A 57,671-nucleotide genomic window follows, 5' to 3' on the forward strand; every position below is an offset into this window, starting at 1 on the left:
CACTATCGTTAGCTATTCGAATGGCTTCTTCCTCATCTTTGGCTTTAATAACTGATGCAACCGGACCAAATAACTCTTCGTGATAGGCTGGCATTCCGGGAGCAACATCAGTTAAAACAGTAGCGGGGTAGAAGGCTCCCACACGGTTTGGAACATAACCTCCAGTCATGATGGTAGCCCCTTTGGCCACACTGTTTTCAACCTGACGATGTAAATCATCGCGTAGATTATGGCGGGCAATCGGTCCCATTTGTTTGCTTTCATCAAAAGGGTCGCCCAGGGTTACAGCTCTCATTCTATCCGTAAATGCTTCTATAAACGGATTATAAATTGCTTCGGTAACAATGAATCGTTTAGCACCAATACAGCTCTGACCAGCATTTAAAATTCGCCCTGCAACACACGCATCTGCTGTTTTTCGTAAGTCAGCATCTTCTAGAATAATATACGGATCACTACCTCCTAATTCAAGTACGCATTTTTTTAATTGTTTACCGGCTGTGGCAGCTACTGCCTTACCTGCAGGTGTACTGCCTGTTAGAGTTACAGCTTTAATTCTTTTATCAGCTATGGTGCGTTCAACCTTATCATTTCTGATAAGTAATGATCGGAAAACATGATCAGGATAACCCGCTTCCTTAAAAATTTCTTCGATGGCCATGGCGCATCCGGGAACGTTTGATGCATGTTTTAACAGGCAGGTATTGCCGGCCATCAGGGCAGGAGCAGCAAATCTGAAAACCTGCCAGAATGGAAAGTTCCATGGCATAATGGCTAATATTGGTCCAAGTGGTTGAAAAGAAGCAAAACTTTCGCTTGCCTCGGTGGGGATAATCTCACGATTTAGAAAAGTAGCTGCATTGTTGGCATAGTATTCGCAAACCCAGGCACATTTTTCTATTTCGGCGCGCGATTCCTTGATGTTTTTACCCATCTCAACGGTGATGTTAAAAGCCAAACCCTCGGTTTTATCACGCAGCACCTGAGCTGCTTTTAATAATAGTTCTGACCGTTGAGATATAGGAACTTTTTTCCAATGTTTAAAAGCCTCGTAATTTCTTTCAATAGCGTTATCTACTTCGTCCCACGAAAATTGATCGTATTCTCTTACCGTTTCTCCAGTAGCCGGATTGATGCTTTTTAGATTCATGCTTTGATAATTGAGGTTTAAAGTTAAAATTACGGCTAAATCATAAAGTGAAAAAGAATTTTGGTAATAAATTTAAAACGTGGGAGGTTATTGTGTTGTGTATTAATTAAAAAGAAAAGTTGTTTAATAGTAAAGTATAGTTATTGATAAAAAAGAATCCCATTTAGTGTACAGTCGCCCTTTCAGGGCTCAGTATTCTTTACGATGAACTCAGCACTTACGTACTGAGCTATTACAGGCGTCCCTCCGGGACTTTTTCAAGTAAATGGAATAAAAACGAAGAAAAACCTCACACTCAGCCTCTTCAATTTTAAGAGGGAATCTTTACTATCAAATTGAAAAGCTTTATAGTAAATCTTCCTCTCCTTAAGGAGAGGATAAGAGGAGAGGTTTTGAATTTAAGCTGTCAATTTCCTATTTTAAAGTTTAAATAGATCATAAATGTCACAAGAGAATTTTGATAATCTGTTTTATGGAGCCAGTTATATAGTGAGGCAGTTTGCGAAAGATTTACGATCTCACATGACGCCTGCTGAAAAGATCTTATGGTCTGAAATTAGAGACAGAAAATTAAAAGGACTCAAATTCCGGCGGCAACATCCTATAAATTGTTTTATTGCTGATTTTTATTGTCATGAAAAAAGTTGGTAGTAGAAGTTGATGGTGAGATTCATAAATTTCAAAAACAATATGATATAAATCGAACAGCTGAGTTAGAAAGATTTGGAATTCGTGTAATTAGATTTGAAAATGAAGAGGTATTGTTTCAAGTTTCTAAAGTGCTGAACAGGATAATTGAGGTGGTAAAGGAGATTTCCAAAAATTAAAACCTCACACTCACCCTCTTCAATTTTAAGAGGGAAAAAACCAAAAATTATCAATTGTATGTCTTCTGTTTTTCCTTCCTCTCCATAAAGAGAGGATAAGAGGAGAGGTATTTGTAAATTCTGACCAAACACCTTTCTATATTTATAGTACATACATCCTTCAGGGACTACAATACTAGAATTGTATACTTTAAAGCTTAATAAATTAAACTGCCAATTTGATTTTACCCAACAAAAAACTCCCACCGAAGGGCAGGAGTTTATGAAGATATTGTCAGAGCTATTTAATTAAGCTCTTTTCCATTGTACTTTTTTACCAATGATGGAAACACCAATATAACCTTTAACCATGAGGGTATTTGGATCACCATCGAACCACATCAGGCATTTGTAGGTGCTTCCGCTTTTAGGATCGTAAATAGTTCCGTCTATCCATTCTTCATCATCGTTATCGTAGGTGAATCCTTCCAATAGTTTCAATCCCATTATCGGACGTGTTTTTAACTTATCATCCGGATTTTTATCATCCAGTTTTTCACTTCCATTTTCACGCTTTGGTTCCTTTAACCAGACAATTGATCCTTCAAATTTTCCATCACTGTTTTTAGTAATTGTTACTTTTGAATCTCCGTCTTGGGTTAACCAGGTACCAATAATTTTATCGCTGTTTTGACCATACGATGACGAAGTTATAGTAACCGCAATAAGCAGTAGCATCAGATTTTTCATGGTTGTTATTTTTAATTCGACATAGGTAATACGCTTAAAAGTATGTTTTTGTTTTATACTGTGTGCATGTCAGGTAATAAAAATAGTAGGATCGCATCTAAACCTCATCCAAACCCTCTCCAACTCAGAGAGGGAAGTGTTAAGCGAGAGTCTGTTTTGTCTTCCTCTCCTTGAGGAGAGGACAGGAGTAGAGGTGATTGAATTAAAATAAGATAAGGAACGGTTCTATCTAACCATAACGCAAATAGAGAACCGTTCCCGAACAATTAATCATTAACAATTGAAGAAATTAAGGTACCGGATCGTGTCCGTGTCCACCCCAGGGATTGCAGCTTAATATACGTTTGATCGAAAGCCAAAGACCTTTAATGGGGCCATGTTTTTTAAGTGCTTCAATGGTATAGGCAGAGCAGGTTGGTGTATAACGACACGACGCTCCCAGCCATGGTGAAAGAAACCATTGGTATAGTTTTACCGGTATGATTAGTAATGCCACAATACCATCGCTTAAAAGCTTTATGAGTGCTATAAGAGCAGACTTAATGGTTTTCATCGGGTACAACTTTAGAAACAATCTGTTTCAATGCTTTTTTTACGGTCTTTTCTATATTTGAATAGTCAAGCACTTCACTGGGTAAATAAACAAACGAAACAGCCAATTTGATATTCTTTTCGGTTAAAACGGCCAGTGCCTGATGTTTGTTTAGTCGATATGCTTCTCTGATTCTTCTCTTGACCCAGTTTCGTTTATTGGCTCTTTTAAATCTTTTTTTAGATACGGATATAAGAATCTGCAAAGGAGCTGCATCTTCATCATCGATGGGAAGGATTGTAATGCGGAATGGATAACGAACAAACGACTGACCTTCATCAAACAGTCTTTGAATGATTTTATTACTGCAAAGACGTTCGTTTTTCTGAAATGTATTACGCTGTGTTGTCATCCGTATTAGTGCTTAAAAAAACAATCCTCCTTACCAGTGGCAAGAAGGATGTTCTCCCAGATAGAGGGAAATATTTTTATTTTACTCCCTTGTTGAATTTTTTAATGAACTGCTCAAGAGCCATTGTCATTGACGGAGCCTGAGGCATTGGAGCCTGGATATCCAAACGCAAGCCTGCATCTTTCACTGCTTTGGCAGTAGCTGGTCCGAATGAAGCAATTTTAGTATCGTTCTGCTCAAAATTAGGGAAGTTCTGCAAAAGAGAAGCAATTCCTGATGGGCTGAAGAATACCAAAATATCGTAGTTCACATCTTTCAAGTCACTTAAATCGCTGCTAACAGTGCGATAAAGAATGGCTTTTGTGTATTTCACTTTAGCCTTGTTCAACAAAGTTGGGATTTCTTGTTTGTGAATATCCGAAAGTGGCACAAGGTATGTTTCGTCCTTGTGTTTTTTCACAACATCAACCAGGTCGGCAAATTTACCGGTAGAATGGAAGATTTTACGTTTACGATACACAATGTATTTTTGAAGATAAAATGCAGTGGCTTCTGAGATACAGAAATACTTCATTGTATCAGGAATCGTAAGACGCATTTCTTCAGCAATCCTGAAATAGTGATCAATAGCAGTGCGGCTGGTAAAAATAACAGCAGTATGATCAAGAATATTAACCTTTTGAGTTCTGAATTCTTTTGCAGGAACAGCTTCTACTTGAATAAATGGTCGGAAGTCGATTTTCACATTGCTTTTATCCGCCAAATCAAAGTATGGCGATTTGGGCGTTGAAGGTTTTGGTTGAGAAACCAGTATTCTTTTAATCTTCAATGTTTTTTTATTTTAATTCAACTACACCTTTGTCCTCAAATCCTTACCACTAAAGGATCATGATTTTAATCAAAATCGCTAAGGGTAAAATTTCTAGCGCACAAAAATACAAAAACATATAAAATATTGAAAGCGGTGAGCGTAAAATAATTTTAACACCCCTTAACAGTTGAACTAAATACATTAAAACAAAGAGCACCAAACCTGCTTTTAATAAGAAGGTTGCGGTGAGTTGATCGACAAAGGGAACGACCGATATAATTGGTAGCATACTAATTCCAAATGCTTTGTTTAAAAGCTCTGCATTAAAAATGTATGCTTTGGTGTCGGTGGTTGTATCAAAAACAAATCCCACAAAATGGTATATTGTTTTTTTCAGAAATGAATACACAATTATACCACCAAAAATCACCAATAAAAAATAAATATGAGAAATATTTTCAGGTTGGCGACCCATCACCATGGTATATTCAAAAATTAGAAGCGAAGTGCTTAAAATAAATAAGAAGGATAGTGCCCATCCTGGCTTTTGATTCTGAACATTGAAAGTGGTGAATAATTTACTGGCCGATTGCTGATAGCGAATAGACGAAAAGATATCGTTAAGGTATTTGCCCGATGTCAGCTTTACCAGTCCGGCAATTAAAATAGCTAAAATGATGAAGCCTGATAACCAATCTTTGGAGCCTTCAAACTGATTGGCAGATCTTATTTTAATTCTGTTGGGTATGGGCTGAACAGTTATGGTTTCAACAGTATCTTTCTCCGTTATTTGTTCCTGTGCGGGTTGTTCCTGAGCAACTTCTTCTTTAACGACTTCTATTTTAGGCGTTAACTCTTTCGAGTTGGTTTCTTTTGTAGGTAATTCTGTTTCGAAACTTAATTCGGCATCAAAAATATTATCCGATTCGGCAGGTTTAAGATTTAAGTATATTGAATCCTTATGTGTTAATTTCTGGTAAGTAATTTTTGGACGAACAAAAACAGGTTGTTGTTGTGTAAGGTGCCGTGGTGTATGATCTTCGATTTGCAGGACAGGAGTGCGCAACTGGTTGGTGTTGGAAATGTTGATTTCTCCAACGTTCAGTTGATTGCCTGGTGTTATTACTTTAGTTGTGTCCTGTTGAATCATGTAAATAGGTGTTTCGCGAAGCTACAAAAATATTTAAAATCAAAAGTTACACTAATTAAACTGCCGCAAAACGAATAGCATCTTTGTCCCAGTCAGGAATACTTTTTAAAGCATCCGGAATTTCTTTAACCGAATTAACCACATGCCAAAGCTCACCATGCTCAGGACGCATAAATTTCTCATCAATCATTTTATGCAGAAAATCTACCAGTGCATCGAAATAGTTGTTGGTGTTAACCAAAATAATCGGCTGGGTAAACTGACCCAGTTTTTTTAAGGATAATACTTCAAATAGTTCTTCCATCGTGCCGGTACCTCCGGGTAACACAACAATGGCCTCTACATCTTTAATAAGCAGTTCCTTTCGCTCGGCCATGGTATTTACATGAATCATGTTTTTTACTCCTTTGTGTTCCCATTCGACCTGCACCATAAAATGCGGAATCACACCGGTTACTCTTCCGTTCAGTTCAAGAACTTTATTTGCTACTGCACCCATTGACCCCACAGCGCCACCACCATATTTCAATCCAAATCCGTTCTCAACCAATATTTCGCCCAGTAAAACAGCTTCGTCGAGATAAGTCTGATCTACCTTAGCGCTCGAAGCGCAAAAAACACATATATCGCCCATAATACTTTATTGTTATAATGAATCACCCACACACCAGGCAGCTGCACCAAATAAAATTAAATCTTTTAAAATACTCTGTCCCAGTTTCGATAATTCAGGAAAACCATAACCTGCCTGCCAAACATAACCAGATGTAAACAATGTTAAAAGGCTGATACCTAAAACCAATACCGCCAGTAATCCACCAAACAACGATAATTTTTTTGCAACAGGTTTAATGGCAAGCAAAATACCAATCGCAATTTGCAAATATGCAATCATCAAAGAGAAGGTGTATGAGGTTACATATTTAAGCATCCAGCTAAAAAGGGAAGAGTTTTGCAAGATATCCTTCAGATAATCAGCTTCGGCATTTTTAAATTTTAAAATACCCAGCCAGATAAAAACAAGTGCTAATCCGTATCGGAAAATAAACTGACTAATGGCTTTAAATGATTTTGCGAATATCATCATATGAGTGTTTTATTTAGAAAATGGATATACCTGTTTTAGTTGTAAATAGTTCTAAAGCTTTTGTCCCAGCCAATGAATTACCACATTTGTCTAATCCCGGGCTCCAAACGGCAATGGACAGCAATCCTGGAATAATTCCCGCAATACCACCGCCAACGCCACTTTTACCGGGTAAACCTACTTTAAAAGCAAACTCACCTGCCGAGTCGTAAGTTCCACATGTCAACATCAGAGCATTTAGTCGCTTGGTCTGACTGGCATTTAAGTAGGTTTTACCATTTAGCGGATGCACGCCATGATTAGCAAGATATAAAAAGGCAGTTGCTAAATCAAAGCAATTCATCTCAACGGAACAATGTCCAAAATACACATCGAGTACTTCCTCTACTTCAGAATAAATGTTTCCATAGCTTTTCATAAAATGAGCCAGAGCCGCATTCCGGTGACCATAATTTTTCTCTGATTGCAGAACATTCATATTGATGGTGAGCTTTTTATTGAAGGTAACCTCCCTCATAAAATCCAGGATAGTATTTAAAGGATCCTCGAAATGATGAGTGATGATATCTGCAATAACGATGGCACCTGCATTAATAAAGGGGTTTCGTGGTTTTCCATTCTCATTTTCAAGTTGAATCAATGAGTTAAAAGGATTACCTGACGGTTCTTTCCCCAAACGGTTCCATAGATTTTCTTTAAGCAAGGCAAAGGCCTGGGTTAGACTAAAAACCTTTGAAATACTTTGGATGGAGAAATTGGTTTGGCTGTTTCCTGTCTCAAAAGTGGTTCCATCTAAAAACCGAACCACCATTCCAAATTGGTTTTGATCAACATCACCTAGCTCCGGAATGTAATTAGCAACCTGACCCATTGAAAGTAAAGGAGCAATTTCTTTTTGAATCTCCTCTAATATTTCAGGGATTGTTGCCTTTAATTTTTCGGTGGCGATGAGATCATCCATAGGCTTTATTTCTTTTTCTTTAACGGCAAATAATATTCAAGATTATAGGTAAAACCTACATTGGTTCGATTATCATTTTTACCATAACCGGGGATGGCGTATGGTTCTAATTGTTGTGTGTTATTGGTCAAAGCCAGTAATCTGAAACGAGCACTCCAGCCCATATAAAAGTTTTTGAATATTTCTGATCGCAGACCAAATACAAATTCTCCCCAGTGAGCCGTAGAGGTGCCGCTTCCTATCGAGCCTAAATAATCGCCCCAATAACCATCGGTAACGGTAAAACGGTCGCTTTTATAATCGGCAACACCAAAACCATACCTGAAGCCCAGAATGATGTTATCGTTGTTGCCTGTTTCTTCAACTTTAAAAATATTGTAATCAATACCCAGACGAAGAAAACTTCCGTTTGAATCGTAATTATATGATTCTTTATTAAATGAAACATTTTCGTATCCAAGTTCGCCAACGGCAAACCACTTGCGATTGAATTTGATTCTACCTGTTGCTTCCATACCAATTCGCTCCGGTTCGAAAAATGGAGTAATAAATGTACCCACATTCAGCCCAACGGCAATTCCAGGTTCGAAAGGTATTTTTTTCTTCTCTTCTTCAGTCTTTTCCTGAGAAAAAGAATTGATGCTGGTTACGAGTAAACTAATACTCAATATATATTTTAACATTTTCGGCATCTTCTCCATAATTTATGTTGGCATATCCAATGCTAACAGAATCGATTATATTATTTGTATAAATAATGGTGTCTAAAACCAGGTTGAATGTCATTCCACATTCGCTTGATACATGATTCAGGTGACGCGAGTAATTAAACTGCACAAAATCAGAATCAGATCGAACCTGATTATTTACCAGAACAGATTGTTTAATGATGAAAATCGTACTGTCAGTATTAAGATTTGTTGGCAAAAACAATTGGCTGATATTTAAACTGTCATAAATAAGTGAATCTTCACGATTTGCTCCCCAAATGTAGATTCCTGTTAGGGTTGTATCGTTTTCTGATCCGGATGATAATGAATAAAAGGTAGCCTGAATAGCGTGTTGATTCGATAAGCAAAAATTGTTGTCATCACAGGCATAAAAACCTGCAGCTATTATTAATATCAGCCATTTTATTTTACGAATATATTGCATGTTAAATTGTTTCGTTGCTATAATTCTTTGGTAATATGCAAAAATAGTAGTCTGTAAACAATATGAGCATGAACTGCTTAAAAAATATAATTAATTATCATTTGTGTTCTGTACGATATCGAACATGCCTATGTGCGTATTCGTACAATGTTTATTGTAATGATTTAACACTAAAATATTTCATTTCAAAACATTATAATAAATGGTCTGTTAATTGGTAAGCTCAAAGCTAAAATTTGATTTATCACTTTAAACCAAAGAATTTCATATGAAGAATCGCTTTTCGTTACTGGCTGTAACACTCCTTATAGCCGGTTTGGGATCTGCTAATGCCCAATTGAATAAAATTAATTTCGAAGAATTTGATCTGGATAATGGCTTGCATGTTATTCTGCATCAAGACAAAACCACCCCTAATGTAACCGTTTCGGTTATGTACAATGTTGGATCAAAGCACGAAAATCCAGACCGTACCGGTTTTGCTCACTTTTTTGAGCACCTGATGTTCGAAGGAACCGAAAACATTGATCGCGGACAATATTTTAAGATTGTACAAAATGCAGGAGGAACATTAAACGCCAATACTTCAACTGATCGTACTTATTACTATGAAACGTTGCCATCTAATCAACTGGAGTTGGGATTGTGGCTGGAATCAGAAAGAATGTTACATGCAAAAGTTGATTCATTGGGTATTGCAACTCAAAAGAAAGTTGTGATTGAAGAGAAGAAGCAAAGCTACGATAACCGTCCATACGGAACACTTCTTCAGGAAACCATGAAACGTGCATTCTCAGTTCATCCATATCGTTGGACAACAATTGGCGATCCGGAGCATATTATGGCTGCCAAGGATGAAGAATTTCAACAATTCTATAATCGCTTTTATGTGCCCAATAATGCTGTATTAGTTTTGGCTGGCGACATTGAAATTGATGAAACCAAAGCATTGGTTAAAAAATATTTTTCTGATATTCCAAAAGGTAAAGCAGACCTTACTTACAAGCCTGTTATTGAACCCGCCTTAAATGGTGAGGTACGCGATACAGTATTTGACAATGTACAACTTCCATTGATTTTACAGGCTTACAGAACGCCTGCCATGAATACAGAAGATTATTATGCCTTGGATATGTTGAGTACACTTTTGTCAAAAGGACAAAGTTCTCGTTTGTATAAAGCATTGGTTGATGATCAACAAAAAGCTATTCAGGTAGCAAGCTTTCCATTAGGATTTCGTGAGCCTTCTGTTGCACTTACTTTAGCGTTACCAAACATGGGTGTTGAGGTCAAGGATCTTGAAGAAGCAATGGATGCTGAAATTAAGAAGGTTCAGGATGAACTAATCTCTGAAAAAGAGTTTCAAAAATTGAAAAATCAATTTGAGAATGACATCGTTAAAGGCAATATGAAAGTGGCTACACGTGCCAATACTTTGGCTCGTGATTATACATACTTTGGTGATGCAAATTTAATCAATACAGAGTTGGATAAATATTTGGCTGTAAGTCGTGAGGATATTCAAAGGGTAGCTAAAAAATATTTGACCAAAGATAATCGGGTGGTGTTGTATTACTTACCAAAATCACAACAAAACTAGAATCATAGTTATTTAAAAATCATTTTAGACAAAATATCCTACGGATAAAAAATATACTTCAATGAAGAAAACATTATTTTTATTTTTAAGTGTTTTGCTTGCCATTTCAACAAATGCGCAACTTGATCGCAGCAAGATGCCGGCAGCCGGACCTGCTCCCAAAATTAATATAAAAGATGCCGAAACGTTTGAGCTTAAAAACGGCTTGAAAGTAATTGTGGTTGAAAACCATAATGTTCCGGTTGTGTCTTATAGTCTTTCGCTTGATATTGATCCGATTGTTGAAGGCGAAAAAGCCGGATACGTTTCATTAGCCGGCGATTTAATGCGTTCCGGTACTTCAACTAAATCCAAAGCAGAAATCGATGAAGCCATTGATTTCATTGGTGCAAGTCTTTCTACCAACTCAAGAAGTATTTATGCCAGTTCATTGAAAAAGCATTCAGGTGAATTGCTTGATTTAATGGTTGATGTATTGTACAATCCTGTTTTTCCTCAGGAAGAATTGGATAAAGCGGTTAAGCAAATGCTGACTTCAATCAAAGCAGATAAAGACGAGCCTTCGTCAATTGCAAATAATGTTTCGGGGGCTTTGATTTACGGAAAAGATCATCCATATGGTGAAATAATGACTGAAGAAACAGTTGAAAGCATTACCGTTGATGATATCAAAAATTACTACCAAACATATTTCCGTCCGAATGTAGCTTACCTTGTAATTGTTGGTGATATCACTTTGAAAGATGCTAAAAAGCAAGCTAAAACATATTTTGGTAAATGGGAAGCGAAAGACGTACCGGAACACAAATATGAAATGCCAGCCAAATTTGACGGACCTAAAGTAGTTGTTGCTAATAAAGATGCAGCTAATCAATCAACTATTGATCTTACTTATACTGTTAATTTAAAACCAGGCGATGCAGATTTGATCAAAGCACGAGTAATGAATGGTATTTTAGGTGGTGGTTCAAGTGGTCGTCTGTTTCAGAATTTACGTGAGGATAAAGCCTTTACTTATGGTGCTTATTCATCACTTAGTTCAGATGATTTGATTGGTTCTTTTTCTGCTTCTGCACAGGTAAGAACAAGTGTTACAGACAGCGCTTTTACCGAGATTATTTATGAAATGAATAAGATGCGCGACGAGCTTGTTGATGCAGCTGATCTGGATCTGGTAAAAAATATGATTGCCGGTAGTTTTTCTCGTTCATTGGAAGATCCTGCTACGGTAGCTCGTTTTGCTCTTAATATTCAAAAGTACAACTTGCCAAAAGATTATTATCAAACCTATTTAGAGAAGTTAAGTGCAGTAACAGTTGAAGATATTCAGGCGATGGCTCAAAAATATCTGACTCCTGATAATGCTTTGATTTTAGCAGTGGGTAATGTACCTGAAATGAAGAAGACTTTAAAGAAATTCAGCAATTCAGGTGAAGTTACCATGTATAATTATTACGGTGAAGAAGTAAAGTCGATGCCTTTACCAGAAGGATTGACAGCTGAGAAAATTATTGATGATTATGTGGTTGCTATTGGTGGTACAGATGCTGTAAACGCTATTCAAAACTATCATTTGGAAGGAAAAATGTCGATCCAGGGAATGGCACTTACCATGAAGATGTATAGCAGTCGTCCTAATAAATTATGTGTAGAGACTTATATGGGTGAAAACCTGGTTTCGAAGCAGGTATGTAATGGTGAGGCTGGTAAAATGATAAGTCCAATGGGCGAACAGAATATCGAAGGAGATCAGTTGGAATCAATGAAAGCAGAAGCCATTATTTTTCCGGAAACTCAATTTGCTGAATTAGGATTCAAAGCTGAAGTTTTGGGTTCTGAAGATGTTGATGGAGAAGATGCTTATAAATTGAAGATTACTAATCCATTTGGTAAGGAACAAGTCGTGTTTTTTAGTCGTGAGAGTGGATTAAAAATTAAAGAAGTTAGTGAAACACCTCAGGGCAATGTAATTAGCACAATTACTGAGTATACTGAAGTAGAAGGTGTAAAATTTCCGAAAGTGATGAAGCAGGCAGTTGGTCCACAATCTTTTGAGATTGTATTTGATCAAATATCTGTGAATGACGATAGTGATAAAGGCAAATATGAAATTTAAAATGAACGGTTGAAATTGGCATGGATACCGTAAGCGGGCAGTCGTTAGGATGCCCGTTTTTTTTTACCTTTGTCGGCAAATAAATTGAAAATGCAATTAAAAAAAGGAGTTATAGCCATTGACGGGCATTCATCGTGTGGGAAAAGTACAGTAGCCAAAGATTTAGCCAAAGAGTTGGGATATGTTTATATCGATACAGGTGCTATGTATCGGGCTGTTACTTTATTTGCCATGCAGAATGGATTCATTCAGGATGGTGAGATTCTTTTGGATGAATTGCAGAATAAACTCAATGATATAAAAATCACTTTCAGATATCAACCAGAAGAGAAGTTGAATGAAACTTTTCTTAATGGGGTAAGTGTTGAAGACGAAATTAGAGGTCTGGAAGTAAGCAATAATGTCAGCACAGTCAGTACCATTGCCTTTGTTCGTCATCGTATGGTTGAATTACAGCAGGAAATGGGCAGGGAAGGTGGAATTGTAATGGATGGTAGGGATATCGGAACGGTTGTCTTTCCGGATGCAGATTTAAAGCTTTTTATGACTGCATCGCCTGAAATACGAGCTCAGCGTCGTTTTGATGAATTAAAGGCAAAAAATCCTACCGATAATAGTCTTTCTTTTGATTCTATATTGGAGAATGTAAAGCATCGTGATTTCGTAGATAGTACACGCGAAGAAAGTCCGTTGAAAATGGCTGATGATGCTGTTTTGCTTGATAACAGCCACATGAATAAACAGGAGCAAATGGACTGGATAATGGCTGTTTTACATGAACGTAATCTGGTATAATTACAATGATTAAAGTTGAAATAGATACTCATTCGGGCTTTTGTTTTGGTGTACGTAAAGCGATAGAAGCCGCTGACCGCATGCTTAGCAATGGTAATGACGTTTACTGTGTTGGCGACATTGTTCATAATGATGCAGAGGCAGAACGTTTGCGAAAGCTGGGAATGAACATCATTTCATACAATAATATCGAAGAAATAAAAGAAGGAACAGTGCTGTTCAGAGCACACGGAGAACCACCGGCATCATATCGTTTAATTACCAATGCCGGGCTAAAACTCCAGGACGAGACTTGTCCTGTTGTGTTGAAATTGCAGGACCGGATAAAAAAAGCGTATAAGCAACTTAAAGAAATCAACGGACAATTGGTTATTTTTGGGAAGCGTGGTCATGCCGAAGTGATTGGACTCGAAGGACAATGTGAAGGGAATGCCATAGTAATTGAAAATGAAGCGGAAATTGATCTGATTGATTTTAATCGTCCTGTTGAAATTTTTTCTCAAACAACTAAAGATCCGAAACATCTTAAGCGTATTGTTGAGTTAATAGAATCCCGTAAAGAAGAGAGCATCACCTGGCATAATACAACCTGTAAGCAGGTTACCGGTCGCGTTCCTAAATTGAAAGCATTTGCCAAACAGCATGATGTTATCATTTTTGTTGGTGGTAAGAAAAGTAGTAACGCTAAAGTCTTATTTGCTGCTTGCTGCGATGTAAACACCAAAAGTTATTTTGTTTCAGAAGCTTCGGATGTTATGGAAGAATGGTTTGTTGGTGCAAAATCTTCTGTTGGTGTTTGTGGTGCCACATCAACTCCTCTGTGGCAAATGGAAGAAGTAGCGCAAAGAATTTCCTCTCTTCTATAGAGCTGCTTTTCGTCAATAAAATATATGTATTGATCTATTGTTTTAGTGTCTTTGTCATTATAAATCAATATTTCTATTGATTTTAGTGTTACGATTCTGTGTTTTTGACATTAACCTTAAAATGAAACCAATGTTAGATGATTTAGTCATCTGCTAAATATTACCTAGCCCATATGGTAACGGAATACAAGTTTCCCCTTGTCCGTTCTTCCTTGAAAGAAAAAACTCCCGCATTCTGCGAGAGTTTTTTTATAGTTTTAATGAGCTTCAAGCCAGTTTTGTCCTATCCCCATATCAACATCTAATGGAACAGAAATCTTTACGGCATTCTCCATTTCCTGTTTCACAATCGATTTTACTTTCTCTGTTTCTGTTTTTAAAACATCAAAGTTCAATTCATCATGAACCTGTAATATCATTTTCGATTGAATGTTTTCATTTTTAAAGCGTTGGTAAATATTCACCATTGCCTGTTTAATAATGTCCGCTGCTGTTCCCTGGATGGGAGCATTAATGGCATTTCGCTCAGCTACACCCCTCACAACTGCATTTCTCGAATTAATATCACTTAGGTTTCTTTTTCGATGATGCAGTGTTTCAACATAACCTTTGTCTCTTGCATTGGCTATGCATTCATCCATAAAAGTTTTTACACCCGGGAAACTATCAAAATAACCATCAATAATCTCTTTGGCTTCTTTTCGAGGAATGGTTAAGCGTTCGGCTAAACCAAAAGCTGATATTCCGTAAATAATACCAAAATTAGCTGTTTTTGCCTTGCGTCTCATGTCAGGGGTAACATCTTCTAAAGGCACTTTAAAAATTTTGGCTGCGGTGGCTGCATGAATATCTTCACCTCTGTTAAAGGCATCAATTAAATTTTCATCTTTACTGAAGTGGGCCATCAATCGCAATTCAACCTGAGAATAGTCGGCAGATAAAAACTGATGATTATCATCGGTGGCTGTAAAGGCTTTTCTTATTTCTTTTCCGTTTTCATCACGGATAGGAATGTTCTGTAGATTAGGATTCGTACTGCTTAAACGTCCTGTAACAACAATTGCCTGATTATAGCTAGTATGTATTTTTTGTGTTGAAGTATTGATTAATTTAGGTAGTGCTTCAACATACGTATTCAGTAGTTTAACTAAACCACGGTATTCCAGAATTACTGGAATTATTTCATGTTTATCTTTTAATTTCTGAAGTGTTTCTTCATTCGTACTGTATTGACCTGATTTGGTTTTTTTAGCCTTATCATCAATTTTAAGATGCTCAAATAAAACTTCGCCAACTTGTTTAGGACTGGAAATATTAAAGTCCATTCCTGCCAGTTCAATAATTTTTGTTTCCAGGCCAGAAATCGTTTCTTTTAATTGTAAGGCAAAATCTTTCAATGCTGCATCATCCAATCGAACACCCTGAAATTCCATCTCAGCTAATACCTCAATTAAAGGCATTTCAATTTCATCAAACAACTCTTTAACATCACTTTCTTCAATTTCTTTTTCAAATTTATTAGCCAGTTGTAAGGTGATATCAGCATCTTCGGCTGCATAATCACATACGATAGCAGGATCAATCTCGCGCATGTTTTTTTGCTTTACACCTTTTGGACCTACAACCGATTCGTACGAGATAGGTGTGTAGCTTAGATAGGTTTCAGCCATATAATCCATGCCACTTTTCATACCCGGATAAAGCAGGTGATGGGCTACCATAGTGTCAAAGAAAGGTCCTGAAATATTAATTCCGTTATTTTTCAAAATCAACATGTCATACTTCAAGTTTTGAGCTATTTTGGTAATATTATCATCTTCAAAAATTGCTTTGAAACTATTAACTAAAATTTTTGCTTCTTCTTTATCGGCAGGTACCGGAACATAATATGCTTCATGCTCTTTCCAGCTAAACGACATTCCAACCAATTCAGCTTCCATTGCGTTTACAGAGGTTGTTTCAGTATCAAAACAAAATCGATTCTGTACACTTAACTCTGCTCTTAAAGAAGCCAATTTCATTTCGCTGTCAACCAGGTAGTAATGATGTGTAATATCATTAATATTTTTAAAGGAAGTAACTATTTCGGCTACTTCTTCTTCGGATTCCTGAATCGGAGTACCAAAAAGATCGCCCTGAACCGGAGCAGTTCCGTACAAACTATTGATACGGGACATTAAATTTTTAAATTCCAGTTCTTCAAACAGTTTACTAATAGCGTTGAGGTTGGGTTTTTCCCGTTCCAAGGCTTTTTCATCTAATTCAATTGGAACATCTAATCGTATGGTAGCCAAATGATATGATAACTTTACCTGATCTTTAAAATTAATCATATTTTCCTTTTGCTTTCCTTTCAGTTCTTCGATGTTTTCGTATATTCCATCAATGCTGCCATAACTCTGGATCATGTCTTTGGCTCTCTTTTCACCAACACCCGGACAGCCAGGTATGTTATCCGCTGCATCGCCCCAAAGTGCCAGGATGTCAATAACCTGAATTGGATCATTAACCGAGAAATTTTCTTTTACCTCGTCAACACCCCAGATGTCATTACCTCCGCCTTTGCTGCGCGGTTTATACATGAAAACATTGTCTTTGACTAATTGAGCATAATCCTTATCAGGTGTCACCATAAAGGTTTTGTATCCCTTTTGGGATGCTTTGGCAGATAAGGTTCCGATAACATCATCCGCTTCAAATCCGTCTTTAACAATTACCGGAATATTGAGTGCTTCAATTAATTGTTTAATGTATGGGACTGATTTTCTGATATCTTCTGGAGTGGCATCTCTGTTAGCTTTGTATTCAGGGTATTCTTCATGACGAAATGTCGGACCCGAAGGATCAAATACAACGGCAATGTGACTTGGATTTTCTTTAGTTAATATTTCCAGTAAAGAATTGGTGAAACCGAATATGGCTGAGGTATTGAATCCTTTTGAATTGATGCGCGGATTTCGGATGAATGCATAATAAGCCCTGAAAATTAAAGCATAGGCATCCAGTAAATATAAATCTTTCTTTTCTCCTTGAATGGACATAATTCTATATTTTTTTATAAAGATAGAAAACTATACACAATAGTAGAAGGGAACAAAATCACTGCATAATTAACATCTTCATAACATTTTTAAAATGAACCATTTTGAGTAATCTAATGTTTACCCCTTATAAATTATAAAAATGAAGACTATGAAAGTAATATCATTAATTGCTGCACTTTTGATCATGGTGTCATCAATAACTTATGCTCAGAGCAAAAAAGTAGACATTAAAAAAAGCATAATTGAGTGGAAAGGTGAAAAAGTTACCGGTGAACATTCAGGAACAATTTTATTTAAATCAGGAGAACTTGCATTTAAAGACAGCAAGCTGACCGGAGGTGAGTTTGTAGTAGATATGACCAGCATTACAAATACAGACCTTACTGATGAAGAGTATAATAAAAAATTGGTTGGCCATTTAAAATCTGATGATTTCTTTGGCGTGGCAACTTATCCCGAGAGTACTTTAGAATTGACCTCTGTTAAAGCAAAAGGTGAGGCATATGAAGTTAACGGTAAATTAACCATTAAAGGTAAAACACATCCAATTGCATTTGAAGTTACAGAGGCAGATGGTGTGTTTACTGGTGTGATGAAGGTTGATCGTACTAAGTACGATGTACGTTACGGATCAGGTAAGTTCTTCGACAATTTAGGTGACAAGGTAATTTATGATGAATTTACTTTAACCTTTAAGGTATTTACGAATTAAGATATCATTTATTATAAAAATTAAAGGTCAGCGATTGCTGACCTTTTTTTATGGGGTATATCGAAATATTTCTTCAATTATTCAGTAATTCAACTACTAATTTGGTCATTTCGTCTAAAAAGGGTAAAAAGTTTATTGGCAAAATAAAAAAAAGTTATTATTTCACAACCTTAAGGATCAGCGCAACGCAACCAGGAAAGAACAACCAAATACATTTTTAACGTGGAGAGAAGATACAGATTTACCCTGAAATCAAGGCTTTTGTTATATACCTTGGTTTCGTTTACCTTGATTTATGGCTTTACGCTAACCTATATTAGTGTAAGTCTGAGATCAAAGGCAAGTAAAGATTCAGAGGAGATTATTAATGCAAAGGTGGCTGAATACCGTAACTTGATTCAAAGTGATTTGAACCAGGTGATGAAAGCAACTATCACTGTTCGAGATATCTATGAACAATACGAGCAATTTGACGAAAGCTATCGCACGCAGGTTTTAGATGAGATTATACTGGGTTGGCTTAAAAAGAATCCCAACTATCTTTCAACATGGCAGGCCTGGGAATTAAGAGCCATTGAAGACGGTTATAATTTACGAAATGGTAGAGATCGTCTTGTCAACTTTCGCTTGAATGGAAAGATCACTGTTTCAAAAGAGAGGGTTGATGTTAATAATAACATTTTAACCAGTCAGTATTATCAATCAAGAGAGAATAATCAACTTGAGTTATGGGATCCTTATTACGACATAGTTACACCAGAACTGGCAGGTATCCTGATGACAACAATAGCTGCACCTATTCAAAAGAACGGACAGTTTATTGGATTGGTAGGTGTTGATATAGGCCTAACTGACATGGAAAAAATCATCTCTGATTTTAATCTTTATCAAGGATCAAATTCATTTTTTCTGGCAAATGATTCACGAATTGTTGGACACACCAATAAAGAATGGATTGGAGAGATGTTCTTTGATGTGATGAAACAAGATACTGCTTCGTTTAAGGATGCTATTTTAACAACTCACCAGTTAAAAAGTAAAAACTTTGAATACTACAATGATGCTACCGGACAGGATTATTATGTTTCAATGTCGCCGGTTAAATTGGATGGAGTAGGTAAAGCCTGGACTATTGGTGTTGAAGTTCCACTTAAGGTGATTATGGCAAAAGCCAATGAAATAATGTATTGGAGTCTTTTGATTGGAGTTTTTGGGTTAATTCTACTTTATATTGTGGTTTATTGGATGGCAAGTGTAATTGCAAAACCAATCAAAAAGAGTGCTGAAGTAGCCCGAAGTCTGGCAAATGGAAATTTAAGTTTTCATCTTTCAAACGATTATACGAAGGATGATGAGATTGGAGATTTGCAAAAGGCTCTTTTTGATATGGCTGATAATCTTAGGAAGATCCTACATGATATCGTTGAAAGCACAAATGAAATAGAAGATTCGAGTAACGAACTTACCTCATCATCTACTCAACTATCAGCAGGTGCATCCAATCAGGCAGCTTCTTCAGAGGAAATTTCTTCATCGATGGAAGAGATGGTGGCTACAATTCAACAAAACAGTGAAAACTCTGAAGAAACAAGAAAAATAGCTGAGAAAGCAGCTGCTGGCATGAAAGCAGGTTTTGAATCGACTCAAAAAGCAGGAGAGGCCATGCATGTTATTTCTGAAAAAATCATGGTGATTGAAGAAATAGCAAAACAGACCAATATTCTGGCCTTGAATGCAGCAGTAGAGGCAGCACGTGCCGGAGAACAAGGTAAGGGATTTTCGGTTGTAGCCACTGAGGTTAAAAAGCTGGCTGAAAGATCTCAAAAGGCGGCTTATGAAATCATTGAATTAACCAGAAATGGTGTAGATATAACTGAGAAATCAGGAAAAGAATTGGAAGCTATTATTCCGGATATTGAAACAACTTCGATGTTGGTACAAGAAATTTCAGCATCAAGCTTTGAGCAAAAAAGTGGTGCCGAACAGGTAAATAGAGCTATTCAGGAATTAAATGATGTTACGCAGCAAAACTCTGCAGCTGCAAGTGTTTTCTCAAACAGTGCAGAGCAACTAACACAATTGGCTGCCAAACTTAAAACAGCAGTTTCGTACTTTAAGTAAATTCAATTCTCTTAAATAAAGAAAAAGACAGTAGGCTTTAATGGCTTACTGTCTTTTTTTGGTTAAGGGGGTTGTAAGGAATTTGTTTATAATTAGTTATTAATTTTTCATCATCTTTTTATAGGAGCATTGAATAAATGCTTTTTTAGCATTAATCTCATAATATTCAATTATCGATCCTTTTGAATTACTTGCTATTATTTTTCCTATCTGTTTAGTGTTTCCTTTATAAAATAATACTTCATCATTTATTTTAAATTCACTGGAATAGTCTTTGGGATAATATAAGCTACCGTTTACCACCTTTTTTATTTTGTAGTTGCCTTTTTCATTCTCAAATAATACAACCGACTTTTGATCATTTTTATCCAATATTTTAGCCTTGTAACTATTATTATTCACCAAAAGTACTACCCAGTCGTCCGATTTTGTTTCGTCAATAATTTTATCGTAATTAACTTCTAGGTTGTTCATGTTGGTTTGGTTGAAATCAACGATTTCTGCTGATACAATTGCTTGTGTTTTGGTTACAATTGGGAAACATGATCGTTTAAAATCAACTGTAACATTCGCCAAAGCCTGACCGGGTTGAAGTGGATGGTTTTCATATAAGTTTCGTTTAGCCTCTAATGTTAAAGCGTCTTTTTTAAGACCTCCAAGTCCAAATACCTGAGTAGTTTTAGCTTGACCAACTCCCAATCCGATAATTTGAAAATTAGCGTCATTTAGGGAAGCGTTCCCAGTTATCATTCCTGAATGAACAGCACAAGAACTGAGCAAAAGCATAAATGCAAAACTGAAAATGATAGTTTTCATAAGGTGCAATTTTAGGTTTGATTAAATATGTATTTTTCAAATTTGTTCTTAAGTAAAAGACAGAAGGCGCTGATTGCTTGCTGTCTTTTAGGTTAAGGGGGTTCTAATGAAAATGAATTTATCTACGAAATCATTATTTACAATAGAAGTTAACGCAATTATCGGACCAAAAAAGTTAATTAGTCGATAAAAGTATTGTAGGAAACGAAAAAAGCCGTTTGAATTTTCAAACGGCTTTTTTTGTAAGTACTATAAGGTATTAATTTACAGCAGAGTATTCTTCTACTTGTTTGAAAACTCTTAAAAAGTTGCCACCCCATATTTTATAAATATCTTCTTTCGAATACCCCCTTTTGAGCAATTCTTCAGTGATCTTTGGAAAATCAGATACATCCTGACAATCGGATAGACCACCTCCTCCATCAAAATCGGATCCTATTCCAACATGATCAACACCTACCAGATTTACAACATAATCGATATGATCTACAGCTTTAGCTATATCGGGTAATACAGGAGGATAATTTTTATCTATCTGATCCCATTCTTTCCAGGCTGCCTTGCGCTCATCATCGTTTTTGTAGTTGTAGTTATTATATTTTGCTTTTAACTCCTGATGCTTGATATAATTAATGCTGGTTGTATCTTCCTCTTCAATGTAGGCTCCAAGAATGCAAATTTGAATTACCCCGCCATTTTCAGCCAGTTTTTTAATCATTTCATCGCTCATATTACGAGGGTGATTGCAAATGGAACGTACAGAAGAATGGGATGCTATAACTGGCGTTTTCGTTATTTTCATCACATCAAAAAACGATTTGTCTGAAATATGAGAAACATCGATCAACATGCCTAATCGGTTCATTTCGTTAACTACTTCAATTCCAAAATCACTTAAACCATTGTGTTCAGCACCAGCATTATCTGTTGAAGAATCACAGACATCATTGTTACTAGTATGCGAGAGGGTTATGTACCTGACGCCTTTGTTGTAGAATTCCTGAACTCTTTTTATATCTTTTTTAAGAGGAAAACCGTTTTCCATGCCTAAATAGATGGCTTTTTTGCCCTCCTTCGAAATTCGTTCTGCATCGTTGCTGTTAGTGGCTAATTCGGCTTGATTTGAATACATTTCAAGGGCGGCATAAGTTGAATCGATCATCTGATTTACCAAATCGTAGGCCTGTTGATAATTTTCTTCTGTCCTTGGGCGCTGGCTTGTAAATAGGGCAAAGAAAATTGCATCCAATCCACCACTTTGCATTCGTGGGAGATCCACTCTGCTATCTGGAGCTTCATGTATTTTTCCAATGTCAAAACCATTGTTGACAAACTTCATGGGTGTATCGCAATGGGTGTCTATGGTTATCGCCTTGTTATGAATTGATAAGCTTTTTTTACTTACAGGTTTACTTGATGTAATTGTCATTAATAAAACGAGTGCAATTAATAGGTTGTTTTTGTGATTCATATGGTATGTGTTTTTTTCGAATGTACAATTTGTAATTCAGAATCAGTAACTTTGAATGAGTTTTGACTTATTTTAACAATTTGATGTTATTTAAGATTTAGTATGAAAGCTGTTGTTTTTATAACTTTTATGGTTCTTTTAATTTCTTGTACTACACAGGATTGTGAATGTGCATTTAGCTCTGAAGTTATTGTGGGTTCAGGAGAGGTAATAACCAAAACGTTTGATGTTGATGACTTTATCTCTGTTTCGATTTTATCATTTACCGATATCAAAATAGAAACAGGCAAACAGCAAAGTGTTACCATCAGTGGACAAAAGAATATCATGGAATTGTTGCAGGTAGGAGTAGGTTCTAAAAATCTGGATCTTTCTTTTCCTGATAATCAGGATATTCGTCCTACAGAAGATTTGACGGCAATTATATCAATGCCTGATGCATTAGAGGCGTTCTCATTTGTGGGTCTTGCAGAAATTGAATTAACGGGCGAAGCTCAGACGGATCTTGCGGTAAACATTACTGGATCGGCCAATTTTAATTCAGTGGATTTACCTGTGGATAAAGTTGTAATAAATTGGGTTGGTGAGGGAAGTGCTACAGTATGGTCAATAGAGCAATTGATATTAAACTGCACAGGAGTGTTTGATATTAAATATAAAGGAGAACCAACTATTACCAATAACTCGGTTGGTACGGTAACAGTTGATCCAATATCTTAATTTCTTACCGGTTCGGTAATAAATCTTTTATATCCTCTCGCAATTTCCGAAGCATTGATTCTGTTTGTTCCCAACCAATGCATTCATCTGTAATGGAAACTCCATACTCCAACATGGATAAATCAGCAGGAATGCTTTGTTTTCCGAATTTCAGATTACTTTCAACCATCATCCCGATAATAGATTGATTACCATCAATAATCTGTTGAGCAATATCCTCGCAAACCAATTGTTGGTTTTTAGCATTTTTATTACTGTTGGCGTGGCTGCAATCAATCATCAGACGAGGTTCAAGACCTTCTTTTTCTAATTTCTTTTCGTACTCTGCAACATGTTTGGTTGAGTAATTGGGCTCTTTACCACCACGAAGAATAATGTGTGAATTTGGATTGCCCGCTGTTTGAACAACAGCCACATTGCCTTCAGGATCTACGCTCAAGAAATTATGAGGAGCTGCTGCTGACATTCGTGCATTCAAGGCAATTTTAATATCTCCGTTTGTGCCGTTTTTAAAGCCTACAACAGATGTTAATCCGCTGGCCATATTTCGGTGGGTTTGCGACTCTGTGGTACGAGCTCCAATGGCTGTCCAGGAGAATAAATCCTGCATGTACTGAGGTGTGATTAAATCCAGTGCTTCTCCTGCTGCGGGTAATCCTATTTCAGCTACATAACAAAGAAGTTCGCGAGCCATTTTTAAACCATCCTCAATGGCATAACTATCATTGAGATAAGGATCATTAATCAGTCCCTGCCAGCCAACAGTTGTTCTTGGTTTTTCAAAATAAACACGCATCACCAGGTAAAGTGTATCTCCCAGTTCATCAGCTAATGTTTTTAGCTTTTGGGCATACTCTTTGGCTGATTCAACGTTGTGAATAGAACAGGGTCCAACAACAACCAACAAACGTTTGTCTGATTTATGCAGGATGTTCTTAACGGTTTGTTGACCTTTCTCAACGGTTTCAATAATGTTCTCAGTCAACGGAAACAAAGCCTTTAAATCATTTGGTTTGATGATAGGTTGCTCTGCAACAATGTTGACATTTTCAATTCTTAATTCGGTCATGGTTTAATAATGGTAGTTTTGCTTTTGGCCCACAAAGATAGAACAATTACACTCAAATGTGTAATGAAATAATGCTGAATGTCAGGTAATAAAAAAACCTGCAGAAACATTCTGCAGGTTTTTTGAATATAATTTTATTTACATATTAGTCTATAACAGTAATCCACCCGTGGGTATCGGGCTCGTCACCATACTGGATTCCACGCAATTTATTGTAAAGTTCAAGACTTATCTTACCAGGGTTGCCATCAGTACTAAATATGTATGAACGACCTTCGTCAATGTCGTCTATTTTAGCAATAGGACTTATTACAGCAGCTGTACCACAAGCACCAGCCTCTTCGAAAGTAGATAACTCTTCCAATGCAACAGGTCGGCGTTCAACCTTTAATCCCATGTCTTTTGCCAATTGAATCAAACTCATATTGGTGATTGATGGCAAAATGGATTTAGATTCTGGTGTAACATATGTATTATCTTTGATCCCAAAAAAGTTAGCAGGACCACATTCATCAAGGTATTTCTTTTCTCTACTGTCAAGATAAAGTGCTGCCGAATAGCCTTTTGCATGGGCTTCGTCTCCAGCTCGTAAACTGGCAGCATAGTTACCTCCAACTTTAATATGGCCTGTACCCAGTGGAGCTGCACGATCATACTTGCGGGTAATCATCATGTCCGTAGGTTTAAACCCTTCTTTAAAGTATGGTCCTACAGGCATTACAAACACCATGAACAGAAACTCATTCGAAGGTGAAACTCCAATCTTTGGTCCCGAACCAAAAAGTAATGGACGGATATAAAGTGATGCTCCTGATTCGTATGGAGGAATAAAACGTTTATTCAGCTCAACAGCTTTTACAACAGCATCGATAAATAATTTTTCAGGGACTGCAGCCATCATAACACCAATAGCAGAATTATACATTCTTTTGGCGTTTTCCTCAATTCTGAAAATACGTGTCTTGCCGTCTTTACCTTTAAAAGCCTTTAATCCTTCAAATGCTTCCTGACCGTAATGAAGACCCGTAGCAGCCATATGAATATTGACGTACTCAGAAGAATGTACTTCTAATTCTCCCCATTTACCATCGCGGTAATAACATCTAACATTATAGTCAGCCTTCATGTAGCTGAATGAAAGATTTGCCCAATCAATATTATTCATGTCCATGCTGGTTTTAAAGTATTGTGAATCTTATTTTGAGTAAAGGTAAATAAAAGTGCTTATAAATTATATGATAAAATGCACCAAATATCCATTTTTACTGAGGTTTATTTAAAGAATAGTAAAATGGCTGATAAGAAAATTACAGTGTATACCAAATAACGATATTCTTTTTCGGGAATGTAACTAACTACTTTTTTGCCAATAAATGAGCCGATAAGTAAAGCAGGAAACATGATGACATTTAATTGAAGGCTTTTCCAGCTGATAGTGTGCCAGCTTACCACATGAAAAGGCACTTTAAATATGTTCAAAAACAAGTAGAACCAGGCTCCTGTACCAATATAGGCCTCTTTGGGTAAGCGCATCGAAAGAAGATATAAATTAAAGATCGGTCCGGCTGCATTGCCCATCATGGTTGCAAATCCACCTGTGAGTCCAAGCGAAGCACTAAAAGCTTTGTTGTCAATTAGATTTATTTTCTTTTTACGGATTTCATTATATAAAAGAAGAGCAAGACAAACTATAATTGCGATGGCAATCGTCAGTTTAAATTGTTGATCATTAATTTGATTGCCAACGTAAGTAGCAATTAATATTCCGATGATGGCCCAGGGAACCAGTTTGATGATATATTTGATTTTTCCGCTTTTGAAATAAAAACTCAAAGCCATGAGGTCGCCCATAATCAAAAAGGGAAGAATGATGCCTACTGAAGCTTTTCCTCCATAAAGATATGCCAGAAGTGGAATGGAAATCATAGCAGTTCCTTTTAAGCCGCTTTTGGATATGCCAATCAGAAATGCACAAAAAAGAGTTATCAACCAGGTGTTTAGTGATGTATTTAGAGGATTAAAGACAGTTTGAAGCATAAAAGGATTGTTTTCCTGCCAAAAGTAGCAGAATCCTTTTACTTATTGGTTTTTGTTAGGTAATTAATGCTTTGTTTGATGAGTTTTTGATATTCGGGATGATTAAAAGCATTTTCATCATGGCCGAATTGAATATATATCACTTCAGATTTTTCAACCGTATGTATCCATGCTACATACGCTAAATTGTTTGGTGTAGAAGTAGTCAATAGTGGTGTAACATCTGGTAGAATGAAACAATTGTTGTAAGTTTCGTCGTAAATGATAAAATCTTTTAAATTATTTGTAATTTGATGTTTAGATTTAGTTACTTAAACTGATATGTTAATATTGTGCTCAAAGGTTGATGCGCCTCTTTGAGGGTGATCTCCAAAATATTTTCCTCCAATAATTTTTGTAAACTCAGGCCAATCCTGATAGGATACCAGGGTGTGATGAAGAAATAGCATCGGTTTACCTGATTTTAGTAAATTCCAATAAGCAGCTTTTTGCTCTGATGTAATGGAATCATTTAGGTCGTAAAAGATTAAAATGTCATAGTTGTTTGCCAAACCTTGCTCAATATCTTCATTTGCCTTGGGTTGTTTTACTTCAGAGAATCTTAGTTGAGGTATTTTTTCAAATAATGCATAAAATTCTTTTATCGGCTTCTTTCTATCGCTGGTAATTAACATTGCCTCGATCGTATCCTGAGCGTTTAAATAAGTGGCGAACAGACATGTGATAAGTAGTATAATCGATTTCATTTTATACTTTATTTAAAGTATGTATTGAATTTTAAATCTTTAATATAAGGTTAAAATTATCTCTAATTTTTTCTTGAAATTCATCAATGCCGGTTTCTTTTAGATCAGCTGCTTTTTTATATAGCTCTTTAATGTTGAAATCCGTATCATCGGTTTCTAAAAAAATACGATTTATTGGTGAATTAATAAATGATTTGCGGGTTTTTGGATGATTGAGTATGGCCGGGCCAAAAGAAAAGTAAAAGCCTGTTTTTATAGCTTGATTGAGTGTTTCTACAGAACTATTGAATCCATGAAAAATCCAGGTTTGTTTAGGTTTTAAATCCTTGCGAAGTTTTATAATTTCGGAATATGCCTTAACACAATGGATAATGAGGGGTTTCTCGAATTCTTCAGACCATCTGATGTGTTGTTTAAATACTTCAGTCTGAATTGCCAGGTCGGGACCTTTCAATTTATCAAGGCCGCATTCCCCAATAGCTTTTACATTTGGATGATTGATGTTTAATTTAATTGTGCTAAACTGATTGTTGTTATCATTTATATACCATGGATGAATACCAATTGAGAGATGTTGTTCTGAAAAATCTGCAGGTTTTTCTGTGAGAGGCAAATTATAGATGGATTTAACATCTGCCTCTTTATTGATTTGGTGTGTATGAAAATCGATATAGATCATCTATCTAAGATAAGAACTTTCGTTGATGTATACCGCAAAAAAAGAAAGAGGCCATTATCAAAAGATAATTGCCTCAATCTTGCTAACCCGACAATCCGAAAATTACCGGTTATATCATTATGCTTCTTGTTTCGAAGCGCGTTTACGTTCGTGTTCGAATAGTAAAATTTTACGCAATCTAATAGATTTTGGCGTAACTTCCACATATTCGTCGCCCTGAATATATTCTAATGCTTCTTCAAGGGTGAATTTAATAGGAGGAGCAAGTTTTACTTTATCATCCGCACCTGAAGAGCGCATGTTGCTCATTTTCTTTGCTTTGGTAACGTTTATTGTAAGGTCTCCTTCACGGTTATTTTCACCTACTACCTGACCCATGTAAACATCTTCACCCGGCTCAATAAAAAACTTACCACGATCCTGAAGCTTGTCCATACCGTAAGCAATAGAAGTGCCGGATTCGATAACGATCAACGAACCGTTGATACGTTTTTCGATCGCTCCTTTCCATGGTTGGAACTCAATAAAACGGTGGGCCATAATAGCTTCACCCTGAGTGGCTGTCAACATGTTACTTCTTAATCCAATAATACCGCGTGATGGAATATTGAATTCAAGGTGAACACGTTCGCCTTTTTTCTCCATAATTTTAAGTTCACCTTTGCGCTGAGTAACCATTTCAATGGCTTTACCAGAGTGTTCCTCAGGTAAATCGATTGTTAAATCTTCAATAGGCTCCAGCTTTTCGCCCATGTCTTCTTTGATGATTACACGAGGCTGACCAACCTGTAGTTCATATCCTTCACGACGCATTGTTTCAATCAATACCGACAAATGAAGAACTCCTCGTCCGTATACGTTCCATGCATCAGCTGATTCTGTATCCTCAACACGTAAAGCCAGGTTTTTCTCTAATTCTTTTGTCAGACGATCTTTGATATGACGTGAAGTAACCATTTTACCTTCTTTTCCAAAGAAAGGTGAGTTGTTGATCGTGAACAACATACTCATTGTTGGTTCGTCAATGGCTATTGGTTCCAATGGTTCCGGATTTTCAAAATCAGCAATGGTGTCTCCAATATCAAATCCCTCAATACCAACTAAGGCACATAACTCACCGCATGAAACCTGGTCAACTTTAGTTCGTCCAAGTCCATCAAATACATTCAATTCTTTGATGCGAGTACGGGTAATACTTCCATCGCGTTTAACCAAACTAACATCCTGATTTACTTTTAGGTCACCGCGGTGTAAACGACCAATGGCAATTCGGCCCAAATACTTAGAGTGGTCTAATGAAGTAATCTGTAACTGAGGTGTACCTTTATTGTACTCCGGTGCAGGAATGTGCTCGATGATAGCATCGAAGATAGCATGAATGTTATCTGTTTTTTCTTTCCAATCGGTGCTCATCCAGTTTTCTTTTGCTGAACCGTAAACAGATGGAAAATCAAGCTGTTCTTCGGTAGCATCTAAAGAAAACATTAAATCAAATACTGATTCGTGAACTTCTTCTGGGCGACAGTTTGGTTTATCAACCTTATTGATCACAACAATAGGTTTTAATCCCAATGCAATAGCTTTCTGTAGCACAAATCTTGTTTGTGGCATTGGACCTTCAAAGGCATCCACAAGCAAAAGAACTCCGTCGGCCATGTTTAAAACACGCTCAACTTCTCCTCCAAAATCACTGTGACCCGGTGTATCAATAATATTGATTTTTACATCGTTCCACATAACGGACACGTTCTTCGACAGAATTGTGATGCCTCGCTCACGTTCAAGGTCGTTGTTGTCCATGATAAGTTCACCCATTTCCTGGTGATCCTTAAATAGCTTTCCTGCCATTAACATCTTGTCTACCAGTGTGGTCTTACCGTGGTCAACGTGCGCGATAATGGCTACATTTCTAATCTCTTGCATATATAAAATCCAAATGAGCCGCAAAGGTACGCCTTATTTTTGTGATTAGTAAGTCTATAGTATAAAAAACCTATTAATTATCATTAAAAAAGGATTACATTTTAGAAAGGTTTCAGATAGTAACAGTTTCTTTATTGATTTATAAATTACTTACTGTAGCTGATCCCTTGCTATACAAGGGTTTTATTTGCATATGTAAAAAAAAAGTACTTAATTAAAAGTATAAATCCGTATAGCTATGAAAAATCCAATACTTGCACCAGAAGGAACCTTTTACCACACATGTGATAAACTTGCAAATAGTGATAGTAAAGCATTTTCAGCATATATGTGGGAAAATGTTGATGGAAAACCAAGATTCAGATGGTACAAAAATGTAATAAATGTAATTGAGCTACTGTCGAAATATGATTTTCATTTTGACATTGAAAAATTACCCTTTAAAGATTTTGAAGATTATTTTGAATCGATTCATTGGGTTGAACAGCAAGATCGTGAATCGTTGGTTTACATTATGTCGCAAATGATATCACCGGTTTCACAAAAAGTAAAGGATAAGGTTTTGGATTATTTGATCCATATGGAATATTATAATTCATGTGCTGTAATTCAAAAGCATTTAAGAGTGAATACAGTTACTTCTTTAACTAACAAACAATTTCAAAAAGAAAGGCTTAAAGGTGTAAAATAATTAAGCAAGTCTTCTTTTCATTAAATCAGTACAATAGATGATTTATCAATTATATGATGCCTGCCTTGTGTCTTTTGTATTTTTACAATTATCGTCTGTATAAATTTTAGAATCTTACAAAGTAACCAAGAATCCTGATTGGTGTTGTTATATTTGTATTTCATAACCTAAGTTCAATGAAATTCAGATGTATAAAGTATTGCTAGCCTTTTTGTTTTCAGGATGTTTTATTTGGCTTATAGTCAGCCGGAGCAAATGGATATTGTTGTAGGTAAATCTTTTAAGTTCGACTCAAAGGTTTTACATCGTTCTGTTGATCTTTTTGTGACGAAGCCAGAGATTGGGCAACAAGAAACATATCCGCTTGCCATATTACTTGGTTCAGAAGAACATGATTTTCGGGCAGCTATTTTAAAGGATAAATTTATTTCTATAGGAGTTCAGTCTTTAGATCTAAAGAAAGAGTTTCTTAAAGAGCAAAGTAGAGGTGTTTATCTGAAGTTTCTATTAAATGAACTTTTACCATATATTGAGAAGGAATTTAATGTTTCAAAGGTTCGATTAATTACCGGACATTCACTGGCTGGTGCAATGGTCATTGATTGTTTTCTTAAACATCCTGAATCGTTTTCCATTTATCTTGCAACTAGTCCGCTACTTCAATTGATTGATTATCATCAGCTGGATTCTGTTCAATTTGTAAATCCTAAGGCTCTATATTTTTCAATTGGACGGAATGAAAACTATCCTCAGCTTGAACAGGCTAACCATGATTTTCATTTTCTATTAGATTCAATTTATGTTCAAAATCTCAAGTGGAAGTTTGATGTTTTAAAAGATGAAAATCACATTACCAATGAATATACAGGCTTTAGTAGAGGATATAGTTTTTATCAGTCATTCAGTTCAATACCTGATAGTGTTCTAAGTTCCAGTCTGGATACCATAAATTTGTATATAGCTAAAGTAAAAGATCAGTTAGGTATTTCTATTGTATTGGATGAAAGTGTTATAATGTCGCATTTGCTTCTGAATTTATCAAACAAATCTTACGAGACTGTTGCTGAAACGATGAAATATATTTCCCAAAATAATCCGGACTTAGTGCGTGCTGAACTGGATGTAATGTTGGAGATCGCCAAACAACTGCGCATTAAAGGAGGTAGAGAGATGGCATTTTATACCTATCAGTATATCTATGATATCACAGGAAGTGAGGTCGCACAAAAGAATATGCTGGAGTTAAAGCAAGGTTATTAAGCACATACTTTGTTGTCAGTTAAAATGGTTATTGTTACAAATTTGTATGATTTTCAAAGATAAGTAATACTCAACCAGGTTGAAGTATAGTGGTATGAATAGAATGGCATTACTTTTATAGGGTATTTGTTGAATAAACATATAAGTTATAGCAAACAAACTTTTATATTAGATTATGCAAAACCAACTAATCATATTTAATGCTGCGGAACTATCTGCTATAGGGTTATCATTAAAAGTGGCCCTATACAGCACGCTGGTTGCTGTTCCGCTGGCTTTGATAGTTGGATATTTAATGGCGCGTAAAAATTTTAGTGGTAAGGCTATTATCGAAAGTATCATTCATCTTCCTTTGGTCATGCCGCCGGTCACAACAGGTTATCTGCTATTATTACTGCTGGGTACACGTGGAATTGCTGGTGAATGGTTATTTTCCACATTTGGTATTAAGCTGGCTTTTACTTTAAATGCAGCTATTATTGCTTCAGTTATTGTATCATTCCCTTTAATTGTAAGATCTGTTCGTACTGCCATGGAGATGATTGATCCGGGACTGGAAGATGCGTCGCGAATATTGGGAGCAGGCCAGCTCAGAACTTTTTTTAAGGTGACCATTCCTCTGGCTCTGCCAGGCATTATTTCAGGAAGCATTTTAGGTTTTGCCCGCTCTTTAGGGGAGTTTGGTGCAACAATAACTTTTGCAGGTAATATAGCAGGTGAAACACGAACCTTACCGTTGGCTATTTATGCATACATGCAGGTTCCAGGCCAGGAGACTGCCACCATGCGATTGGTATTGGTTTCGGTAATTATCTCATTTATAGCTATGACAGGGTCGGAATGGTATATAAAGAAGCAAATTAAGGGTAAACGAAGATAGACTATGATTGAGGTAGATTTTACTTTGAAGCGTGATAACTTTGATGTTAGCATAAAAGAAGACTTTCATGTTGGCATTACGGGTATCTTCGGCCCAAGTGGTTCAGGTAAAACATCCCTGTTACAAGCAATTGCAGGTCTGGCTAAGCCAGAGAATGGCAGGATTTGTATTCAGGGAACCGAGGTATATAATTCAGAAAACGGGGTCAATGTTTCTGTTCAGAAAAGAAATATTGGCTATGTTTTTCAGGAAGGCAGGTTGTTCCCTCATATGACCATTGAAAAAAACCTTCTTTATGGCATGAAACGATATGGATCCAAACATCTGGGTTTCGATCAGGTTGTAGATCTTTTAAATCTCCGCCATTTACTGAAAAGCAAACCTTCAATGGTATCAGGTGGTGAAAGACAGCGAACTGCTTTAGGAAGGGCTCTTTTATCCAACCCTAAAATTCTTTTATTGGATGAACCATTTTCGGCTGTTGATGTACGCCTGAGAAGTCAGATATTACCTTTTTTATTGAAGATTCATCGTAAAGTAAAAATTCCAATCTTGGTTGTCAGTCATGATTTACCTGATTTGCTGAAACTCACCGATCGTTTGTGTCTGGTTCAGGATGGCAGATGCATTGGTCATGCTGATTACCATGATCTTTTACATTCTGTATCAGCCCTTGAGATGTTTGGTAAAAATTCAATTATGAACTCCATTACCATGGAAGTGAAAGATATTGATCCGGATAAAGGATTAACAATTTTGTCAGCCAATGGGGAAGAAAACAGTATTAGAGTAAAGTGCGAGAAAAGTCAACATATTTATAAATTAGGTGAAGAATTGAAGATATTCATCAGTTCTGATGACATTGCATTGTCACGCGAAAAATTGAAAGATGTTACTATTCAAAATCAGTTGCGAGGTAAAATTATTGATATCATTGATAGAGGAGCAACCACTCTCTGTATGGTGGATGTTGGATTTCAACTGGTAGTGGAAATAACAGCCGAGTCGGGTAAGCGAATGTCAATTGAAAAGGAAAGTGTTGTATGGTGTCTTTTCAAATCTGTTGCGATTGATGTGGCAGGATAATATTGAATCATGAAAACTGTACTAAAATTTTTGCTTCATTTCATTCTGTTTGGGTTACTAACCATACTCACGCAAATTGGTGGAATCGTTTATTTGGTCTCACTATTTATTGCCAAAAAAATTAAAAAGAGAGTCTGGTATAAAACTTCGGGCGTCTTTATTCTGACATATACTGTTTTTACCTTTTTGTTTGTTCCTCTTTTTGCATCGTTGAATGGTCGGCAACGTGTTATAAGTACATCAAATGTAGAAGCTGTAAATTTGTTAACCGTATGGCTGAATCGTAATTATGTCACAGTTGATATGAATAAATGTATTTCTGAAGTTTCTTTAGAATTAACTAAGTTAAATCCTGACATAAAATTACGTTATCTGGATGCCTGTTTTCCTTTTTTTGATGGATTTCCACTATTGCCTCATTTAAGTCATAATGATGGCAAAAAGATAGATTTTAGCCTGATTTATGAAGACGGATCAGGAAAGATTATTAACAAAAGTAAATCGAACAGCGGATACGGTGTTTTTGAAGATCCCAACACAAAAGAATATAATCAAGCCAATGTGTGTTTGAAACAAGGATATTTTCAATACGATTTTCCAAAATATCTTACTCTTGGCCAAAAGAATGCTGATTTGCATTTTTCTGAAAAAGGAACTTCAGATTTAATGCAGGCCATACTTTTAAATAGCAGGATTGAAAAGGTTTTTATAGAACCCCATTTAAAGAGTCGATTGGGTATTATTGATTCCAGGGTTCGGTTTCAGGGATGTAGATCGGTCAGGCATGATGACCATATTCACATTCAGATAAAATAATTTTCAGTTTGATTTATTACCGTCTTCGTTATGGTAACGACAGGAGGTTGGCTGACCAATTGGAATAATCACAATTTCTTTTTTACAACTGGGGCAAACATAAATTTCGCAGCCCGTGCAACAAAAACAGTTACTGCAAGTTCGGTCTAAATCATTCTTATCGAACTCTGCATGGCAGTTCTCACAGGTTATTTTCTGTTTGTCATTCATAAGGTAAAGTTACAAAAAAGCACGACCCAGGCAGGATCGTGCTTTTATTTTTAATTTGAGAATCTTTTATTTTTTAATCATACGAACAAATGCACATTCATCATCAAATGTCATTTTAACCAGGTAAACTCCCGGTTTAAGAGCTGAAGCATTCATTTCCACTTCCAGTTCGTTAGATGTATATGCAATAATCATTTCAGTTCCATCTGACGATATAAGACTAATACTCTCTATTTGTCTTGGTTTATCCAGTTCAATAATAAATTGATCTTCTACAGGATTTGGTATTAGCCTGAACTGATTTAGTGAGTAATTACCAATGCCTGTAGATATATCTTTTACGGTAATGATAAATGATTGAGAGACGGTTCCATTTCTACCATCATCTGCAGTTACAGTAATGATGGTTGCTCCATTAGTTTCTGCATTGAATATGGCTATATCTCCTCCTGCATCATACGTAACGATGTTTTGCTTCGACATTGATATTCTGTATGTAAGATTGTCTCCATCCGGATCGCTGAAATAAGAGGATAACAGTAATGTTATATCAGGTGAAGCCGGATTAAGTTCGATGTTTTGTAAAGCAGAAATTACTACTGGTCTGTTATTTTGCTGAACCAATACATCAAAGCTATCATATACCGGTTCCCAGTTATTGTCGGTGCAGGTGATTTCGATATTGGCAATGCCATTACTTATTGGTGTTAAGTGTAATTCATGACCATTATTCAAAACCGGGAAAACAATACTGTTGTCGGATGAGGTGACTGTATAATAAAGCTGATCACCATCAGCATCAACAAAGACATTGTTCAAATCAATTACATCGTTATATGTTGAATAAATGATTTTATTGCCAATCGGGTTAGTAAGATATGGAGGCAGATTATTGAATATATGCAGTTGAACAACTGTAGATACCTCCGGATTTACCGGATCATTGCTTCTGATAACCACTTCTGCTTCATAATGACCTTCACCCAATTCATAAGGTTCGATGCCAGCTAATAATGTGTTACTGTTACCGGCTTCAACAGTTCCATTTTCATGATCAATGGCAATCCAACCCGATTGCGAATTGATAACATTCAGGTAAGTATCCATTATCGTTTCAAAGGCTTGTTTGCTGATATAGGAACTGCTTGTTCCTGCAAAAAGTAAATAATGTATACGTTTTACGTTTTGAAGGTTAGAAACTTTATCTTCATCGTAATTGGTATTGGTGTTGAAAGTATGCGATACGTTTTCATCATTTTCTATTATAATGAGATGATTCACCGATGGATCACCTGAATTATAAACTCTTTTGATGAATCCTTTAAAAGTTTTAACACCTTTTTTCATCGTAATGATTTCACCTTCAGCAACACCTAATCCGTCTGCACCAAGACTTCCTGATGTGTAAAATTCACTTACATTATTCATGTCGGCAACCAGTATAAATAAACCATTTAGTTTAGTGGTGAAGTATTTACCACCAACACCAAAGGCTGCACTTGTTTGAATTGTATTGTTTGAATAATAGATTCGATTAGCATAATTCGTGTTCAGATAGTTACCAACATCATACATGTCACTTCCACCATCACTTATATAATAACTACTTGTTCCACCAGAGAAATCAAAACGGTTTGGAATAATGTTACTAATAGTATACCCATTATTAATTAAACTATCCTTTATGGTTTCCAGTTCCACATTTGATGAATAAATATCGTCCTTGTATCTAACAGCTACATCATAATTTAAAGTATATCCACCCAGTAGATTATCAATTGTGATTGTTTCCGTTGAAAAAGCATCTTCATAACGTTTTTTAATATTAATTGTATCAGGGCTGATATTAATTACCGGTGGATTATATCCATACCCGCTAAGTTGCAAGGTGTCATACTCATTGGCCGTGTTGGACTGTAGTATTAAACAAGCATCATGGTTGCCGGTAGCTAGTGGAGCATACTTTACATTGAGTGTACGATATTCACGCGGAGGAATTGTGTAAATGGTATCATCTACTGTAAAATACTCATGATCTGTGAAGATATTAGAAATCTCCAAATCTTTTGTTCCAGCATTGAAGACTGATGTTGAAATGGTTTTCTCAGTTCCGGTGAAAACATTGCCAAAATATAATGTGTCAGTCAGAAATTGCACTGAAGCAATTCCGGTTACATTTAATTGGGCTTCAACGGTTTTAACCGGATTAACAGGGTCGTTGGTAGTCATTCTAATTTCAGCGTTATACTGGCCTTCCAATAAACCGGCAGCATCGAAACGTACAGCCATAGCATGAGATTGATTTGCACCAATACTGTCGGTTGGGTAATTTTTAACCCATAGCCAGCTGTTTTTATTTGCCAGCCATCTAACCGCGTTTATTCCAAACGCAGTTAACGGATTAGAAGGGAAAATCTGTGTATTCACATTAGAAATAACAATTCTTCCATTTCCAAATTCTTTTACAGCAACCATTACATTTCCATAATTGTCTTTAATGATTGCGTCATTTTCATCTTCGGTTATTATCGAATTGCTATAATCGGTATGATATTGTGTTATTCCATAGGTAATGGGATGATCGGAAATATCGGTGGTTAAACCTCCTGCATAGGAATTTTGTGAAATGGAAATACCAGTGCCTTCAAGTAAGGCATCAAATTGACCATTGTTGTACATTACATCGATAAACAAACCATGACCAGCTTTAACCCATCTTTTTAAAAAATCGGCTCTGTTTGTGTTTAAAGAATAGTTGCCAGAATAGTATAGGACATCCGCATCCAGACTGGTTGTATCCAGATAACTGCTATACTGGGCAGTTGCACCATAACTCAACAAAGTACTAACAAAATTGGAGGCACTGCTACCTTCGTAGCACATTATTGTATGGCCCAATAATTCAACATGATTGGTATCAGCTACCAAGCCTGTAATGGAGTTAAAATGTTCAATTTTGATGGAATCAATCGATAATGAACTTTGGCCTGTATTACTAATGATCAATTCCTGGTCACTTATCTCATAAGAAAATAAATTTTCGGTAATCGACTCTGGCAAAGAAACTACAGGTGGATTAACCGCATTTCCTAATAAAGGTATACTCAACTCAGCTTGATCAGGATCGGAACTGAAGATGGTTAATGTTTCTGTGTAGTACTGAGCAATTGTAGGTGAAAAGTTAATTTTTACCTGAATATTATTACCTGGTTCTATTAAAGTCGTTGTATTAAAACTGGTAACAAAATCTGAATTACTTGTTTGTATATCTGTTACTTCCAGGTTTCGTGTGCCAGTGTTTCTAATAGTAATTAGCAAAGAGTCGGTATAATCGATAAATGTTTTAGGAAAGTAAACATTGCTAACAGTTTCAATATTTTCGATTCCGGTTAAATCCAAACGAAGAGGAATTAGTGTGGCAATATTGTCAGGATCGTTTGTATTTAGCTTTACATCAGCGATGTAGGTGCCTTCCAACATATTTTCAGTATTGATTGAATAATCAAGACCACCTTCGCTGTTACTTTCAACTGATACCCAATTGGTATTAACTGTTATCCAGCTGTGAGACATGGATAAATGCCATTTTAAAGCATTCTCAAACAAAATGGTATTGGGTTCATAACTATATTTTGTTCCTATAAAAACTTCATCACTGACAAACAAAATTTTACCATTATTGTATGTTGTTGCAGCAGCATAAATTTTGTTACTATAATCAATTAACAACGGGGTTGCTTCATTTTCGGTATAAATAGAAGCCAATGCGCTGGTTCCTATGCTATAATTGGTTATTCCGTTTGTAACTGGATGATCGGTTATGGTAGCACTTCCGTAATTGCAGTTATCATTCAATACTGTTATTCCTGTTCCCGAGAAGATAGGCTCGTACATGTATAGTGCCTCATCTCCGTTACCAATTAGCAGACCACCATCGGATATCCATTTTTGTATTTCATTAGCATACATATATAACCAATCAGAGGCATCATCAATAACAAGCACGTCAATGGTGTCAAGTGCTGTGGAATAGTTGTAACTGTTTAATAGCATGGTTCTTGCTCCACTCGCAATTAATTCAGCATTGACATATGAATAATATGACAGATCAAATCCTGAAAATGCAACATTAAGTCCTTTGTAAGTATCAGTAAGTGGTATTTGAATATTATTCGTACCTGTTATGTCCAAACTTTCATCATCACTCAAGGTATAAACTGTGGCTGAATAAAACTCAGGTGTAGTTGATGAAAATTCATCTTTTTTATAGGATGCCTGTACTTCTCCGTTAAACATTAAAATTCCACCATTCCCGTTGCTTAAAGGTATTGCATCATCGAATGTTTCACCACTAATCATTTCTATTCTGATTGTATCAGCAGAAACAGATAGGACAGGAGCTGCATCAACAGTAATGGTTTTTGTTATTGTGTCTGATGAAGTACAATTTTTGGCAATTAGTGTTACGTCGAAGTCTCCAGCCTGCAAGTAACTATGAACAGGATTTTGCTCGCCACTAATCGAATCATCACCAAAATTCCAGATCCATTGATAAGGCTCATTCAGTGATTGATCTTCAAATAAATACTCAAATAAGATTGGAATATTGTTTTTGGGCTGAGCAAAATCGGCAATAACGGGATTTCCATCACCATATTCATCGGATATCCAGGTTATTTCGAAACCTGAACTTGTTACAGATCCATCGGAACTAAATGACAGGAATACTTCACCATTCGTTGTGTTCAATACCTGTGGTAAAGTAATGTTTCCTCTTAATTCTGCAAGTAATGTGGCTGATGCAGAATTACCATCATAGATATTTAAATAATCGCAGCAGCTCTCGGTAGAAAATGATTCTATTGATAGTTGTATAGATTTTGCACAATCCGGCTGTATAAGAAATGTATAATTTTCGCTGTTAGAATAATTACCGCTTGGACCTCCCGAATCATATAGTTTACCACTTGGTAGGGTGGTATTGTTTTGGCTACCCATATTGATGGAGTTAACCACATTGTAGGTTTTGGTAATTGTATCGGTTCCATAACTATTTGTAACGGCCAGCGAAATAGTTTTGATACCGTCTTGGCTGAAAATCAATTGAGGATTCTGTTCCACCGAAGTGGCAGGGTTTCCCCCTTTAAAAGTCCAGCTGTATTGGTCAGGTAAATTTTTAGAATTGTCTGAGAAAGTGATGACTTCTCCTGGAAGTCCCACACTTGGTGTTACCGTAAAATCAGCAATTGGGGCATTGGTGTTGGCTGTAAGAAAAACTGTGTAATCTTCATACTGACCATACCTTGAGGTGGTTTCACCATTGGTTAAAGTTGAATAGCCAGCTAGTTCTGAACCAACTCTCAGTCGAATAGGTGAGTCGTAAATACTTCCACGAGGAATTGTCACAGTGCCTAAATGAGTTACATTGTTGGTTGATTTGTAAATTAATTCAGTCGCGTCAATAAATGCACCGTCTCCATCCAGATCCAGCCAAACATAAACATCTTCGTAGGTTGCTGTATAAGTGTAAATAGTATAAGTACTTCCTTCGGTTAAAATGGCTCTTTTGCTACAACTAAAATCTTCATACCCCATTATTGATCCTTCTGAAGAGTTATACATTTCTGCAAGGGAGAAGTATAAGATTCCTCTCGATCCGGGATATAATGTTCCGGGTGTTGCCGACGGGGGAACCGGACCACCATCATTTGTTACTATTATATAATCTTCTTTAGCTAAAGAGTCTTTCCCAACACAAGCGCCATCTCCTGTTGCAGTTAATGAAACAGTATAGGTGCCTTCAGTTGTAAATTCATAACTTGGATTTGCTTCAGTGCTGAAAAGAGTATTGTCAATGTACCATTCGTAATTTGTTGCCTGGTAACTATTGTTTTCAAAGGTAATACTTACCGGAGCCTGACACGAATATATTTGTGAGGCTGTAAATTCAGCTCTGATTGCACCGTCGAATACATTACCAACCCCCACAGCGTGCCAGGCGTTGGTTACTTCAATTACTTCGTTGGAACATGCTCCGTATAAATCTGTTGCAGCTAAAATAGAGTAGTATCGGGCCGAATAATAACCGGAATAAGGTGTAAGATAAACGGTTAATGTACGGTAGGCAATAGCTTCTGCAGCGTCCATTCCAATTGAATGAACTATGTATTGTTGACCGAGATCGTTCGTTCCGTCTCCTCCTTCACATAATAAATAAAACCAGTAATTCTGTACCGATGAATTATAATGAACTCCTCCATTATCATATGATCCGGTATACCAATAATTGCCTTGATACGTATCAGGTAATGAGTAATCGTTTGGATTTTCCATACTTCTGAAAGGAATCCCGTTTACATTGGTTTGTTCACCCATCAGGTAGTTGGCAGTAGCCGGATTGGCATAAAAGTCAATGGCTGTGCCAAATATATCGCTAAAAGACTCGTTAAGCGCACCCGATTCATATTCATATACCAGATCAGCCGTAAAACTGGTTAATCCATGAGTAATTTCATGTCCAACAATTTCAAGGCTTGTAAACGGATAGTATTCCACTCCATCGCCATCGCCGTACGTCATACATTGGCCGTCCCAAAAAGCATTGGCATAGTTATATGAGAAGTGTACATAGCTGTTAATAACATAGCCATTATCATCGATAGAATTACGGTTGAATTTTTCCAGGAAATAATCATAGGTTTTTTCCGATCCGTAATGTGCATCATATGCGGGTCGATCTATAACTACATCCCAAACATTGTCGCCATCGGTAAATTCAGTTGCTGATGAATAACTTGTTCCGTTGTTAAGATTAAAGGTTGATATACCTAACCCTCTGGACGTTTCAGTTAATGTGTATGTGCTTCCGTCGTAATCGGCAGTTATATTAACATTGCCACTGTACTGAGTTTGTGCTGTTCCAATTGCATCGGTATTGTGGATGCGTGATATCCGTTTAACAACCTGCTCATTCTCGGCGCTTATGTAAACATATTCACGAGTTAATGGAGCAAGCGAATAAACATCAACTTTATAGCATAAATACAATTGGTTGTTCACAGGCAGGTAAACCAGTTCTGCAGATGGATAAAGAGATTTATTGTTAGTCCATAGATACTCTTTGGAAGGTGTACTTGTTATAGCTTTTTCAATGGCGTTTGATTCATTGATGTAATTGCGGACCGGGCCATAATCCTGGTTTACAATTTTTCCATTGGCGCTTTTTAAAATGCCGCTTGAAAAGTGTGAGATAAAATACATGCCTTCAACCGGAATGTTATTGTAATAAAGTTGATTTTTAATATGAATCTCACCTTTTGAATCCCGGTTTTTGGCAACCTCCTTTAGTTTATATTTTTCGCCGAGGTTAAGCGCTTGTGTTAAGGTGCTCAGATGGTCAGTAGCTGTCGATTTTAGAATATTGGTATTGAATTCGATATATTCAATTAATTTACTTTCTTCATCTATTTTTAAATGAGTACTACCCGGAACAATTGAATTTGCAGCAGATCCTGAGAATTCCTGACCTGTTAAATTTGCTAATGTTATAAACAGACCAATAATAAGTATAATTCGTTTCATAAAAGTGGATTAAGGCTTGAATTAAATAAATGAAAGTATAAAATTATAGTTAAATTACAAACTTCCTCTTTTGATCCCTCATGTTGAGATATCGTAATTAGTATAAAATGAATTTAAATAAGCACATTTATCAATGTATTGTGTTTGTTTGGTGCTATTTTTGAGATTGTTTATCAAATGTATTTGGTTAAATAGAATTATTGAAAAAAGTTCATTCTATAAAATCATTGTCATTAACGTGTCAAATATTATCTTTACTAAACCTTAATCCACAAAATAATGAATGAGCAACGTGTACCCATTAAACTAGTCAGACGAAGACTAAAGTTTCCACATTACTTTATAACCTATCAGGTTGTTGTAATAATCTTAGTTTTGCTACTTTTGATTATCAAATAGGTATAATCAAAAAATAAATCCAAAATGTACTTGACACAGATTACTGTTTATCCTATAAAGTCGATGGGAGGCGTTCGCATGCAACAATGTGAACTGGATGATTTTGGATTAAAGTATGACAGACGCTGGATGGTGGTTGATACTGAAGGTAATTTTGTTACACAGAGGCAAAATGCACATATGTGCTTCTTTGTAGTTGAATTAGATGAAAAGGGCCTTGAAATAAAAAACCGTCAGTTCCCTGGCTGGAGTTTACATGTTCCTTTCCAGCTTGTTAGTGAACGAACTATGGATGTAAAAGTCTGGAGCGATGTTATTAAGGCCCGGATAGTTGATGAAAACATCGACAGAGAACTAAGCAAAATATTTGAGCATCAGGTTCATTTGGTAATGATGCCTGATGATGCAATTAGGAGGGTAGATACGCGGTATGCACCTGAAGGTTCACAAACAGCTTTCAGTGATGGTTATCCACTTTTAATAATTAGTGAAGAATCGCTTGACTTACTAAATACAAAATTGGATACCAGTGTTGAAATGGAGCGCTTCAGACCTAATCTGGTGATTTCAGGAGGGGAACCTCATACTGAAGATAGGAAGGGCAGGTGGAAAATTGGTGAAGCCCTGTTTGAGGGAGTAAAACCATGTTCACGCTGCGTAATTACTACAATCAACAGAGACACGGCTGAAAAAAGTACCGAACCCTTAAAAACCTTATCAACTTATCGGTTACAAAGAGGGAAGGTGATGTTTGGTATGAATTTGCTACATAAGACCAAAGGAACTGTTAGAGTCGGGGATTCTGTTGAATTTATGGATTGATAATATAAAAAAAAGCTGCTTCGGTTGAGGAAGCAGCTTTATATAATTATCTGTTCAGATTAAGCTTTTTTATTCTTCCAGATCCAGAACCCTGCTCCTGCAATTAATAACAGAATAAGAATCGAACTGATAGCTGCCAACCATTGACCAGTATAAAAACTTTTCGGTTCAAATTTAAATTCAATGGTGTGGCTTCCTTCCGGAATCATTAGACCACGCAGAACGTAATTGGCTCTGAAATGCTCAACTTTATTACCATCGATATATGCATTCCATCCTTTATCGTAATAAACATCGCTAAAAACAGCAATCTGCTTTTGTGGTGTGTTTGTTTCGAAAATCAATTTATTTGGCGCATAACTCATTAGATTAATGCTGCCCTGAATAGAATCTGCCGAATAACCATTCACCTGATCTGTAAAACGTTCATCAACAACAGCAGTCGTATGTAGGTTAACACCACCAATTGCTGCAATTTCTTCATCAGCATTGGCAACTATTTTTACTTTATTCACAAACCATGCATTACCCATGTAAGATGGGTTAAAAACGGGTGCAGCTCCCGGATTATAAATGATATACTTGGTATTCATCATATTCAGGATTGGCATGTTTTCCAACTCCTCTTCCAATTCACCAATGGTTTGAGCCTTTTGCAATGTTTGCATCAAGGTTTGCCAGTTGTTATAGATATATCGGTCATATAAGTCCTGATAACGGCGTAATTTGGCACCGTGGAACCCACCAACAGATTTGTGCCAATAAGGTGTAAAACCATCCTTAAATGGATCGCGATAGATTGGAAATACACGATAATACAAATCCTGATCTTTTAAAATTGCTTCATCGGCTTTTGACTTGGCAAATTCTTCTTTTGCTTTGGTCTTGGATTCGAATTTATCGTTGTTTAAGTAACGCTTATCAACTCCCCATAAGTCAATGAAGATAAGAATGGCAAATCCCCAGATAATGTAACGAGAAGCCAGTTTATTTTGTGAATAAAGCCATAAAGAAGCAGAACCAATAAGAATAAAGATAAACGATCGCCAGGCATCAGAAGTCATTAAATACTGACGTGCTGCAATAAGATTATCCTGCAGTAATTTATACATCATTGCCTGATCGCCACCTTGTTTTATTTGAGCAGAGATAGCATCTGCTTCCTGAGGACTTAGAAAATCATAAATTCCAAAAATGCTCGGAATCAATGCAAAGAGTAGACTGATACCTCCGGTTAATCCGAAAGCAATTAAAAACCATTTGCTATCCTGTTTAATTAATTCCGGCTTTTCTATAACCGTTTTCAAGCCCAGAAATCCCAGAACAGGCATGGTAAACGATGCAATTACCAATGCCATTTCAACGGTTCTGAATTTATTGTATAGAGGGAAATTATAGAACATGAAGTGATTAAATGCTTCAAAGTTTTTTCCCCATGCCAGCATTATTGATAAAATAGTTGCAGCAATCAGCCACCACTTCTCTTTTCCTTTGTAATAAAACGCTCCAATAAAGAATAAGAAGCAAATAAGAGCTCCGGCATAAACCGGCCCACTTGTAAATACCCGACCACCCCAATATTGGCTCGATTGGCCAACATATTCTTTTAACCGATTGTCGACATTTTCCATTGCGCCTTCATTGGTTGCCAAAGGTTCTGATGCACCACCTACAATGTTTGGAATCATTAATGTAAGTGTCTCGTGCAATCCATAGCTCCAGCTGAAAGCATAATCAATATCCAAACCGGAATGCTCTTTTTCGCCATCTTTGGCGCTTAATTCAGAAGCTCCTCTGATGGATTCTTTACCGTATTCGTAGGTTGTAATCAGGTTTGTGACATTGGGCAAAATAGCCAGTAAGGCAGCTAAACCCAGAACAGCTGAAGTTTGAGTAAATGCTTTCAGGGCTTTTTCTCTGATGGCATAAATTAGCTTTGCTATTATGATGACCAGCACCATTAAAGCAAGATAGTACGTTATCTGCACATGATTGTAGGCTATTTCCATACCGAGAGCTACCGTAGTAATTAAACCACCCAGCCATTTATTACGGTTATAGGCATATAAAATACCCGCAACCACTGGCGCCATCAGGGCGATGGCATATGTTTTGGTGATATGTCCGGCAATAATTATGATGAGGTTATATGACCCAAAAGCAAAAGCAATGGCACCTACAACGCTCAGCCAGTTATCAATACGAAGGCTTAACAATAAAAGATAAAAGCCCAGCATATACAGAAATACAATAGCAACTGTTTCGTAAGGCAGGTTTAATCGCGTGAAACGATTCAGGTAACTAAAAAGATTTTTTGAAGAATCGCCTCTGATCTGATAAGCTGGCATTCCACCAAACATGGAATTGGTCCACATTGATTTTTCTCCGCTTTGCTTTTCAAAATCAACCAGTTCTTTCGACATGCCAATGGCATGAGAGTTATCGAGTTGAGGTAATTTTTTACCTTCCAGTACGGGGGTAAAATAAGATACGCTAAGAACAATGAAAATAAGAATGGCACCTAAGTAGGGTAGTAGGGCTTTTATTCTGTCAATCATGATTTTATTTTTTATTTGACGTGAAAATACACATACTAATTGTAAACAAAAAGAGTATAGGTATTTCAGTTGATCGAAAACAAAAACCCGCTAATCTATATCAGCGGGTTAGTTATATGCTAAAAGGTGTATTTACTTTTAGAAATCAGAACTTATGCAAGTTTCTTGAATAGTTCTTTCATGCTTACTTTTTCGGCAATTATACCTCGAAGTTCTGATATTTTAACACGTTCCTGTTCCATTGTATCGCGGTAACGGATGGTAACAGTATCGTCTTCCAGTGATTGGTGATCTACAGTCACACAGTAAGGAGTACCAATGGCATCCTGACGGCGGTAACGCTTACCGATACTGTCTTTTTCATCGTACTGGCAGTTGAAATCAAATTTCAGATCATCAATGATTGCACGCGCTTTTTCTGGCAGACCATCTTTCTTCACCAATGGCATTACGGCTAATTTAACCGGAGCCAAAACAGGAGGAAGATTAAGAACCACACGGGTTTCTTTTTTACCATCTTTTCCTTCCACTTCTTCTTCGTTGTATGCACCCGCCATAATACTCAGGAACATACGGTCAACACCAATCGAAGTCTCAACCACATAAGGTACATAGCTCTTATTTAATTCAGGATCGAAATATTGAATCTTTTTACCAGAATACTCCTGGTGTTGCGATAAATCAAAGTCGGTACGAGAGTGAATACCTTCCACTTCTTTAAACCCGAAAGGCATTTTAAACTCAACATCAGTAGCAGCATTAGCATAGTGAGCCAGCTTATCGTGATCGTGGAAACGATATTTTTCATCGCCCATTCCCAATGATTTGTGCCACTTCATACGAAAGTCTTTCCAGAATTCGAACCATTTCATTTCTTCACCCGGACGAACAAAGAATTGCATTTCCATTTGTTCGAATTCGCGCATGCGGAAGATGAACTGACGGGCAACGATCTCGTTACGGAAAGCTTTACCAATTTGAGCAATACCAAATGGTAACTTCATACGTCCTGTTTTCTGTACGTTTAGGTAGTTTACAAAAATACCCTGAGCCGTTTCAGGACGTAAATATATTTTTTGAGCTCCATCTGCCGTTGAACCCATCTCAGTTGAGAACATCAGGTTAAACTGACGCACATCAGTCCAGTTTTTTGTACCTGAGATAGGACAGGCAATTTCATAATCAATAATAATCTGACGAAGTTCTTCCAGGTCATTATCGTTTAAAGCCTTGGCAAAACGACCATGAACGGTATTAATCTTTTCCTGGTTAGCTAAAACCCGTGGATTTGTTTCAAGAAATTGTTTCTCATCAAAAGAATCGCCGAAGCGTTTTTTTGCTTTCTCAACTTCTTTATTGATTTTTTCTTCAAATTTCTGAATCAGATCTTCAATTAAAACATCAGCGCGATAACGTTTTTTACTGTCTTTATTGTCAATCAAAGGATCGTTGAATGCATCCACGTGTCCTGAAGCTTTCCAGGTTGTAGGGTGCATAAAAATGGCAGCATCAATACCTACTACATTCTCGTGTAAAAGTACCATTGAGTCCCACCAGTATTTTTTGATGTTATTCTTTAATTCAACACCGTTCTGGCCGTAATCATATACCGCACCTAATCCATCATACACTTCACTGGATTGAAAAACAAATCCATATTCTTTACAATGTGCAACCAGTTTCTTAAAAACGTCTTCTTGAGCCATATGTCTGTATTGTGTTTTTTAGCAAAAATGCAAAAATAGTTGATTTTTGATTATCTCCGAACTTTCAGCTCAACTCTTTACAATTAAGCCAGTAAATGTTAAATCAAGATTATTCATCAAATAGTAAAGGATAACCCTGTCTTTTATTTCGAAAATTTATTATATTATAAAACAACCATCTTAATTCTTTTAGGTTATTAACTAAAATAATAGGGAATGAAAACAACATTTACTTTGTACTTTTTAGTGGTATTTACGGTTGCTTCCGTTGCAGAAAATCCATTTAAAAAAGAAAAACGCCATCATGCAAAATTTAAAGTGGCAACAACTCTGAAGGCAGCAGTTGCTACCGAGAATCCAATGGGAATGACTACCTATAACTGGAGTGGGACTGATTGGTTCGACCCTTCGGTTTATACTTTCACTTATAATGCGGAAGGTCTGCTTGAGACCAGTTTTAATGATTATAATAAAATGATTTATGCCTATGACGTTAGTGGGCAGGTTACAAGTGTTAAAACCCAATATTGGGATGGCTCTATGTGGATTAACTCCAATGAAGAAAGATATACCTATGATTCTGAAGGTAATGAGACGGAGAATGGATGGTATAGTTGGAGTGGAAGTGATTGGGTTTTAGAGTGGGGTTACCGAAATGTTTATGAATACGAGAATGGTGAACAAATATCAGTCATCTCTTCGCATTACAATTCAGGCACGATGACCTGGGAGGAAGACTGGGGATGGAAAGACGAATATGTTAGAGATGTGCAAGACCGATTAATTAGCGAGAAATATTACGATAGGGTAGGTGGTGCATGGGTTCTTGAATATTCCTCTGATTACTATTATGACGCCCAGGGAAGAGTGGAATATAGTATTGAATTAGAAGGAGGTAGTTCTATGTCAATGAAATTTGTTTATATGTACGATGCTCAGGATGTATTAATAGAAGCCAATGTCTACGAAGTTGACGGAGAGATTGAAACACTTCTAGGCAGATATACAAGTGTGGTATGGGCTATCTGGAACCCTGATGGTTTTACTCAAGATAGTTATATCGAATCGGTAATACTTCAAGTATGGGATGCAGACGGAGGTGTTTTTGTCAATGCTGAAAAGGAAGAAGGCGATATGCATGGCTATACAGGTACCGGAACTCCACCTGTGTTCACCAGTACTTATTCCGAATGGAACGGAAGTAGTTGGGATTATGTGTCACGCGAAACAAGATATGATGGTAATTATGACAATTACATGGAAGAAGAGTATATTGCTGGTAATTGGTATGTTACCAGTGAATACCGCGATAATTCAACTTATTGGCGTTATTTTTATGCTTCATATGATGGCTCTGGAAATATTCTAAGTGGATCTCATGACGAAACAATATTTGATGCTTTTGGTGCAGAAATTGAGAGTTTTAATAAAACAAATGACGGTACCGGCTGGGTGCAGATTTATGGTAGTAAAACTATTATTACCTACGAAGGTGCTACTCCCAAAGTATTAGAAAAGATTTATCAGAGTTGGGATGGAGATACAGAAATGTATGTGAATTATATGCGCGAAGTATATGATTATACTGCTACAAACCTTGATTTATTAGCCAAAGAAGGAATCAAAATTTATCCTACTGCATTTAAAAACAATGTAGCTGTACAGTCGGCTTACTCAGGAAAAGTTATGGTATATAATTTAGCAGGAGCCAAAGTTATTGAAAAGCCGATTAACTCCGGTGTAAATTCTATTGATGGAGCAAAATTAGAAAGTGGAATATATATTATTAAAGTAGTTACGAGTCAGGGACAAAATGTTCAAAAAGTCATAAAACAATAAATGCTAAAGAGCTGTCAGCAATGGCAGCTCTTTTTTTTTTGAGTAATGAAAATTATTTATCAAAAAAATTACTCAAATCTGTCTTTTGTCTGATAAATGCCTTATATTTTGATGTAATATCCTGGATTTAATGTATTTATTGACTAAACTTTTACCCATGAAACGGTCTGTTCTTCTGTTTTTCGGGCTGGCCTTTATGGCAGTTACCTTCGCAGAAAAGCCTCTTTCGAAAAAAAATTCACACAAAAAGCCTCAAACTTCTATTTTCTTAAAAACCGCCACTGAGGTTTATCAGCCCTTATATGTGATTACAGATTGCTGGGACGGCAATACTTGGGGAGGTCCAGTAACAACCAATTACACTTATAATGAATATGGATTTCTTTGGATTTCAGAATCAGAATATGAGAGGATAACTTATACCTATGGAGATGATAATAAACTATTGGATAAGATAAAAGAATCGTTTGTCGAAACTGATTGGGTTAATGATTATAAGTATTCATATACCTATGATGATTATGGAGTTTTATGCCAGAAGTGTATTTATTATTGGGATGGCACAGATTGGGTTTTGTCGGATGGTAGTTGGGTTGAACGGTTTTATGATGCATACGGTAATCTTACTGGTGAAATCAGTTATTACTACGATTTTCCAGATGGTTGGATCGAGATATATGGTTACAAAACAGAATATGTATATGTTGATGGATTATTAACAGAACAAACAGAATATGACAGATACAATGGTGAATGGATTGCAAGTTGGAAGTATGATTGGACGTATAATGATTTTAACCTGTTAAATGGAGGCTTCGAGTATTATTTTGATGGTTCCCGTTTTAATCTTACTGGCAGATACGTTGATGTTAGTTGGTATTTTTGGAATCCTGAAGGACATGTTCAAAGTAGTTATGTTGAATCTTATACCTATCAAACCTATAATGGACCTGCATTCCCCCACGAAGAACCCGAAAACGATTCTTATTACGAAGACATCGAACGATTAGTGGCTACCTATCCCGATGGCGATGGAGGTGGCACACCACCAACTACAATTGAGACCTATCAGACTTACAATGAAGGGTGGAACAATGATTTCAGATGGACATGGTTACAGATGCAGGATTATGAAAGTGAATTGGATGAGATATGGAGTCAGTCAACCTGGTTGAAGTATTATTACACCATGGACTATCAAACCAATTTATTAAAATACAATATTACAGAATCATACAGCTACGGTGTATTATCCAGAGCCACAAAGGAATCAGAAATGTTTGATGGTTTTGGAAATACAACAGAAACCAAAACAGAAACTAAAAGTGGTGACGGAGATTGGATACAAAAAGAAGGAGAGAAATGGATTTATAGTTATGATGGAGGAAGTTCAAAGATATTGAGTAAGACCTATCAAGACTGGGATGATGAGGCATTGGTGTATGTTAATGATATTAGGGAGAGATTTTTTTATTATTCAACCAATTTGGATCATTTGTCGATTGAAAATGTAGTTATCTACCCAACCGTATTCAACTGCAATTTATTTATTAAGTCTGATGTAGCTGGCAAAATGAGTTTATATAGTATGGGTGGAGCTAGGTTGCTCGAAAGACCAGTATTTTCTGGCATTAATCTGATAAGTTGCTGCGAATTGAATAAGGGACTCTACATGATAAAAGTTTCAACGAAAAAAGGAGATAGATCATACAAAGTGATTAAGCAATAAAGAAAAAGGCAGCATTAAGCTGCCTTTTGTTATACTAACAATACAATCCAAATTAGGGCAGTTGTAAGCAAAATAAACAATATCAATGATTTACAGTGATTTATTTTATTTTGATACATTCTATTTTTGTATCCGCAGTCAAAATTATTCTCTTTGATTTGCTTCACATCAAGTTAAGTTTAAGGTTTTTTCTTCATCATTCACCTGCATTAACCACTTCAACCCATTTTCCGGGTTTTCGTGCTGCAACAGTATTATCGTACATGGCTTCACAGCTAACAGCAGGTAAATAATATTTACCTGTATATCCGGCATTTAAGATAATAACAAATTTCTTCGAATAGCCTTTCATCAGGTTAAAATACGAATAAACTCTGTCATCACGATAATCACGGTAATCAGGAATGTCAGCTTCGTGAGCGCTCTTGATATCTTCCATTCGTGTGTTACGAATTTCCCATCCGGATGGAAATATCTGAGTTAAAGCCAGATTCTCAATATTACCTTTAGTACCCGGATTCTTCACACTCACTTCAGCAATAAAGTCAGTGCCCTGTTCCAGTCTTGTAACATCAACGGCATTACCCGAAAGATCTTTATAAACCACGTTAATTTGTAAATTAGACGACAAGGATGTGCTATCTCCTGCTGCAGGAATACCATCCATTATTACTCTTGCAAATAATACACCTTGCGACTTATTTTTAATATTGATTTCTCCTTTCAGGTTGCTTGTGTTTAGCTCTGTCTGATAGATAGAAAGCTCAGATTCAACTTTGGCTCCTTTTTGATTTGCTCCTTCCCATTCAAAACTGATGTTTTTGCTTACGCCTGATAAACCGGCATATTTACTGATTGCCAATAAGGAATAGGCTGTTGTTTGAGTACTCATCCATTGCTGACTTGATAAGGCTTTTGATAATTTCATTACCAAATCCGCTGCATCTGACTGACGATCGAGTAAAACCAATGTTTCAATTACCATAGCCATATCACGTTCGTTAGATCCATAGCTGTAGTAACGGTCGTACTCGGTAAAATCATCCATTGATGCATTATTCACCAGTTCGTTTGCAACATTTTTATGACCCGCTAAAGCATAGGCTGCAGCAAGTCTCCAACGTGCCTGCAGACTTAAATAGCTTTGATTGCGCATACGGTTCATGGCACTTAACTCAGGTTCGCCAGCTAATGCAAGGGTATATAAACGATAAGCCTGTGCCAGATCTCGTCCGCGATATAGTTTGTTAGGACTCCATTGGCGTGCCTGTGTACGTTGATACTTGATCCATTTGTTTTTAAATCCAACCGGGAGCTGATAACCTTTCTTTTCTGCTTCAAGCAGGAAGTGACCTGCATAGGTTGTGCCCCAGTCGTTTGATTCATTACTACCCGGCCAATAGCTTAGACCACCGTCAGGACGGACAAAACCTGCCAGTCGATTGATACCACCACGAATATTTCGGGCTGTTATTTCTTCAAACTGATCTCCGCTCTCAATTAAATCGCTCAGGAATAACTGAGGGAAAGCACCTGAAGTTGTCTGTTCAACACATCCATGAGGATAAGATACAAGGTATTTCAATCGTCGTCCAAAATCGATTGGAGGGATAGAAGATACCTCAAGTGAAGCATGGTTAGTGCCTTTTATTCCTGGTAAGGTAAATTCCAGTTTTTGAGACTGACCTTTTTCAATCTGAACTTTAGAAACCGTTGTGATTCGAGGGTTTGGATTACGAACCTCCAGTTCAATTTCATCCATAGCTTCTTCGCCGGATGCACTGGCCATTACCTTTACTTTACCAACGCCAATGGTTGGTTTAACTTTCACTTTAAAGATAGCTATTTCCTCTCCTATCTGATTAAAATTGATGGTTTGAGAATTTTCGCCAATAACGGTAAGTAAATCATTAGATTCAACTTTTACTTTAACCGTTTTGATACCCTCCTTCATGGCAAATACTGTTACCGGAAGGTCAACTTCTTCGTCAGGGCCCAGTACACGAGGAAGAGTGGCAAGAACCATCAATGGATTCCGAACAGGTGTTGTTTTTTCAGCATCACCATATGCATTTTCTGTTGAAGCAATCACCATAGTGCGAACAGAACCAATATAACGGGGCATCATAAATGTATGCTCTTCGGTATTACCCGGTTTAAGGGAATAAGGGCCAAAGAACTTAACAACCGGCTTAAAGCGGTTAGCCTTATTGCCGCCTTTTTTAGCCGACATATCATCATCTCCACCCAGACTGAACATTTGTTCGATATGACCTCCGTATGCTCCAATAACCTGATCGTATAAATCCCAGGATTTAACTCCCAGAGCTTCCTTGGCAAAGAAATAATCCCAGGGTTGTGGTGTTTTAAAACGGGTCAAATCCAATAAACCATCTTCAACCATGGCCAGTGTGTAGCTCATAGCTTGTCCGTTTTGCTCGCTTACTTTGATAGTCACTTTTTGCTCAGGACGTAACTCATCCGGCATATCAATCACTGGACTTAAGTGTGTACGTGGATCTTCAGCCATCAATGGAATAACACCATATAATCTGATAGGCAGGTTATTGACTGATTGTGAGTGAGGTTGCAACAAGGTAATTGAAACATATGCGTTAGGAGTCATCTCTTCAGTAACGTCGAAACTGAAGGAGGTGCTTCCTTCCTGTGGATCAACCCACCAGCTTTTCATCACTGAATTTCCGTTCTCGATGCATACCAGAGCTCTGCCGGCTGCTGAGGATGGGAAAGTAATCGTAGCTTGTTCTCCAACATTGTATTTCTGTTTGTCGGATGAAAAGCTTAGCATGGCAGCCGAAGAGGCGTCTTTATTCTGGCGTTTGCCGGCCCATCCGGGCCAGTCGACATAGACTGTTTTACCGGTAGCATGACCATTTTTATCGTCAACCACTCTGATAAGATAACGGCCCCATTCGGGATACTTAATTTTGAAGGTAAATTGACCATCACCGTTAACGGTGCTTACTTTACCACTTGATATTATATTCTGATGACGTGATCCGATGTATTTTGCCAGATTATCCTGTGATGATTCCCACCACCAGCGCCAGCTAACCTTGTAAACATAGTACGACAAATTCTTTACACTTACCGGTTTACCATCGGCATCCAGTGTTGCAACTCGTATAATATGAGCAGTATCGGTTAAAAGCATGTTTCGCTTATCACCTTTTGGTGTTTTGATACCTACAAATACTGGATAAGGTGCATAAGGTATGGTAAATCGATCCACACTGAAATCACCACTTTTCTCAAATACACGGGTCATAAAGGAAGCCTTTAACATTCCAGGTGCTGCATCTTTCACATCAATGGATGCATCAATAAGAGCTTTACCACTGGCATCCAGTTCACTGTCAAAAACAGTATATTCTTCTGATTCGAATGATCGAGCAGGATCGTCAAAGACATAATCCTGATATGTTTTAAACTGGGTACGAGTTTGATTCAAAGTAACCGAAACATCAGCTTTAAGGTTGCGGGCTACTGCGCCATGAAGCCAGTTTACTTCCATTTCGGTATTCATTGCTTCACCCGGGCTTAAGCGTTCTTTCCCAAAGTCAAGCTTTATTTTCAGGCGGTTAGGCTTAACTGTTTCTATTCTTAGTCCTTTCTCAAACTTACTGCCACCAACATTTATTCTTGCCGTCCAGTAGCCTGTTGGAGCATCATCCGGTGTGGCAGTTTTAAATGAAAATAATGTGCGGTTCTGAAGATTGCTAACCTGCTTATTTATGATTTGTCCATGAGGATTTAACAGTTCAAAAACAATAGGGTGTTCTGCAGGAAGAGCCTCACCTTTATTTTGCAGAATGAAGGATACAAACAAAGTATCGCCCGGTCGCCAAACTCCGCGCTCTCCATAGATAAAGCCTTTCATCCCTTTTTGAACATGCTGACCGTTAATGTCAAAGCGGCTGTATGAAAGTGAATTACCTTCCACAAGCTTCAGATAGCCTCGTTGATCGTTACTTTTGACAACAACCAGGAAAGGCTGATTTTCAATTTGGATTTTTGCAAGGCCATTGGCATCTGTTTTTAACAAACCCATTACCTTACTTTGGTAGTTGAGTATTTCAACATCAGCATTGGCAATAGGCTGCGCAGTTCTCAGGTCTGTAACAGCAATAACAATTTCTTTACTGTTTCCTTTTTTGGCAATTACACCAATATTAGATGCCAGTATATTTTTGGCAATTAATTTATTACTGTAATACGAATCGGTACAAGGGTCTTCACGATCCCTCCAGTTATAGTCGTAATCTTCGTAATCATCCCAGTAAGAACTGTAGTAGCTGTCCGGGCTATCCCAATAGGCCTTATCAGCCTCTGTAATTTCGTTTTCTTCTTCCTTGATAACCGTTTCTTGTTCATTCTCACCTTCGCTACACGGATAGAAACTGTGTTTCTTTTTCATATTCAGTTCAATCCGGTAAATTGCACCCGGTTCAGTCTGAATTAAATCTGTCAGGTTAAGTGAAAAGATATTCCATTCAGCTAAATTCAATGAACGGTCTTTATCCAGGCGGATGGTTTTTTTGAGAATTAAACGGCCAGCTCTTTTTAACTGATTATTTCCACTTAAGTCGTTAACCTGCAAAAAATGAGCTACGTTGGATTCATAAATCTTGATAATACGAACTTCAACCGCTTTAAGACTAACTGCTTTAAAAGGAAATATTAAACCATCAGAATTGGGTAAGATATTCCCGTTTCCGATCAAACTGATATTAGGTTTGGGAGTTTCAAACAATAACTCATATCTCGATTCTTCACTAAGAGGATAGGAGAGGCTATTTTTTATTCCTGGATGAACAACGACTTCTTTTTTACCGGATAATCGATAAGGTGGGTATACCTTTAAGCGATTGTTATCGATTTCATATTTTAAATCTGCAACATTTCCTAAACTTACCAGTCCGGATACGTTTTGCTTACTATCCAAAGGGTCGGAAAACATAACAACAATGTGTTGTTCAGGATGCATCATTACCTTGGTAGAGATAACTTTAAAATCATTCAGTGAAGGAATATCTATTTCTTCTTTTGATTGTTTATCAACATTAATAGAAGATCCATCCATGGCAAGAATAAGTAATCCCTGCTGTTGTTTGCGAATAACATTTTTGATTGTAAACTGATGAGATTTTTCACTGGCAACATGAGACCACTCTATTTCCAGTTCTTTACCATCCTGGCTAGCTTTAAGTATTTTTTCGACTTCAGCATTATCAGCATTATCTGCAAGTGTAATTTTACCTTTAAAGGTATTTTTCTCCAGTTCTTCGGCACTTAAAGGCTCTAATCCGGTTGAAACCAATCGATAATTTTGCTTGATGGTTGCAAATGAAAATTCGAAATCATCTTTTTCTTCTTCAAACAATTTTGGCAGATTGACCTTCACTCCATATTCAGTTCCTGAAGGAAGTCTGTTCTCGGGAACAAATTGTAAGGTGTAGCTGTCAAGCCACTCTAATTTACCTTTGATGGCAGGTTTAAAAGTCACTAATTTGGAATCGGCTTCCTGCCCGCCTTCAATTCCATCAATTTTGGATGAAAACTGAATTTGTATAACACCTTCATTGGAAATAATTCCGGAAGTGAATGCACTTACTTTTTCGTTGTATACAACCTCTTTAACAGTACTTTTTTCTTTGTCGGATTGACATGAGTTGGCGGTTAATATCATCAAAGCGATGATAATGTAACCCAGCATGGATTGTTTGAACATTCTGGTTAAGTCTAAAAATTTATCTAAAATAATAATTATCGGTAATAATTAGATGTCAATCATAAAATTAAAGCCAACCGAAAGATGCTTTTGCATAGACATTGTTAAAGTTAAATGATGTTAAAGTACATATAATATCGCACGCGATATAAAATATCAGATTATATTTGTATCGCGAACGATATAAATTAAACTTTAGAATTAATGAAAAATCAACTTATCAATTCAACTTGCATAAAGACAAATAATTGGCAAAACGTTTTCAGAATTTTGCTTGGATCATTTATGGTATATGCCGGTACGGGCCATCTTTTATGGTTGAGAAGTGAATTTGTGGCACAGGTTCCAACCTGGTTACCTTTAAATACTGATTTTGTGGTATTGGCTTCAGGTATAGTAGAAATTATTCTTGGGTTATCGATGATCTTCTCGGGTAAATATAAAATCATAGCCGGTTTAGCACTAGGTGTATTTTATGTGCTGATTTTCCCTGGAAATATTTCTCAGTACATTAATCAGATTGATGCCTTTGGATTGGATACAGACCGTGCGCGATTTATTCGTCTGTTTTTTCAGCCAGTATTAATTATCTGGGCTTTATGGTCAACCGGAGTGTTTTGTGCAATGTTTAATAAGAACAGGCAATAGTTGCAAGCCAGTAATCATAGTTTTTACACAACAAATGGTAGCATATGACTAATAGCTATCAGCCAAAAAAATTAAATATGAGTCAGTTTTATCATTTTGAAGCGAAGAGTTTGCAAGGCAAACCCGTTTCTATGGAAGAATATAAAGGGAAAACAGTTTTAGTGG

The 57,671-nt window shown here is 36.8% G+C and carries 43 protein-coding genes and 1 pseudogene (2 of these 44 running past the window's edge); 19 read left to right on the forward strand and 25 right to left on the reverse strand.

Translation table 11 applies throughout. From position 1 onward, the window contains the following. Window positions 1-1,150: the 5' portion of an NAD-dependent succinate-semialdehyde dehydrogenase gene (locus ACRD62_RS00490; protein ID WP_430818158.1), read on the reverse strand. Its footprint begins 218 nt before the window's first position; the window shows 1,150 of its 1,368 coding nt (coding positions 1-1,150); its start codon is at window positions 1,148-1,150; the stop codon falls past the left edge of the window. A gap of 522 nt (window positions 1,151-1,672) precedes the next feature. Between ACRD62_RS00490 and ACRD62_RS00495 the strand changes: the two genes are divergently transcribed. Then, a complete protein-coding gene (locus ACRD62_RS00495; RefSeq protein WP_430818296.1) occupies window positions 1,673-1,801 on the forward strand; it encodes an endonuclease domain-containing protein in 129 nt (42 codons plus the stop codon). Beyond that, window positions 1,795-1,977 (forward strand): endonuclease domain-containing protein, encoded by a 183-nt coding sequence (locus ACRD62_RS00500; protein ID WP_430818159.1) that lies wholly within the window; start codon window positions 1,795-1,797, stop codon window positions 1,975-1,977. Before ACRD62_RS00495 ends, ACRD62_RS00500 begins: the two co-directional genes overlap by 7 nt. 288 nt (window positions 1,978-2,265) lie before the next feature. Here the strand turns inward: ACRD62_RS00500 and ACRD62_RS00505 are convergent, their stop codons facing one another. The 10 genes from ACRD62_RS00505 to ACRD62_RS00550 form a co-directional block, all read right to left on the reverse strand. Then, entirely contained in the window at window positions 2,266-2,706 is a 441-nt protein-coding gene (locus ACRD62_RS00505; protein WP_430818160.1) for a DUF2147 domain-containing protein, read from the reverse strand. A 289-nt stretch (window positions 2,707-2,995) separates the two neighbouring features. Further along, the gene (yidD, locus tag ACRD62_RS00510; RefSeq protein ID WP_430818161.1) at window positions 2,996-3,259 is read right to left on the reverse strand and encodes a membrane protein insertion efficiency factor YidD; all 264 of its coding nucleotides are present in this window, start codon (window positions 3,257-3,259) and stop codon (window positions 2,996-2,998) included. After that, window positions 3,246-3,650, reverse strand: coding sequence for a ribonuclease P protein component (rnpA, locus tag ACRD62_RS00515; RefSeq protein WP_430818162.1), 405 nt, complete (start codon window positions 3,648-3,650; stop codon window positions 3,246-3,248). Before rnpA ends, yidD begins: the two co-directional genes overlap by 14 nt. Window positions 3,651-3,726: 76 nt before the next feature. Next, entirely contained in the window at window positions 3,727-4,479 is a 753-nt protein-coding gene (locus ACRD62_RS00520) for a uroporphyrinogen-III synthase (protein ID WP_430818163.1), read from the reverse strand. Between the two features lie 49 nt (window positions 4,480-4,528). Continuing rightward, on the reverse strand, window positions 4,529-5,611 hold the full coding sequence (locus tag ACRD62_RS00525) for a DUF4271 domain-containing protein (protein ID WP_430818164.1): 1,083 nt from the start codon (window positions 5,609-5,611) through the stop codon (window positions 4,529-4,531). A 55-nt stretch (window positions 5,612-5,666) separates the two neighbouring features. Then, window positions 5,667-6,245 (reverse strand): LOG family protein, encoded by a 579-nt coding sequence (locus ACRD62_RS00530; protein ID WP_430818165.1) that lies wholly within the window; start codon window positions 6,243-6,245, stop codon window positions 5,667-5,669. A 12-nt stretch (window positions 6,246-6,257) separates the two neighbouring features. Beyond that, window positions 6,258-6,698 carry a DUF417 family protein gene (locus tag ACRD62_RS00535; RefSeq protein ID WP_430818166.1) on the reverse strand — a complete coding sequence of 147 codons (441 nt, stop codon included), beginning with the start codon at window positions 6,696-6,698 and terminating at the stop codon, window positions 6,258-6,260. Between the two features lie 13 nt (window positions 6,699-6,711). Beyond that, complete coding sequence (locus tag ACRD62_RS00540) at window positions 6,712-7,659, reverse strand: glutaminase (RefSeq protein ID WP_430818167.1); 948 nt, start codon at window positions 7,657-7,659, stop codon at window positions 6,712-6,714. 5 nt (window positions 7,660-7,664) lie between these two features. After that, window positions 7,665-8,351, reverse strand: a complete 687-nt coding sequence (locus tag ACRD62_RS00545; protein ID WP_430818168.1) for a DUF6048 family protein — start codon at window positions 8,349-8,351, stop codon at window positions 7,665-7,667. After that, on the reverse strand, window positions 8,317-8,814 hold the full coding sequence (locus ACRD62_RS00550) for a DUF6452 family protein (protein WP_430818169.1): 498 nt from the start codon (window positions 8,812-8,814) through the stop codon (window positions 8,317-8,319). The genes ACRD62_RS00545 and ACRD62_RS00550 overlap by 35 nt, the downstream gene beginning before the upstream one ends. Window positions 8,815-9,082: 268 nt before the next feature. Between ACRD62_RS00550 and ACRD62_RS00555 the strand changes: the two genes are divergently transcribed. The 4 genes from ACRD62_RS00555 to ACRD62_RS00570 all read left to right on the forward strand — a co-directional run bounded on the left by ACRD62_RS00555 (window position 9,083) and on the right by ACRD62_RS00570 (window position 14,191). After that, complete coding sequence (locus ACRD62_RS00555; protein WP_430818170.1) at window positions 9,083-10,414, forward strand: M16 family metallopeptidase; 1,332 nt, start codon at window positions 9,083-9,085, stop codon at window positions 10,412-10,414. Window positions 10,415-10,475: 61 nt separating this feature from the next. Then, window positions 10,476-12,530: a M16 family metallopeptidase gene (locus tag ACRD62_RS00560; protein WP_430818171.1), complete on the forward strand. Its 2,055-nt coding sequence runs from the start codon at window positions 10,476-10,478 to the stop codon at window positions 12,528-12,530. Between the two features lie 90 nt (window positions 12,531-12,620). After that, window positions 12,621-13,325, forward strand: a complete 705-nt coding sequence (gene cmk, locus ACRD62_RS00565) for a (d)CMP kinase (RefSeq protein ID WP_430818172.1) — start codon at window positions 12,621-12,623, stop codon at window positions 13,323-13,325. 5 nt (window positions 13,326-13,330) lie between these two features. Beyond that, entirely contained in the window at window positions 13,331-14,191 is an 861-nt protein-coding gene (locus tag ACRD62_RS00570; protein WP_430818173.1) for a 4-hydroxy-3-methylbut-2-enyl diphosphate reductase, read from the forward strand. Between the two features lie 257 nt (window positions 14,192-14,448). Here the strand turns inward: ACRD62_RS00570 and polA are convergent, their stop codons facing one another. After that, window positions 14,449-17,232: a DNA polymerase I gene (gene polA, locus ACRD62_RS00575; protein WP_430818174.1), complete on the reverse strand. Its 2,784-nt coding sequence runs from the start codon at window positions 17,230-17,232 to the stop codon at window positions 14,449-14,451. Window positions 17,233-17,383: 151 nt separating this feature from the next. On the opposite strand from polA, the gene ACRD62_RS00580 reads away from it, so the two are divergent. Beyond that, complete coding sequence (locus tag ACRD62_RS00580) at window positions 17,384-17,947, forward strand: YceI family protein (protein WP_430818175.1); 564 nt, start codon at window positions 17,384-17,386, stop codon at window positions 17,945-17,947. Between the two features lie 222 nt (window positions 17,948-18,169). Further along, a complete protein-coding gene (locus tag ACRD62_RS00585; RefSeq protein ID WP_430818176.1) occupies window positions 18,170-20,068 on the forward strand; it encodes a methyl-accepting chemotaxis protein in 1,899 nt (632 codons plus the stop codon). Window positions 20,069-20,167: 99 nt separating this feature from the next. Here ACRD62_RS00585 and ACRD62_RS00590 read toward each other — a convergent pair whose 3' ends face one another. Together ACRD62_RS00590 and ACRD62_RS00595 are read right to left on the reverse strand one after the other, a co-directional pair. Beyond that, window positions 20,168-20,884 (reverse strand): DUF6567 family protein, encoded by a 717-nt coding sequence (locus ACRD62_RS00590; protein WP_430818177.1) that lies wholly within the window; start codon window positions 20,882-20,884, stop codon window positions 20,168-20,170. 259 nt (window positions 20,885-21,143) lie between these two features. After that, entirely contained in the window at window positions 21,144-22,355 is a 1,212-nt protein-coding gene (locus tag ACRD62_RS00595; RefSeq protein ID WP_430818178.1) for a dipeptidase, read from the reverse strand. 102 nt (window positions 22,356-22,457) lie between these two features. On the opposite strand from ACRD62_RS00595, the gene ACRD62_RS00600 reads away from it, so the two are divergent. After that, window positions 22,458-23,075 (forward strand): GIN domain-containing protein, encoded by a 618-nt coding sequence (locus tag ACRD62_RS00600; protein ID WP_430818179.1) that lies wholly within the window; start codon window positions 22,458-22,460, stop codon window positions 23,073-23,075. A 4-nt stretch (window positions 23,076-23,079) separates the two neighbouring features. Here the strand turns inward: ACRD62_RS00600 and ACRD62_RS00605 are convergent, their stop codons facing one another. The 7 genes and pseudogenes from ACRD62_RS00605 to typA form a co-directional block, all read right to left on the reverse strand. Continuing rightward, window positions 23,080-24,144 (reverse strand): 3-deoxy-7-phosphoheptulonate synthase, encoded by a 1,065-nt coding sequence (locus ACRD62_RS00605; RefSeq protein WP_430818180.1) that lies wholly within the window; start codon window positions 24,142-24,144, stop codon window positions 23,080-23,082. 145 nt (window positions 24,145-24,289) lie between these two features. Then, complete coding sequence (locus tag ACRD62_RS00610; RefSeq protein ID WP_430818181.1) at window positions 24,290-25,315, reverse strand: branched-chain amino acid aminotransferase; 1,026 nt, start codon at window positions 25,313-25,315, stop codon at window positions 24,290-24,292. Between the two features lie 101 nt (window positions 25,316-25,416). Beyond that, window positions 25,417-26,181, reverse strand: a complete 765-nt coding sequence (locus ACRD62_RS00615) for a sulfite exporter TauE/SafE family protein (protein WP_430818182.1) — start codon at window positions 26,179-26,181, stop codon at window positions 25,417-25,419. Between the two features lie 38 nt (window positions 26,182-26,219). Next, window positions 26,220-26,477, reverse strand: a pseudogene (locus ACRD62_RS00620) (ThuA domain-containing protein); the annotation flags it as partial. A 15-nt stretch (window positions 26,478-26,492) separates the two neighbouring features. Further along, complete coding sequence (locus ACRD62_RS00625; protein ID WP_430818183.1) at window positions 26,493-26,927, reverse strand: hypothetical protein; 435 nt, start codon at window positions 26,925-26,927, stop codon at window positions 26,493-26,495. A 31-nt stretch (window positions 26,928-26,958) separates the two neighbouring features. Beyond that, window positions 26,959-27,606 (reverse strand): TatD family hydrolase, encoded by a 648-nt coding sequence (locus tag ACRD62_RS00630; RefSeq protein WP_430818184.1) that lies wholly within the window; start codon window positions 27,604-27,606, stop codon window positions 26,959-26,961. A 117-nt stretch (window positions 27,607-27,723) separates the two neighbouring features. After that, window positions 27,724-29,529, reverse strand: coding sequence for a translational GTPase TypA (gene typA, locus ACRD62_RS00635; RefSeq protein WP_430818185.1), 1,806 nt, complete (start codon window positions 29,527-29,529; stop codon window positions 27,724-27,726). Window positions 29,530-29,767: 238 nt separating this feature from the next. Here typA and ACRD62_RS00640 point away from each other — a divergent pair, with 238 nt between their 5' ends. From ACRD62_RS00640 to ACRD62_RS00660, 5 genes are all read left to right on the forward strand, one after another. Next, on the forward strand, window positions 29,768-30,220 hold the full coding sequence (locus tag ACRD62_RS00640) for a hypothetical protein (RefSeq protein WP_430818186.1): 453 nt from the start codon (window positions 29,768-29,770) through the stop codon (window positions 30,218-30,220). Between the two features lie 255 nt (window positions 30,221-30,475). Continuing rightward, window positions 30,476-31,480: an alpha/beta hydrolase-fold protein gene (locus ACRD62_RS00645; RefSeq protein WP_430818187.1), complete on the forward strand. Its 1,005-nt coding sequence runs from the start codon at window positions 30,476-30,478 to the stop codon at window positions 31,478-31,480. A gap of 175 nt (window positions 31,481-31,655) precedes the next feature. Beyond that, entirely contained in the window at window positions 31,656-32,360 is a 705-nt protein-coding gene (gene modB / locus ACRD62_RS00650; RefSeq protein WP_430818188.1) for a molybdate ABC transporter permease subunit, read from the forward strand. Between the two features lie 3 nt (window positions 32,361-32,363). Beyond that, window positions 32,364-33,446: a molybdenum ABC transporter ATP-binding protein gene (gene modC / locus ACRD62_RS00655; protein WP_430818189.1), complete on the forward strand. Its 1,083-nt coding sequence runs from the start codon at window positions 32,364-32,366 to the stop codon at window positions 33,444-33,446. A gap of 9 nt (window positions 33,447-33,455) precedes the next feature. Further along, complete coding sequence (locus ACRD62_RS00660) at window positions 33,456-34,262, forward strand: hypothetical protein (protein WP_430818190.1); 807 nt, start codon at window positions 33,456-33,458, stop codon at window positions 34,260-34,262. A gap of 276 nt (window positions 34,263-34,538) precedes the next feature. On the opposite strand, the gene ACRD62_RS00665 is transcribed toward ACRD62_RS00660, so the two are convergent. Continuing rightward, window positions 34,539-42,053, reverse strand: coding sequence for a M4 family metallopeptidase (locus ACRD62_RS00665; protein ID WP_430818191.1), 7,515 nt, complete (start codon window positions 42,051-42,053; stop codon window positions 34,539-34,541). 423 nt (window positions 42,054-42,476) lie between these two features. Here ACRD62_RS00665 and ACRD62_RS00670 point away from each other — a divergent pair, with 423 nt between their 5' ends. After that, on the forward strand, window positions 42,477-43,274 hold the full coding sequence (locus tag ACRD62_RS00670; protein ID WP_430818192.1) for an MOSC domain-containing protein: 798 nt from the start codon (window positions 42,477-42,479) through the stop codon (window positions 43,272-43,274). A 59-nt stretch (window positions 43,275-43,333) separates the two neighbouring features. Here the strand turns inward: ACRD62_RS00670 and ACRD62_RS00675 are convergent, their stop codons facing one another. Both ACRD62_RS00675 and ACRD62_RS00680 read right to left on the reverse strand, forming a co-directional pair. After that, window positions 43,334-45,832, reverse strand: coding sequence for a YfhO family protein (locus tag ACRD62_RS00675; RefSeq protein WP_430818193.1), 2,499 nt, complete (start codon window positions 45,830-45,832; stop codon window positions 43,334-43,336). Between the two features lie 152 nt (window positions 45,833-45,984). Then, on the reverse strand, window positions 45,985-47,538 hold the full coding sequence (locus tag ACRD62_RS00680; protein WP_430818194.1) for a glycine--tRNA ligase: 1,554 nt from the start codon (window positions 47,536-47,538) through the stop codon (window positions 45,985-45,987). A gap of 216 nt (window positions 47,539-47,754) precedes the next feature. On the opposite strand from ACRD62_RS00680, the gene ACRD62_RS00685 reads away from it, so the two are divergent. Beyond that, window positions 47,755-49,377: a T9SS type A sorting domain-containing protein gene (locus ACRD62_RS00685; protein ID WP_430818195.1), complete on the forward strand. Its 1,623-nt coding sequence runs from the start codon at window positions 47,755-47,757 to the stop codon at window positions 49,375-49,377. 157 nt (window positions 49,378-49,534) lie between these two features. Next, window positions 49,535-51,106, forward strand: a complete 1,572-nt coding sequence (locus ACRD62_RS00690; RefSeq protein WP_430818196.1) for a T9SS type A sorting domain-containing protein — start codon at window positions 49,535-49,537, stop codon at window positions 51,104-51,106. Window positions 51,107-51,302: 196 nt separating this feature from the next. On the opposite strand, the gene ACRD62_RS00695 is transcribed toward ACRD62_RS00690, so the two are convergent. Beyond that, entirely contained in the window at window positions 51,303-56,858 is a 5,556-nt protein-coding gene (locus ACRD62_RS00695; protein ID WP_430818197.1) for an alpha-2-macroglobulin family protein, read from the reverse strand. Window positions 56,859-57,062: 204 nt separating this feature from the next. On the opposite strand from ACRD62_RS00695, the gene ACRD62_RS00700 reads away from it, so the two are divergent. Further along, window positions 57,063-57,506 carry a DoxX family protein gene (locus ACRD62_RS00700; RefSeq protein ID WP_430818198.1) on the forward strand — a complete coding sequence of 148 codons (444 nt, stop codon included), beginning with the start codon at window positions 57,063-57,065 and terminating at the stop codon, window positions 57,504-57,506. Between the two features lie 77 nt (window positions 57,507-57,583). Next, on the forward strand, window positions 57,584-57,671 hold the beginning of the coding sequence (locus ACRD62_RS00705) for a glutathione peroxidase (RefSeq protein WP_430818199.1). 392 nt of this gene lie beyond the right edge of the window; 88 of the gene's 480 nt are visible here — the first part of the coding sequence; its start codon is at window positions 57,584-57,586; the stop codon falls past the right edge of the window.

It is taken from the genome of Carboxylicivirga caseinilyticus (genome assembly GCF_050589785.1).
Classification (GTDB): Bacteria; Bacteroidota; Bacteroidia; order Bacteroidales; family Marinilabiliaceae; genus Carboxylicivirga; species Carboxylicivirga caseinilyticus.

What these genes read in the sequence shown, in the direction of transcription:
- ACRD62_RS00495 (WP_430818296.1), top strand. Translation starts at nt 1,673, where the DNA reads ATGACGCCTGCTGAAAAGATCTTATGGTCTGAAATTAGAGACAGAAAA.
- ACRD62_RS00505 (WP_430818160.1), bottom strand. Translation starts at nt 2,706, where the DNA reads ATGAAAAATCTGATGCTACTGCTTATTGCGGTTACTATAACTTCGTCA.
- yidD (WP_430818161.1), bottom strand. Translation starts at nt 3,259, where the DNA reads ATGAAAACCATTAAGTCTGCTCTTATAGCACTCATAAAGCTTTTAAGC.
- rnpA (WP_430818162.1), bottom strand. Translation starts at nt 3,650, where the DNA reads ATGACAACACAGCGTAATACATTTCAGAAAAACGAACGTCTTTGCAGT.
- ACRD62_RS00525 (WP_430818164.1), bottom strand. Translation starts at nt 5,611, where the DNA reads ATGATTCAACAGGACACAACTAAAGTAATAACACCAGGCAATCAACTG.
- ACRD62_RS00530 (WP_430818165.1), bottom strand. Translation starts at nt 6,245, where the DNA reads ATGGGCGATATATGTGTTTTTTGCGCTTCGAGCGCTAAGGTAGATCAG.
- ACRD62_RS00535 (WP_430818166.1), bottom strand. Translation starts at nt 6,698, where the DNA reads ATGATGATATTCGCAAAATCATTTAAAGCCATTAGTCAGTTTATTTTC.
- ACRD62_RS00540 (WP_430818167.1), bottom strand. Translation starts at nt 7,659, where the DNA reads ATGGATGATCTCATCGCCACCGAAAAATTAAAGGCAACAATCCCTGAA.
- ACRD62_RS00545 (WP_430818168.1), bottom strand. Translation starts at nt 8,351, where the DNA reads ATGCCGAAAATGTTAAAATATATATTGAGTATTAGTTTACTCGTAACC.
- ACRD62_RS00550 (WP_430818169.1), bottom strand. Translation starts at nt 8,814, where the DNA reads ATGCAATATATTCGTAAAATAAAATGGCTGATATTAATAATAGCTGCA.
- ACRD62_RS00555 (WP_430818170.1), top strand. Translation starts at nt 9,083, where the DNA reads ATGAAGAATCGCTTTTCGTTACTGGCTGTAACACTCCTTATAGCCGGT.
- ACRD62_RS00560 (WP_430818171.1), top strand. Translation starts at nt 10,476, where the DNA reads ATGAAGAAAACATTATTTTTATTTTTAAGTGTTTTGCTTGCCATTTCA.
- cmk (WP_430818172.1), top strand. Translation starts at nt 12,621, where the DNA reads ATGCAATTAAAAAAAGGAGTTATAGCCATTGACGGGCATTCATCGTGT.
- ACRD62_RS00570 (WP_430818173.1), top strand. Translation starts at nt 13,331, where the DNA reads ATGATTAAAGTTGAAATAGATACTCATTCGGGCTTTTGTTTTGGTGTA.
- polA (WP_430818174.1), bottom strand. Translation starts at nt 17,232, where the DNA reads ATGTCCATTCAAGGAGAAAAGAAAGATTTATATTTACTGGATGCCTAT.
- ACRD62_RS00580 (WP_430818175.1), top strand. Translation starts at nt 17,384, where the DNA reads ATGAAAGTAATATCATTAATTGCTGCACTTTTGATCATGGTGTCATCA.
- ACRD62_RS00590 (WP_430818177.1), bottom strand. Translation starts at nt 20,884, where the DNA reads ATGAAAACTATCATTTTCAGTTTTGCATTTATGCTTTTGCTCAGTTCT.
- ACRD62_RS00595 (WP_430818178.1), bottom strand. Translation starts at nt 22,355, where the DNA reads ATGAATCACAAAAACAACCTATTAATTGCACTCGTTTTATTAATGACA.
- ACRD62_RS00600 (WP_430818179.1), top strand. Translation starts at nt 22,458, where the DNA reads ATGAAAGCTGTTGTTTTTATAACTTTTATGGTTCTTTTAATTTCTTGT.
- ACRD62_RS00605 (WP_430818180.1), bottom strand. Translation starts at nt 24,144, where the DNA reads ATGACCGAATTAAGAATTGAAAATGTCAACATTGTTGCAGAGCAACCT.
- ACRD62_RS00610 (WP_430818181.1), bottom strand. Translation starts at nt 25,315, where the DNA reads ATGGACATGAATAATATTGATTGGGCAAATCTTTCATTCAGCTACATG.
- ACRD62_RS00615 (WP_430818182.1), bottom strand. Translation starts at nt 26,181, where the DNA reads ATGCTTCAAACTGTCTTTAATCCTCTAAATACATCACTAAACACCTGG.
- ACRD62_RS00625 (WP_430818183.1), bottom strand. Translation starts at nt 26,927, where the DNA reads ATGAAATCGATTATACTACTTATCACATGTCTGTTCGCCACTTATTTA.
- ACRD62_RS00630 (WP_430818184.1), bottom strand. Translation starts at nt 27,606, where the DNA reads ATGATCTATATCGATTTTCATACACACCAAATCAATAAAGAGGCAGAT.
- typA (WP_430818185.1), bottom strand. Translation starts at nt 29,529, where the DNA reads ATGCAAGAGATTAGAAATGTAGCCATTATCGCGCACGTTGACCACGGT.
- ACRD62_RS00640 (WP_430818186.1), top strand. Translation starts at nt 29,768, where the DNA reads ATGAAAAATCCAATACTTGCACCAGAAGGAACCTTTTACCACACATGT.
- ACRD62_RS00645 (WP_430818187.1), top strand. Translation starts at nt 30,476, where the DNA reads ATGGATATTGTTGTAGGTAAATCTTTTAAGTTCGACTCAAAGGTTTTA.
- modB (WP_430818188.1), top strand. Translation starts at nt 31,656, where the DNA reads ATGCAAAACCAACTAATCATATTTAATGCTGCGGAACTATCTGCTATA.
- modC (WP_430818189.1), top strand. Translation starts at nt 32,364, where the DNA reads ATGATTGAGGTAGATTTTACTTTGAAGCGTGATAACTTTGATGTTAGC.
- ACRD62_RS00660 (WP_430818190.1), top strand. Translation starts at nt 33,456, where the DNA reads ATGAAAACTGTACTAAAATTTTTGCTTCATTTCATTCTGTTTGGGTTA.
- ACRD62_RS00665 (WP_430818191.1), bottom strand. Translation starts at nt 42,053, where the DNA reads ATGAAACGAATTATACTTATTATTGGTCTGTTTATAACATTAGCAAAT.
- ACRD62_RS00670 (WP_430818192.1), top strand. Translation starts at nt 42,477, where the DNA reads ATGTACTTGACACAGATTACTGTTTATCCTATAAAGTCGATGGGAGGC.
- ACRD62_RS00675 (WP_430818193.1), bottom strand. Translation starts at nt 45,832, where the DNA reads ATGATTGACAGAATAAAAGCCCTACTACCCTACTTAGGTGCCATTCTT.
- ACRD62_RS00680 (WP_430818194.1), bottom strand. Translation starts at nt 47,538, where the DNA reads ATGGCTCAAGAAGACGTTTTTAAGAAACTGGTTGCACATTGTAAAGAA.
- ACRD62_RS00685 (WP_430818195.1), top strand. Translation starts at nt 47,755, where the DNA reads ATGAAAACAACATTTACTTTGTACTTTTTAGTGGTATTTACGGTTGCT.
- ACRD62_RS00690 (WP_430818196.1), top strand. Translation starts at nt 49,535, where the DNA reads ATGAAACGGTCTGTTCTTCTGTTTTTCGGGCTGGCCTTTATGGCAGTT.
- ACRD62_RS00695 (WP_430818197.1), bottom strand. Translation starts at nt 56,858, where the DNA reads ATGTTCAAACAATCCATGCTGGGTTACATTATCATCGCTTTGATGATA.
- ACRD62_RS00700 (WP_430818198.1), top strand. Translation starts at nt 57,063, where the DNA reads ATGAAAAATCAACTTATCAATTCAACTTGCATAAAGACAAATAATTGG.